Source organism: Chitinophaga agri (genome assembly GCF_010093065.1).
GTDB classification, from domain to species: domain Bacteria; phylum Bacteroidota; class Bacteroidia; order Chitinophagales; family Chitinophagaceae; genus Chitinophaga; species Chitinophaga agri.
Window position 1 is genome coordinate 5717672 of record NZ_CP048113.1, and the last position, 57671, is coordinate 5775342.

At 46.7% G+C, this 57671-nt stretch carries 49 protein-coding genes (1 of these 49 cut by a window edge); 29 read left to right on the forward strand and 20 right to left on the reverse strand.

The window, feature by feature from the left end; genetic code table 11:
• Positions 1-58: 58 nt before the first annotated feature.
• The 12 genes from ureA to GWR21_RS22900 all read left to right on the forward strand — a co-directional run bounded on the left by ureA (position 59) and on the right by GWR21_RS22900 (position 11426).
• Positions 59-361: an urease subunit gamma gene (gene ureA, locus GWR21_RS22845; RefSeq protein WP_089809655.1), complete on the forward strand. Its 303-nt coding sequence runs from the start codon at positions 59-61 to the stop codon at positions 359-361.
• Between the two features lie 42 nt (positions 362-403).
• Positions 404-778, forward strand: coding sequence for an urease subunit beta (gene ureB, locus GWR21_RS22850; protein WP_162333964.1), 375 nt, complete (start codon positions 404-406; stop codon positions 776-778).
• On the forward strand, positions 775-2496 hold the full coding sequence (gene ureC, locus GWR21_RS22855; RefSeq protein ID WP_162333965.1) for an urease subunit alpha: 1722 nt from the start codon (positions 775-777) through the stop codon (positions 2494-2496). Before ureB ends, ureC begins: the two co-directional genes overlap by 4 nt.
• Before the next feature lie 8 nt (positions 2497-2504).
• Positions 2505-3008, forward strand: a complete 504-nt coding sequence (gene ureE / locus GWR21_RS22860) for an urease accessory protein UreE (protein ID WP_162333966.1) — start codon at positions 2505-2507, stop codon at positions 3006-3008.
• 6 nt (positions 3009-3014) lie between these two features.
• Positions 3015-3701, forward strand: a complete 687-nt coding sequence (locus tag GWR21_RS22865) for an urease accessory protein UreF (RefSeq protein ID WP_202928983.1) — start codon at positions 3015-3017, stop codon at positions 3699-3701.
• Between the two features lie 65 nt (positions 3702-3766).
• On the forward strand, positions 3767-4405 hold the full coding sequence (gene ureG / locus GWR21_RS22870) for an urease accessory protein UreG (RefSeq protein WP_162333967.1): 639 nt from the start codon (positions 3767-3769) through the stop codon (positions 4403-4405).
• On the forward strand, positions 4402-5184 hold the full coding sequence (locus tag GWR21_RS22875) for an urease accessory protein UreD (RefSeq protein ID WP_162333968.1): 783 nt from the start codon (positions 4402-4404) through the stop codon (positions 5182-5184). The genes ureG and GWR21_RS22875 overlap by 4 nt, the downstream gene beginning before the upstream one ends.
• Positions 5185-5194: 10 nt before the next feature.
• Positions 5195-5896, forward strand: coding sequence for an urease accessory protein UreH domain-containing protein (locus tag GWR21_RS22880; protein WP_162333969.1), 702 nt, complete (start codon positions 5195-5197; stop codon positions 5894-5896).
• A gap of 179 nt (positions 5897-6075) precedes the next feature.
• The gene (gndA, locus tag GWR21_RS22885) at positions 6076-7488 is read left to right on the forward strand and encodes an NADP-dependent phosphogluconate dehydrogenase (protein WP_162333970.1); all 1413 of its coding nucleotides are present in this window, start codon (positions 6076-6078) and stop codon (positions 7486-7488) included.
• Between the two features lie 58 nt (positions 7489-7546).
• The gene (zwf, locus tag GWR21_RS22890; RefSeq protein WP_162333971.1) at positions 7547-9052 is read left to right on the forward strand and encodes a glucose-6-phosphate dehydrogenase; all 1506 of its coding nucleotides are present in this window, start codon (positions 7547-7549) and stop codon (positions 9050-9052) included.
• Between the two features lie 5 nt (positions 9053-9057).
• The gene (gene pgl, locus GWR21_RS22895; RefSeq protein ID WP_162333972.1) at positions 9058-9783 is read left to right on the forward strand and encodes a 6-phosphogluconolactonase; all 726 of its coding nucleotides are present in this window, start codon (positions 9058-9060) and stop codon (positions 9781-9783) included.
• A 194-nt stretch (positions 9784-9977) separates the two neighbouring features.
• Positions 9978-11426 (forward strand): alpha-L-fucosidase, encoded by a 1449-nt coding sequence (locus tag GWR21_RS22900; protein WP_162333973.1) that lies wholly within the window; start codon positions 9978-9980, stop codon positions 11424-11426.
• Here GWR21_RS22900 and GWR21_RS22905 read toward each other — a convergent pair whose 3' ends face one another.
• The 3 genes from GWR21_RS22905 to GWR21_RS22915 all read right to left on the reverse strand — a co-directional run bounded on the left by GWR21_RS22905 (position 11427) and on the right by GWR21_RS22915 (position 17038).
• A complete protein-coding gene (locus GWR21_RS22905; protein WP_162333974.1) occupies positions 11427-14240 on the reverse strand; it encodes a S8 family peptidase in 2814 nt (937 codons plus the stop codon).
• A 380-nt stretch (positions 14241-14620) separates the two neighbouring features.
• Positions 14621-16180: an FMN-binding glutamate synthase family protein gene (locus tag GWR21_RS22910; protein WP_162333975.1), complete on the reverse strand. Its 1560-nt coding sequence runs from the start codon at positions 16178-16180 to the stop codon at positions 14621-14623.
• Between the two features lie 39 nt (positions 16181-16219).
• Positions 16220-17038 (reverse strand): mechanosensitive ion channel family protein, encoded by an 819-nt coding sequence (locus GWR21_RS22915; protein ID WP_162333976.1) that lies wholly within the window; start codon positions 17036-17038, stop codon positions 16220-16222.
• A 151-nt stretch (positions 17039-17189) separates the two neighbouring features.
• On the opposite strand from GWR21_RS22915, the gene GWR21_RS22920 reads away from it, so the two are divergent.
• The 9 genes from GWR21_RS22920 to GWR21_RS22960 all read left to right on the forward strand — a co-directional run bounded on the left by GWR21_RS22920 (position 17190) and on the right by GWR21_RS22960 (position 31734).
• Positions 17190-19787: a family 20 glycosylhydrolase gene (locus GWR21_RS22920; protein ID WP_162333977.1), complete on the forward strand. Its 2598-nt coding sequence runs from the start codon at positions 17190-17192 to the stop codon at positions 19785-19787.
• Positions 19788-20032: 245 nt separating this feature from the next.
• A complete protein-coding gene (locus GWR21_RS22925; protein WP_162333978.1) occupies positions 20033-20470 on the forward strand; it encodes a universal stress protein in 438 nt (145 codons plus the stop codon).
• A gap of 106 nt (positions 20471-20576) precedes the next feature.
• Positions 20577-23162, forward strand: coding sequence for a phosphatidylglycerol lysyltransferase domain-containing protein (locus GWR21_RS22930; protein ID WP_162333979.1), 2586 nt, complete (start codon positions 20577-20579; stop codon positions 23160-23162).
• A gap of 11 nt (positions 23163-23173) precedes the next feature.
• Positions 23174-23878, forward strand: coding sequence for an AcvB/VirJ family lysyl-phosphatidylglycerol hydrolase (locus tag GWR21_RS22935; RefSeq protein WP_162333980.1), 705 nt, complete (start codon positions 23174-23176; stop codon positions 23876-23878).
• Positions 23879-24673: 795 nt separating this feature from the next.
• Positions 24674-24964 carry a hypothetical protein gene (locus tag GWR21_RS22940; RefSeq protein WP_162333981.1) on the forward strand — a complete coding sequence of 97 codons (291 nt, stop codon included), beginning with the start codon at positions 24674-24676 and terminating at the stop codon, positions 24962-24964.
• Positions 24965-25270: 306 nt separating this feature from the next.
• Positions 25271-25606: a LytTR family transcriptional regulator DNA-binding domain-containing protein gene (locus GWR21_RS22945; protein WP_162333982.1), complete on the forward strand. Its 336-nt coding sequence runs from the start codon at positions 25271-25273 to the stop codon at positions 25604-25606.
• A gap of 633 nt (positions 25607-26239) precedes the next feature.
• Positions 26240-26836 carry a response regulator transcription factor gene (locus tag GWR21_RS22950; RefSeq protein WP_162333983.1) on the forward strand — a complete coding sequence of 199 codons (597 nt, stop codon included), beginning with the start codon at positions 26240-26242 and terminating at the stop codon, positions 26834-26836.
• 269 nt (positions 26837-27105) lie between these two features.
• Positions 27106-30201, forward strand: a complete 3096-nt coding sequence (locus GWR21_RS22955; RefSeq protein WP_162333984.1) for a SusC/RagA family TonB-linked outer membrane protein — start codon at positions 27106-27108, stop codon at positions 30199-30201.
• A 12-nt stretch (positions 30202-30213) separates the two neighbouring features.
• Positions 30214-31734 carry a RagB/SusD family nutrient uptake outer membrane protein gene (locus tag GWR21_RS22960; RefSeq protein WP_162333985.1) on the forward strand — a complete coding sequence of 507 codons (1521 nt, stop codon included), beginning with the start codon at positions 30214-30216 and terminating at the stop codon, positions 31732-31734.
• An 86-nt stretch (positions 31735-31820) separates the two neighbouring features.
• On the opposite strand, the gene GWR21_RS22965 is transcribed toward GWR21_RS22960, so the two are convergent.
• Complete coding sequence (locus GWR21_RS22965) at positions 31821-32480, reverse strand: siderophore-interacting protein (RefSeq protein ID WP_162333986.1); 660 nt, start codon at positions 32478-32480, stop codon at positions 31821-31823.
• A 39-nt stretch (positions 32481-32519) separates the two neighbouring features.
• Positions 32520-33374 carry a helix-turn-helix transcriptional regulator gene (locus tag GWR21_RS22970; RefSeq protein WP_162333987.1) on the reverse strand — a complete coding sequence of 285 codons (855 nt, stop codon included), beginning with the start codon at positions 33372-33374 and terminating at the stop codon, positions 32520-32522.
• 141 nt (positions 33375-33515) lie between these two features.
• Between GWR21_RS22970 and GWR21_RS22975 the strand changes: the two genes are divergently transcribed.
• The gene (locus GWR21_RS22975) at positions 33516-33752 is read left to right on the forward strand and encodes a hypothetical protein (protein WP_012789171.1); all 237 of its coding nucleotides are present in this window, start codon (positions 33516-33518) and stop codon (positions 33750-33752) included.
• Here GWR21_RS22975 and GWR21_RS22980 read toward each other — a convergent pair.
• From GWR21_RS22980 to GWR21_RS23000, 5 genes are all read right to left on the reverse strand, one after another.
• Entirely contained in the window at positions 33749-34675 is a 927-nt protein-coding gene (locus GWR21_RS22980) for a tetratricopeptide repeat protein (protein WP_162333988.1), read from the reverse strand. The genes GWR21_RS22975 and GWR21_RS22980 overlap by 4 nt on opposite strands.
• Before the next feature lie 360 nt (positions 34676-35035).
• On the reverse strand, positions 35036-35509 hold the full coding sequence (locus GWR21_RS22985) for a MarR family winged helix-turn-helix transcriptional regulator (protein WP_162333989.1): 474 nt from the start codon (positions 35507-35509) through the stop codon (positions 35036-35038).
• A 120-nt stretch (positions 35510-35629) separates the two neighbouring features.
• A complete protein-coding gene (gene uxuA / locus GWR21_RS22990) occupies positions 35630-36811 on the reverse strand; it encodes a mannonate dehydratase (protein ID WP_202928984.1) in 1182 nt (393 codons plus the stop codon).
• A gap of 205 nt (positions 36812-37016) precedes the next feature.
• On the reverse strand, positions 37017-38321 hold the full coding sequence (locus GWR21_RS22995) for a glycerate kinase type-2 family protein (RefSeq protein ID WP_162333991.1): 1305 nt from the start codon (positions 38319-38321) through the stop codon (positions 37017-37019).
• Positions 38322-38388: 67 nt separating this feature from the next.
• Positions 38389-38817 (reverse strand): hypothetical protein, encoded by a 429-nt coding sequence (locus tag GWR21_RS23000; RefSeq protein WP_162333992.1) that lies wholly within the window; start codon positions 38815-38817, stop codon positions 38389-38391.
• A 200-nt stretch (positions 38818-39017) separates the two neighbouring features.
• Here GWR21_RS23000 and GWR21_RS23005 point away from each other — a divergent pair, with 200 nt between their 5' ends.
• The 3 genes from GWR21_RS23005 to GWR21_RS23015 all read left to right on the forward strand — a co-directional run bounded on the left by GWR21_RS23005 (position 39018) and on the right by GWR21_RS23015 (position 43966).
• On the forward strand, positions 39018-42035 hold the full coding sequence (locus GWR21_RS23005; protein WP_162333993.1) for an amidohydrolase family protein: 3018 nt from the start codon (positions 39018-39020) through the stop codon (positions 42033-42035).
• A 25-nt stretch (positions 42036-42060) separates the two neighbouring features.
• Positions 42061-43353, forward strand: coding sequence for an amidohydrolase family protein (locus GWR21_RS23010; RefSeq protein ID WP_162333994.1), 1293 nt, complete (start codon positions 42061-42063; stop codon positions 43351-43353).
• 109 nt (positions 43354-43462) lie between these two features.
• Complete coding sequence (locus tag GWR21_RS23015; protein WP_162333995.1) at positions 43463-43966, forward strand: pyridoxamine 5'-phosphate oxidase family protein; 504 nt, start codon at positions 43463-43465, stop codon at positions 43964-43966.
• 66 nt (positions 43967-44032) lie between these two features.
• Here the strand turns inward: GWR21_RS23015 and tyrS are convergent, their stop codons facing one another.
• A complete protein-coding gene (gene tyrS, locus GWR21_RS23020; protein ID WP_162333996.1) occupies positions 44033-45316 on the reverse strand; it encodes a tyrosine--tRNA ligase in 1284 nt (427 codons plus the stop codon).
• A gap of 130 nt (positions 45317-45446) precedes the next feature.
• On the opposite strand from tyrS, the gene GWR21_RS23025 reads away from it, so the two are divergent.
• On the forward strand, positions 45447-46142 hold the full coding sequence (locus GWR21_RS23025; protein WP_162333997.1) for a TapB family protein: 696 nt from the start codon (positions 45447-45449) through the stop codon (positions 46140-46142).
• A gap of 71 nt (positions 46143-46213) precedes the next feature.
• On the opposite strand, the gene rfbD is transcribed toward GWR21_RS23025, so the two are convergent.
• The 6 genes from rfbD to GWR21_RS23055 form a co-directional block, all read right to left on the reverse strand.
• Entirely contained in the window at positions 46214-47077 is an 864-nt protein-coding gene (gene rfbD / locus GWR21_RS23030) for a dTDP-4-dehydrorhamnose reductase (RefSeq protein ID WP_162333998.1), read from the reverse strand.
• Complete coding sequence (gene rfbC / locus GWR21_RS23035; RefSeq protein ID WP_162333999.1) at positions 47077-47643, reverse strand: dTDP-4-dehydrorhamnose 3,5-epimerase; 567 nt, start codon at positions 47641-47643, stop codon at positions 47077-47079. Before rfbC ends, rfbD begins: the two co-directional genes overlap by 1 nt.
• Before the next feature lie 8 nt (positions 47644-47651).
• The gene (gene rfbB / locus GWR21_RS23040; protein WP_162334000.1) at positions 47652-48707 is read right to left on the reverse strand and encodes a dTDP-glucose 4,6-dehydratase; all 1056 of its coding nucleotides are present in this window, start codon (positions 48705-48707) and stop codon (positions 47652-47654) included.
• An 84-nt stretch (positions 48708-48791) separates the two neighbouring features.
• Positions 48792-49730, reverse strand: coding sequence for a UDP-glucuronic acid decarboxylase family protein (locus GWR21_RS23045; protein ID WP_162334001.1), 939 nt, complete (start codon positions 49728-49730; stop codon positions 48792-48794).
• Positions 49731-49761: 31 nt separating this feature from the next.
• Positions 49762-51075: a UDP-glucose dehydrogenase family protein gene (locus tag GWR21_RS23050; RefSeq protein WP_162334002.1), complete on the reverse strand. Its 1314-nt coding sequence runs from the start codon at positions 51073-51075 to the stop codon at positions 49762-49764.
• Positions 51072-52172: a DegT/DnrJ/EryC1/StrS family aminotransferase gene (locus GWR21_RS23055; RefSeq protein ID WP_317165749.1), complete on the reverse strand. Its 1101-nt coding sequence runs from the start codon at positions 52170-52172 to the stop codon at positions 51072-51074. The genes GWR21_RS23050 and GWR21_RS23055 overlap by 4 nt, the downstream gene beginning before the upstream one ends.
• Positions 52173-52317: 145 nt before the next feature.
• Here GWR21_RS23055 and GWR21_RS23060 point away from each other — a divergent pair, with 145 nt between their 5' ends.
• Positions 52318-53583: a 3-deoxy-D-manno-octulosonic acid transferase gene (locus GWR21_RS23060; protein ID WP_162334004.1), complete on the forward strand. Its 1266-nt coding sequence runs from the start codon at positions 52318-52320 to the stop codon at positions 53581-53583.
• On the opposite strand, the gene GWR21_RS23065 is transcribed toward GWR21_RS23060, so the two are convergent.
• Entirely contained in the window at positions 53553-54425 is an 873-nt protein-coding gene (locus GWR21_RS23065; RefSeq protein ID WP_162334005.1) for a hypothetical protein, read from the reverse strand. The two genes, GWR21_RS23060 and GWR21_RS23065, sit on opposite strands and share 31 nt — an antisense overlap.
• 129 nt (positions 54426-54554) lie before the next feature.
• Here GWR21_RS23065 and GWR21_RS23070 point away from each other — a divergent pair, with 129 nt between their 5' ends.
• Complete coding sequence (locus GWR21_RS23070; RefSeq protein WP_162334006.1) at positions 54555-55127, forward strand: thymidine kinase; 573 nt, start codon at positions 54555-54557, stop codon at positions 55125-55127.
• 420 nt (positions 55128-55547) lie between these two features.
• Here GWR21_RS23070 and GWR21_RS23075 read toward each other — a convergent pair whose 3' ends face one another.
• On the reverse strand, positions 55548-56030 hold the full coding sequence (locus tag GWR21_RS23075) for a GtrA family protein (RefSeq protein ID WP_162334007.1): 483 nt from the start codon (positions 56028-56030) through the stop codon (positions 55548-55550).
• Positions 56031-56090: 60 nt separating this feature from the next.
• Positions 56091-57575, reverse strand: a complete 1485-nt coding sequence (gene accC / locus GWR21_RS23080; protein ID WP_162334008.1) for an acetyl-CoA carboxylase biotin carboxylase subunit — start codon at positions 57573-57575, stop codon at positions 56091-56093.
• Positions 57576-57614: 39 nt separating this feature from the next.
• Between accC and GWR21_RS23085 the strand changes: the two genes are divergently transcribed.
• On the forward strand, positions 57615-57671 hold the 5' portion of the coding sequence (locus GWR21_RS23085; RefSeq protein ID WP_162334009.1) for a heme exporter protein CcmB. Its footprint extends 609 nt past the window's final position; 57 of the gene's 666 nt are visible here — the first part of the coding sequence; it begins with the start codon at positions 57615-57617; its stop codon lies off the right edge, out of view.

The window sequence follows — 57671 nt, forward strand, 5'->3', positions numbered from 1 at the left end:
ACCCATCCCTGCAACGCGATGTCAGGAACAACAAGACACTATTTAAACCAAAATCACTATGCATTTAACGGCAAGGGAGACTGAAAAACTATTGTTATACCTGGCAGGAGAACTTGCAGAGAAGAGAAAGGCCAGGGGACTTAAACTGAATTATCCGGAAGCAATTGCACTGATCAGCAGCCGGTTGCAGGAAGCTGCCAGGGACGGGCAGACGGTCGCGCAACTGATGCAGTATGGTGCTACCATACTTACCAGAGAGGATGTCATGGAAGGAATTCCTGAAATGATAGACGAGATCCAGATAGAAGCGACTTTTCCCGATGGTTCCAAACTGGTAACAGTACACCATCCTATCAGATAACAGACACGCCCATCCACCCACTTCTAAACCTCCTTGCTGCGTATGATCCCAGGTGAATACTTTATAGCGCCAGGCGTTATTGACGCCAACAAGGGCCGTACCGTCGCACAGGTACATGTTGTCAATACCGGCGACAGACCCGTGCAGATCGGCTCTCACTGTCATTTTTTTGAAGTGAACCGTATGTTGTCATTCAACAGGGAACACGCCTTTGGTATGCGGCTGAACATTGCTGCCGGTACTGCTGTGCGCTTTGAGCCCGGTGAAGAAAAAACAGTAGAACTGGTATCACTGGGTGGTAACCGCCGCGCCTTCGGTATGAACGATCTTGTTAATGGGACTACCATAGGTGATAACGCCCGCAGTAAAGCCATGCAGCAGATCCATGACCAACAATTTAAACATCAGCCGGAATGAGCCTTAAAATTAACCGTGACCGCTATGCGGCTATGTATGGTCCTACCACTGGCGACAAAGTACGCCTCGGTGATACGGACATCATCATTGAAATAGAACACGATCATACGGTATATGGAGATGAAGCCAAGTTTGGCGGAGGTAAGACCATCCGCGATGGTATGTCTCAATCTGCTACGGCTACACGCGATCAGGGTGTACTGGATATGGTGATCACCAGTGTGATGATCATTGATCACTGGGGAATTGTAAAAGGGGACATCGGTATCAAAGATGGCCGTATCGTGAAAATAGGTAAAGCCGGTAATCCTGATACCATGGATGGTGTAGACCCGGATATGATCATTGGCGCCAGTACAGAAGTACATGGTGGCGCAGGACTGATCGCCACTGCCGGTGGTATTGATACACACATCCATTTTATCAGTCCGCAACAGATCACGCATGCATTGCACAGTGGTATCACGACCATGATAGGTGGAGGAACGGGGCCTGCGGATGGTACCAATGCGACGACTGTTACTCCCGGGAAATGGTTTATCAAAAAGATGTTGCAATCTGCCGATGCATTCCCTATGAATCTGGGCTTTCTTGGCAAAGGTAACTGCGCGACCGAGCCTCCCCTGTGGGAACAGATAGAAGCGGGTGCCCTGGGCCTTAAAATACACGAAGACTGGGGGGCTTCTCCTGCCGTGATCAACGCTTCGCTGAAAGCAGCCGATAAATACGATGTGCAGGTAGCTATTCATACTGATACGCTGAACGAATCCGGCTTCCTGGAAGATACGATCCAAGCGATCGGCGGAAGGGTTATTCATACCTATCATACAGAAGGCGCTGGTGGTGGGCACGCACCTGATATTATCAGGGCTGCGATGTATCCGAATATACTTCCTTCTTCTACTAATCCCACCCGCCCCTACACCGTCAATACCATCGATGAACATCTGGACATGCTCATGGTATGTCATCACCTGGACAAGACGGTGCCGGAAGATGTGGCTTTTGCAGATTCACGTATCCGCCCGGAAACAATTGCTGCAGAAGACATCCTGCATGACATGGGGGTATTCAGTATGATGAGCTCCGATTCGCAGGCTATGGGACGGGTAGGTGAAGTCATCATCCGTACTTGGCAAACGGCCGACAAAATGAAGAAACAGCGTGGTGCATTAAAAGAAGACGAAGGCAGGCATAATGACAACTATCGTGCAAAGCGGTATGTGGCTAAATACACTATCAACCCCGCCGTCACACATGGTATCGCTGCACATGTCGGATCGCTGGAACCAGGCAAGCTGGCGGATGTGGTGCTATGGAAGCCTGCATTGTTCGGCGCCAAGCCTGAAATGATCATCAAAGGTGGGATGATCATCTGTAGTCGCATGGGCGATCCGAATGCCTCTATTCCTACCCCGCAACCAGTGATATACAGAGAGATGTTCGGCGCCTTCGGCGGGGCACTGCACAAGACCTGTGTAACATTTGTCTCGCAGGCCGCAGCGGGCAAGAACATCGCGCAGGAATATGGTTTACAGAAGATCGTATTGCCGGTAAAGAACTGCCGCAACATTGGCAAGAAAGATATGATACACAACGACAGCACACCTGCAATAACCGTCAACCCCGAAACTTACCAGGTAACGGTGGATGGTCAGGTACTGACCTGTGAACCGGCTACCGTATTGCCGCTCGCACAGCGTTATTTCCTGTTTTAACTACAACTATGATCATTATAGAAAAAATAGAAGGCAACATCATTACCTGTCCGACAGAGCCACGGATCACTGATCCGCTGCAGCTGGAATGGTTTGAAACAGGTAAGCGGGTGTTGCGCCGCTATACACTCGGCGGACAGGAAGTCGCCCTGCGTTTCATGCGGGAAGCACCTATGCTGCAACAGGGAGATATTGTATGGATGGATGATAAGAAAGCGATCGTCATCAGCATCCTGCCTGCACAGGCGATTGTGCTACGGCCTGCTACAATGACGGATATGGCCGTGATCTGTTACGAAATTGGTAACAAACACCTGCCATTATTCCTGGATGGTGAGGACGTGCTGGTGCCTTACGAAGAACCGTTATTCCGCTGGCTTGAAGCAAGGGGATATGTGCCGGCAAAGGAACTCAGGACGCTAACCAATATGCTGAAAAGCAATGTTACGCCACACGGCCATGGCACTAGCGGATCACTCTTTAGTAAGATCATGCAGCTGACTGGCAAATAAACTATTATGCACAACTGGTTACCATATCTCTTACATTTAAGCGATCCGACATTGCCGATCGGGGCGTATACACATTCCGGCGGACTGGAAACCTATGTGCAGCAGGGGGTGATCAAGGATGGTGTAAGTGCCGCTGCTTTCATTCGTAATACATTGGAACATAATCTGCCTTACAACGACGCCCTGTTTGCTGCACTGGCCTATCAGGCAACAGTAGCGGATGATGTCTCATTACTGGTAGCGCTCGATCAGGAGTGCACAGCCCTGAAATCTCCTCAGGAGCTGCGTATGGCAAGTCAGAAGTTAGGGATCCGCCTGCTGAAGTTGTTTTCGCCGTTGGCGCAATATCCAACCGGAGAAAAATATATGCAGCAGATCAAGGCAGGTAGCGCCACCGGACATTATTGTCTGGCATTTGGTATATATGCCGCGCTATCGGGCATTCCACTTACAGAAGCATTAACTGCTTTTTATTATAACGCGGCTACCGGTATGGTTACAACCAGCGTGAAGTTAGTCCCGCTGGGACAACAGCTGGGACAGCAGATCTTATTTGAACTGTTATCTCAATTACCTGCATTGGTAACGCGTACGCTGACGATACCAAGGGATATGGCAGGACGGTGCAGCTTTGGCGCTGATATCAGCAGCATGCAGCATGAACGGCTGTATTCCAGATTATACATGTCTTAGGAATTGAATGCAGTGAAGATCATAGCGAATTCTTTAATTCCTCCTTCCTAACTAAAATTAACACTATGCAATCTCGTACATACATCAAGATCGGTGTGGCCGGACCTGTAGGCGCCGGTAAAACAGCACTGATAGAAAGACTCTCCAGACAGTTGCATCAGCAATATAGTCTGGCTGTGATCACAAATGATATCTACACAAAGGAAGATGCGGAATTTCTGATGAAGAACAGCCTTCTGCCTGCTGAAAGGATCATCGGTGTGGAGACAGGTGGATGCCCCCATACTGCCATCCGGGAAGACGCCAGTATGAACCTGGAAGCTGTGGAAGAAATAGCTACCCGGTTCCCGGACGTGGAACTCATTTTCATAGAAAGTGGTGGCGACAATCTATCTGCTACTTTTAGTCCTGATCTGGCTGATGTGACTATTTTCGTGATAGATGTAGCAGAGGGAGATAAGATCCCCCGCAAAGGAGGGCCGGGCATTACCCGTTCAGACCTCCTGGTGATCAATAAAACAGACCTGGCACCCTACGTAGGTGCAAGTCTCGAAGTGATGGAGCGTGATGCCAGCAGGATGCGTCAGGGCAGGCCCTTTGTTTTCACCAATCTGATGACACTGGACGGACTGGATGCAGTCATCGGCTGGATCAGGAAGTATGCCTTACTCGAAGCCGTAGAGGAGCCGGCATTGCTGCAATGACAAGTGAACTGGATATCAGGGCGGCGGTCAGGGGGACGCATACCTATCTGCAACACAGCTATTTTACCAAACCATTTAAAGTAGCCGATATCAGTGGTAGCCGGTCAGGCGACCTGCACCTGACAATAATGACAGCATCTCCGGGAATACTGGATGGTGATCAGTATGAGATCAGTGTACATCTGCAGCCGGAGACCTGTGTGCATTTGTATACGCAGGCATACCAGCGCATCTTTCAGATGGAAATGGGGGCAAAGCAACGATGGCAGGTGAGAATGGAAAAGGGCAGTAGCCTGTATTATCTGCCTCATCCCAGTGTACCGCATGAGCGGTCCATATTTGACAGTGCCAGCCGTATTGAACTGGAGCCGGATTGCCGCCTATTGTGGGGAGAGATCATTACGTGCGGAAGAAAGCTAAGCGGAGAGATATTTCGTTGTGACTATTTCAAAAATGTACTGGAAGTATGGTGCCATGGCCGGTTGTTGTTCAAGGATGTTACCGTGCTGGAACCAGCCATTATATCGCCTGGAGCAACAGGGCAGTGGGAAGGGTATACACATCAGGCATCACTGTTATGGTATGATGCACAGCAGGATATAGATGCAATGGCGACACTTATCCATAACTGCCTTTCATCCGAAGAAAAGATCAAAGCTGGTGTGTCGCGTACTGCCGCGGGAGCATTGTTGATCAGGGTGCTTGGCAATGGAGGAGAGCAGCTTTATGCACTATTTAAAAGGATATCCTTACTCACAGGACAGGAAAGAAAACTTTAAAAGATACTACATGAATGCAGCATTGCAATTACTGATCACAACCGCTGTGACCATCAGTTTTTTGCACACGGTAACAGGCCCGGATCACTATGTGCCCTTCATCGCCCTGAGCAGGGTCAGGGGGTGGTCCATATCGAAGACGGTGGGTTGGACGCTGCTGTGCGGAGCCGCCCATGTGGGTAGCTCGGTGTTATTGGGGTTACTGGGTATCGGCCTGGGATGGTCACTGTCAAAGATCAGTGGTGTGGAAGGTGTGCGGGGAGGACTGGCAGGATGGGCCTTGCTGACTTTCGGGTTGTTGTATACTATCTGGGGATTGAAACGGGCCTGGAGTAACAAGGTCCACAAGCATTTTGACGTGTATGATAATGGCGAAATCTATGTTTATGAACATAAACACGGAGAGATTGTTTATCCACAGGAGCGGATGAAGGTCACGCCCTGGATTATGCTGATCATTTTCGGATTAGGTCCCTGTGAGCCACTGATCCCATTGCTGACCTACCCGGCGGCACAGCATTCAGCATATGGTATGTGTATGCTGATAGGCAGTTTTACACTGTTCACCCTACTGACCATGGTAGGGATGGTCTTATTAGGGTATTACGGCTTCTCGTTATTGAGAATCAGTTATTTGGAACGGTATGTGCATGCGCTGGGGGGAGTAACAATACTGATCTGTGGCGTGGGTATGGTATGCCTTGGCTGGTAAGATTTAAGGAAAATTTAAGAGTCCGCTGAACGTTGCATGAATCGCGGAATCTTATGTATAAATGGCGGCATTTGGTACAGTAACTTCATAGTTTTGTCAGGTCAGATAATAGTATTTGCAATTGGTAATTGATAATTCGTACTTTTACTTCATTCTTTTAGGCACTTACACGATAATTTATGGCACAAAGCGTATTCGATTTTGGCATGATTGGTCTTGGCGTAATGGGACGTAACCTGTTACTGAACATGGCTGATCATGGTTTTTCCGTTATTGGTTTTGATAAAGATAGTACCAAGACCGGGGCTCTGGAATCGGCTGCTACAGCTGGCACTACTGTAAAGGGAGTGGCAGAACTGGCAACCATGGTACAATTACTGGAGCGTCCGCGTAAGCTGATGATGTTGGTACCAGCCGGTCAGCCGGTGGATGATGTGATCGAATCATTGATCCCGCTGCTGGAAAAAGGTGATGTTGTGATTGACGGTGGTAACTCACATTATACAGATACATTACGCAGAGTAAAATACCTGCGTGAGAAAGGAATTCATTTCATGGGCATCGGCGTTTCCGGTGGTGAGAAAGGCGCCCGTACGGGACCAAGCATCATGCCGGGTGGTGACAAAGAAGCGTATGAAAAAGTAAAACCAATGCTGGAAGCTATTTCCGCGAAGGTAAATGGTGAACCTTGCGTAGCCTACCTGGGTAGGGAAGGTGCAGGTCACTATGTAAAGATGGTGCACAATGGTATCGAGTATTCCATCATGCAGCTGATCAGCGAAGCATATGCATTGCTGAAACAGGCAGGACTGGATAACGATCAGCTGCATAAAGTATTCAAGACCTGGAACGAAGGCGATCTTCAGTCTTTCCTGATCGAGATCACTGCTGATATCTTCCTGCAGAAAGATGACAAGACCAGCGCAAGACTGCTGGATGTTATCTCTGACAAAGCGGGTTCAAAAGGTACTGGTAAATGGACTTCACAGGATGCAATGGAACTGCCGGTAGCTGTTCCTGTAATTGATACCGCTGTGGCATTACGTACTATTTCTGCTTACAAGGATGAACGTGTACAGGCAGCTGCGTTATATAAATCTCCTGCTGCACAGCTGAATACGCCGGTTGATACCTGGATTCAGCAGGTACATGATGCATTACACTTTGGTATCATCATCAGTTATGCACAGGGTCTGGCGATGCTGCATCAGGCATCAAAAGAACTGCAGATGGAAATTCCTTTACCTGAAGCTGTGAAAGTATGGAGAGGCGGTTGTATCATCCGTTCTACCCTCCTGGAAGTATATACCCAGGCTTACAAAGCAGCACCTGAATTACCTAACATCCTCCTGGATAAGAATATTGCTGCTCTTGTAGAGAGTGCCATCACCAATACCCGTACCGTAGTGGCACAGGCCGCGCAAACAGGTACTGCCGCTGCAGGTATCATGTCAGCCCTGGCTTATTTTGATGCTTACCGTACAGAGCGTATGCCAACCAACCTGGTACAGGCACAACGCGATTACTTCGGTGCACATACCTATCAGCGTATAGATGTCCCTGGTAGTTTCCATACCGTTTGGGGTGAATAAAGAGTTTGAGTGTCCGTCGCCTTTAGTGTGATGGACACTCTCATAAAATATAGTTGTTATGCAGAATCATAAACGTCCGCCTGCCTCCATCATCTTCATCTTCGGCGGTAGCGGCGACCTGAATTACAGAAAACTTTCGCCGGCTTTATACAACCTGTTCCTGGATAACTACATGCCGGAAAACTTTGCGATTGCCGGTATCGGTCGTAGTCCTTATGACAACGGCGCCTACAGAGAGCGTTTACTGGATGGTATCCAGAAGTTCTCCCGTCGTAAAGGAGAGCAGAACGGTCACTGGGCAGATTTCAGCCAGCATATAACCTATCTGCAGATGGATGCAGAAGACAGAGCAGCATACAGCGCCATCACTGATTTCGTGAAGGCAAAAGAAGAAGAGTGGGGTGTACATCCTAACGTGATCTTCTACCTGTCAGTAGCGCCTCAGCTGATGCCTGCTATCGCACAGAAACTCGGTAGCCTGAACCTGTGCAGTGATAAACACAGCACACGTATCGTTGTAGAGAAACCATTTGGTCATGACCTGCAAAGTGCGCATGAACTGAATGAACTGCTGTTAAGCATGTTCTCTGAAGAACAGATCTACCGTATTGACCACTACCTCGGTAAGGAAACCGTACAGAACCTCATCGCGCTGCGCTTTGCGAATGCGTTGTTTGAGCCTTTATGGAACCGTAACTATATAGATCATATACAGATCACCGCTTCTGAAACCGTAGGGCTGGAAGGCCGTGGCGGTTATTATGAGAACTCCGGTGCACTGCGTGATATGGTGCAGAACCACATCCTGCAGGTAATGTGTATGATCGCAATGGAAGCGCCTGTATCTTTTGATGCAAACGAGATCCGTAATAAGAAAGTAGATGTATTGAACGCTATCCGCAAATTCACCAAGGATAAGATCCATGAGAATGCGGTACGTGGCCAGTATTCTGCTGGCTGGAGACAGGGAAAACAGATGCCTGGTTACCGTGAGGAGAAAGGTGTTGATCCGGAATCTGCTACTGAAACATATGCAGCTGTTAAGTTCTATGTTGATAACTGGCGCTGGCAGGGCGTACCGTTCTACGTACGTACCGGTAAGAACATGCACCAGAAAGCGACCAACATCACCCTGCAGTTCCGCCAGGCACCACACTACGCGTTCCCTGCCGAATCAGCAGAGACATGGCGCCCAAACCGCCTGACCATCAGCATCCAGCCGGAAATGGATATCCGTATCCGCTTCCAGGCGAAACGCCCTGGCCAGAGCATGGAATTGGACCCGGTGGAAATGGTATTCAACTTCGATCGTCAGTATGGTGATGACCATGCTCCTGAAGCATATGAAACACTGCTGCTGGACGTAATGGAAGGCGATGCTACCCTGTTCATGCGTGCTGACCAGGTAGAAGCTGCCTGGAAAGTGGTAATGCCGATACTGGAAACATGGGAATCCCGCACACCGGTTGATTTCCCTAACTACGCTCCTGATTCCTGGGGTCCTGAAGATGCAGACGCCCTGATCGCAAGAGATGGACATGCCTGGATCAATCTACCTAAATAAGAGAAATGGAATTACACATAGCTAAAAATACCCAGGAACTGAGTGAGAACCTGGCAGCCTGGATCAGTAACTACATCCAGGAAGTGTTACAGGACCAGCCTATCTTTACATGGGCCCTCTCCGGTGGTAGTACGCCTAAGGCATTATACACACTGCTCACAAAAGAACCCTATAAACTCATGATCCCCTGGAACAGGATACATTTCTTCTGGGGTGATGAAAGAGCGGTTCCTTTTGAAGACGAACGTAATAATGCCCGTATGGCTTATGAAACTCTGCTGGATGTAGTAGGGGTTCCTTCTGAAAATATCAATGTTATGCGCACTGATATTGAACCAGAAGCAGCAGCTGCGGAATATGAAGCGATCCTGAAAAAATACTTTGAGGAAGGAGATACCACTTTTGATCTCGTATTATTGGGCATGGGTGATGATGGACACACGCTGTCCCTCTTCCCTGGTTTACCAATCGTACACGAGAAGAAAGCATGGGTAAAAGCATTCTTCCTGAAAGCGCAGGATATGTTCCGTATCACGCTGACAGCTCCTGTGGTGAACGAAGCTGCCTGCGTTGTATTCATGGCTACCGGTAGCGGTAAAGCCCTGACGCTGAAGAGTGTAATAGAAGGTGACTTCGACGCTGAGAAATACCCTTCCCAGTTGATCCGTCCCCAGGAGGGTGAATTACACTGGTTCGTAGATGAAGCAGCCGCGGGTGCACTGGAAATGTAATGAAGTACGATGTATAGCCACCGGCTATCTTCTGAAATAACAGTCAAAACGTCCCTTTCATGCAAATGAAAGGGGCGTTTTCTTTTTGAATATACTACCGGTTCAGGTGCAGATGGTATTAGGAATTGCTGGCCCGTCATTTTATATTTATCTATTGTTTAGATATTCACGGTCTCATACTATCAACTACAGTTATGAAAAAGATTTTCCTCTATGCAGCAGCATTACTATTAACTAGTGCGCCGCTGGCCGCTCAGCACTATACAGCTGACTGGGCTTCTCTTAATAAACGCGGTATACCGGCCTGGTTCAATCAGGCGAAATTTGGCATCTTCATCCACTGGGGAGTATATGCGGTACCTTCTTTTGCCGTGGTAGGGCCTGGTGGCTATTCCGAATGGTATTGGTATCAACTGGACGGCGCGAATGATGACACGCATAAGAAAGTGCGTGCATTCCATGATAAGAACTATGGGAAGGACTTCAGCTACCAGCAGTTTGAATCGCAGTTTAAAGCTGAATTATTCGATCCTGCACAATGGGCGGATGTATTCAAGCGCTCTGGTGCAAAGTACGTCGTGCTGACCTCTAAACACCATGAAGGTTATTGCCTGTGGGATAACAAACAGGCGGACTCCATATGGGGCCGACCCTGGAATGCGGTTACCGGTACACCTAAGCGAGACCTGCTGGGCGATCTGACCAGTGAAGTGAGAAAAGCAGGATTGAAAATGGGATACTATTATTCGCTGTACGAATGGTTTAACCCACTCTGGAAAAAAGATAAGGCGAGTTATGTAAAGAACGTCATGACTCCTCAGTTCAAAGACCTGGTTACAAAATATAAACCTTCTGTGATCTTCTCCGATGGAGAATGGGAACAGTCAGATACTGCATGGCGCAGCCCGGAGTTACTGGCCTGGCTGTTTAACGAGTCGCCTGTGAATGATGAGGTAGTGGTAGATGATCGCTGGGGCAGCAATACCCGGGGGAATAATAATGGTGCTACCTATCTTACTTCTGAATATGGAAGTGGGATGCAACCCGGTGTAGTATGGGAAGAAAGCCAGGGTATCGGCAATTCCTACGGCTACAACAGAATGGAAACAGTAAATGACTATAAGAAAAGTAATGACCTCGTAGTCCTCCTGGTGGATATCGTTTCCCGCGGTGGTAACCTGCTACTCGATATCGGCCCCACTGCTGATGGCAGGATACCTGTTATTATGCAGCAACGCCTGGTAGATATAGGCGCCTGGCTGGAAGTGAACGGAGAAGCCATCTATAATACAACGCCCTGGAAAGAGACCCGTCAGTGGAGTGCAGGTAACCGTCCGCCGGTAAAGGAAGCCAGTTATATGTCAGACTACAATGTTGCGAAGATGATCAAACCGTCCAAAGAATATGCGCACATTGAGATGTTCTTTACCAAAAAAGATAATGCCCTGTATTGTATTGCTACAGGTTATCAGCCGCAGCTGCGCATAAAGGACTTTGCACCTGCTAAGCAGGCAAAGGCTAGCATCCTTGGCAGCAATAAGACGATCTCCTGGAAGCAACAGGGTAAAGATTGTATCGTAGACCTGTCCGGACTGCGTCCGGGAGATCTGACAGGCAATCTGTTTGTCGTAAAGGTCCGGTAACTACTCAGCCGCTTTTATAAAGCGTTTCACAGCTATTTTCTTAGCGCCCTCGTATATCACAAACAGGTATACGCCGGGCGCTATTCCTTTTAGGGAATATGTTTGCCGCACACTGGTCAGCGGGGCTTTCAGTAATGTGCGGCCAGCCATGTCTGTAATACGAACCCGGTAATCGCCGAACTTACTGCTGAGCAGCATGATCTGCTGTCCCGCCGGAACCGGAAATAGATGGAAGTCTCTGTCGAACAACAGCTGTACTGTTTGTATATCAGAATAAACAATGCGTCCGTCTGTCAGCTCCAGTTTTATCCTGTAACTGATCAGTCCTGATTGCTCCGGATGATCTTTGAAGATATAGCGCTCATCTGTCGTTACATCCTGTGACGAGATCGTAACGAAATCATTGCCCAGCATCCTTTCCCAGTAAATTTTCCTGACCCGCAGGAGTGTGCTTAGTGTCACAGATATATCGACACTGTTATCTTCCATAACATCAGCGAGCACCTGCCGGAAGAAACAATAGATGCCCTGTTGATCGTAGTTGTAGCTATTACTCAGCGCGACAGCCCATCCGTCTTTATGCACAGGACGTACAGTGATGAAGTCACTGGTCAGTTGTGTTTTTGGAAGGAACAGCAACGTATCTGTCGTAGTGGTAATATGGGAGAATGTTTGTCCTGACAGGCCCAATACATCATAAGCGGCTGCATTATTCACTGCTGGCCAGTATACCAGCAGGGTATCCGGACAATTGAACCCTACATTCACAGTGACAGGTGGTGAGATAGTGAAATAGGGGCTTGTCCAGATAGTATCAGCAGTGGTGATGCGTAACAGTCCTTTGCTGAAAACATCTGGTACCTGCCAGCGGATATTGCCGGCGGCAACAGGGATGTCAGCGGCTACCTGTGTCCAGGTAGCACCACTGTCAATACTGAACGACAGCGCTCCGTCACCAGCATACAGCGTGCGCCACCTTACAGAGATGTTTTTGCCCGAAGTAAGTTGTTCTCCGGCCGCCGGATACTGCCATTCAAAAGATGAGGCGGGAATCAGCTGATAAGCTAGTGAGAATCGTTGTGTATTGCCTGAACGCAATGTAGCTGCCTGCACCATGATACGGGTGGCACCTGCTGTAGGCCAGTCTATAGTCACCTGTTCGGTGTTATTCAGGGTATCCCTGCCTTTGTAAGCCGCTGCCTGTAAGGAGTCCGCATGTGGAAAAGTAGATAGTACCCAGGGAAGATAGATCTGGCCTGCTTCTTCAATAACCGAGAGATCAAGGTCATTGACCAGCGCTTTCGCAGCCGTTTCTGTGGAAGCAGGATCGGTCCAGGTTAATGTCACTTTCAGCTGGCGGGTATTTGCAGGAACCGTGACCGGAAAACTTACTGTATTTCCCCCATTTACTTCTCCGCCAAGCAGACGTCTGTTTTTCACCGTTCGTATCGCTCCGAGTGCATTCACGATACCATAACCACTGCTATGGTCCGGACCGGGTGTGTAGAGATCATCTGCACTATTGATCAGGATCGCTTTGGTCATTGCGGCAGACGGTGTGCGTCCATATTCCTGTTGATAGGCTTCCTGTACTAATGTAGCAATACCGGTAGTCGTTGCAGCAGCATCCGAGGTGCCGGCCTGTCCATAGGCAACGAGCTGTGGAGCGATACGGCCGTCAAATGCGGGGCCCTTTGAGCTTAACAGGGGTACCTGGTAACCAGTATCGATGCCGCCTGCCACCAGTACGTTTTTGGATTGCTTGAAAGTGCCGGTCAGGTTGGCATATCGGGTAATGCCTTTGTAGGTACCGCTGGTGGGCGCGGTGTTACCCACATTGCCGGAGGAGAATACATGCAGCAACGTATCCAGTGTATAGACCTGCTGGTCATAGGCCACTGCTTCAGCACCGTAATAGTTTTCAATGGCAGTGCCGTAGGAATGATTTTGCAGACTGATACCCCCATTTTTGAAATAGTCATTGTCATCTGGCAACAGGCGCATATAGTCAGACGAACTGAGTTTTGCTTTTACCGCAACGCCTTTGCCACGTGGACCACTATTGCCCAGTCCTGCAATAAGTGTGGCCATCATGGTCGCGTGCGGGTTCAGTTTGCCGGCGGCCAGTGGCGAAGACACTGCTTTGCCCAGCAGGTCAAGATCTGTGCTATCAAATAATTCTTCTTTTAGTCCTACTACGTGATCAGCGCCCTGTAGTCCCGGATATTGCTCGTGTAATGCATTGATAAAATTCACTGAAGGCAGCGCGTTACTGATGGTCACCTCTGTACGTGGCGTACGTAGCCGGTCAGCAAAACGCACATTTTCCTGGGCCATGAACAGTGCCCAGTCTTTTTTCTTCACCACTGCCAGCGCAACGGAATAGTCCGCAGATATACTGAATGGTCTGCAATAGCGTAACTGACGAATATCTTCAGCATAGGAAACCTGCACACGGACGCTGTCGGCTTCAGGCACCCGGCTCATTTCACTTACCAGCTGCTCACTGCATTTCCAGTTATAATTCGCTTTAAGGGCATACTCAACAAGCTTCGTCTCCAGGGAGTCGAACTGTGCGCTTTTCAGTACGTGATGCTGACCGCTCAGTGAGCGTATCAGTCCATGCCTGGACAACAGTGAATGGCCGGGAAAAGACCTGAATTTAACCAGGTAATAAGGTGATGCAGTCTGGGTTGTATCGGTGTACAATACGGTAATACTATCAATGGAAATACGCTGCTGCGCGGAGAGCTGAAAACAAATGCATAGGTGAACAAGCATCAGGGAAGCGAATGTTAGCAAACGGGCGTTCATGGATGGGCAGAGGTTTAGATTTCGAGTTGACCAACTGAAAATAGTAAAAAAGGTCAGACTCTCAAAAAGAATCGTTGTTGCCGCATATTTCTAAGCTATTGGCGACCTGTTGATGAGCAACAAATCCCCATACTAACAGGACACTAATAGGTCACCTCAAGGTCACCTCAAGGGCACCTCAAGGGCACCTCAAGGGCCAGGGGATATTGAAGTGCCCTTGAGGTGACCTTAAAGTGACCTATTAGTATCGCCTAAGTGAGCTGATCTGTACCTGATCGGGAGCTTATCTGGAGCTTAATGAATAGGAAAAAATACCTGTAAATAAAAAAGCCGTCCACCTAAGGTGAACGGCCCACTATTTTAAGCGATAAAGTGAACAGTTAGTTCCATCTGTCGATACTGATCGTCTCCATTTCTTTCCCGTTCAGCAGTGATCCTGCTTCTACCCCCGGGTAGATATCTTCAAAAGTCTTCACCTGGTTCATAAACACACGGCGGGAAATGTGGCCACGGGTAATATGGTGCGGTGTTTCCAGACCAGCCGCCGCCGCAAGTTCGATGGCACTTTCGATCGTGTCCTGGTGGTAGTTAGCCACACGGTGTTTTTTATCATCTACCACGAGACCAGCCATGAGCCATTTGTCCTGTGTAGCGACACCAGTAGGGCATTTATTGGTATTACAAACCAGCGCCTGAATACAACCCAGGGCCATCATCATAGCGCGGGCACTGTTACAGGCGTCCGCACCCAGAGCGAGTGCGCGGAGCAGGTGGAAACCGGTCAGGATCTTACCGGAAGCGATCACTTTCACTTTGCTGCGGATATTATAACCAGTCAGTGTATCATGTACGAACGCCAGTGCATCCATCAGGGGCATACCTACGGAGTTGGAAAATTCCGGAGGCGCAGCACCTGTACCGCCTTCACCACCATCAACCGTGATAAAGTCAGGATAACAGCCTGTTTCCAGCATTGCTTTACAGATAGCATGGAACTCGCTCTTCTGGCCGATACAGAGTTTGAAGCCAACAGGTTTTCCGCCGCTCAGCTGGCGCATACGGGAGATGAACTGCATCATCTGTCTCGGAGAGCCGAATGCGGTATGGTAAGGCGGGGAAGCAACCGTAGTATGTGGTTGTACGTGACGGATGGCTGCAATCTCAGGTGTGTTTTTAGACGCAGGCAGGATACCACCATGTCCAGGTTTTGCGCCCTGGGAAATCTTCAGTTCGATCATCCTGACCTGAGGAATAGCACATTTTTCGGAGAACAGTTTCTCGTCAAAATTACCCTCAGCCGTACGGCAACCAAAATAGCCGGTACCGATCTGCCAGATGATGTCGCCACCCTGATTCAGGTGATGTTCACTGATACCACCTTCTCCGGTATTGTGTGCAAAATTGCCCAGTTTAGCGCCTCCGTTCAATGCTTCTACCGCATTGGAACTGAGTGAACCATAACTCATGGCGGACACGTTGAGTATACTGGCGGAATATGGTTGTGTACAGTCATGACCACCGATCAGTACACGCGGGTCTTTATTCATGGTGTCAAATGATCTCGGCTGGATAGAATGGGCCATCCATTCGTAACCTTCCGCGTACACATTGAACTGGGTACCAAATGGTTGTGAGTTTAACTCTCTTTTAGCACGCTGATAGATGGTAGAACGGTCAACACGGTTGATCGGGCTGCCATCGATATCACTTTCCACAAAATACTGATAGATCTTCGGACGGATATCTTCCATAAAATAACGCAGACGACCTACGATAGGGTAGTTGCGCATAATAGCATGTCTTGTTTGGATAATATCCACTAACCCGATGATAATCAATGGTGCTACTGGCACCAATAACCACCATGCCCAGGGAAAGAAATATCCCAAACCGGTAATTAAAGCCAGGCTGACCAGCGTAAAAGCAATAAATCCTTTCATATATAAGCTCCCTTTAATTAGGGGCTAAGATAGGAAAAATCAGATCAGCTTACTGTCCTTTAACACAGAGGTGATCTTCATAATGATTTCATTCTTCGTGTTTTCAAAATTGCGGACATCTTCATTGATGATCCAGCTGGAGACGGTCACTTTGAGGTTAGTCCCGTCAATATTGGTGAAATACACAGCTGGCTCACGGTTGGGAGACAGGTTATCCACATCCTTTAATGCCGCTGTAATGAGCCGTTTTATTTCCATTGAGCTCTCGTTGGCAACCGGTACATTAAAAGTGACCTCAGCCCTTCGTTCGGGAGTCAGGGAGTGATTGATGATGGGTTTCTGAAAGATCTCTTTATTTGGGATAATCACGTGGAGTCCGTCCAGTGTGCGGATCATGGTAGAACGTAGTTGTATTTCTTCTACATTTCCGGTGAATCCGTTTGTTTCGATCTGGTGTCCTACTTCGAATGGTCGCCTGAAAGTGATAAAGATACCGGAGATAAAATTGGCCGTCAGGTCCTGAAACGCAAAGCCCAGGGCCAGACCGATGATGCCAGCGCCAGCCAGCAGGGAAGATACTGCCTTCTCGAGTTTGAGTACATCCAGCGCCACAAACAGCCCGATCAGGGTAACGAGCACAGATATCATATTGGCAAACAGTCCGCTGAGTGCCGGTGTATGTGATATTTTCAACACAAATTTATATACCAGCATTTTAACCAGCCTAGCCAGCAGGAAGAAAGCCACCACTACGAGCGCCGCTACAGCCAGGTTAGGCAACATCTTTATTGCAGCTGTCGTCCATCGGTGTAGTTTATCAAATATCAGGTCGTCCCACTGCGTGTAATCGGTATTCATAATGAACCAGTTTTAAATGAGTAGATAAGTATCTCATTGTAATAACTGTGCCATCGGCATAAATTGCTTAAACTGCGGAAAACTTACACGGTATCAGTTTGTTTTAAAAAGGGTATCGCCTTATCTTACAGAGATTAACTTCGTTCAGCTTATGCATTTTCGCGAATTATTATTAGCATCCGGACTGCTCGCAGGAGCAGTAGCACCGGTGCAGGCACAGGCTCCATTTGACGCCTCCAGAATCAAAGTTTCATGGGAAGTAGTGGAGAATAATCACCAGGGTAAAGCACAGTTCTTATCTGCATTTACGTTGGTGAATAATAGTAAAGTTCCTTTTCCTGCCCAGGGATGGCAATTGTATTTCAACTTTGTCAGATCAATTAAACCAGGTCCTGTCAAAGGTGGGGTGACTGCTGCGCATATAAATGGCGATTTGTATAAACTGTCTCCGGTTGCAGCTAGTAAAGGGATCGCTCCGGGAGATTCCCTGCGTATAGAACTGGTAGCAGACGCCTGGGCGGTGAATTTCACAGATGCGCCGGACGGGCTCTATTTTGTATGGGATAAGGAGCCGGCGAAAGGCTACAAGCTCAATCCGCTGGAAGTAAGACCTTCTACGCAACCTAAGCAGTATCTGCGTTTTCCTGGAGATAAGACTGCTTTAACTACTGCTGCGGATGTATTTGAACAGAATAAGGGTATCAAAGACATTCCTGCTGATCAGTTGCCTCCTGTATTCCCCACTCCGCAGGAAGTAATACCCGGTACAGGCACCTATACACTGCAACCAGGTTTGCGTATTAATGCAGCGCCTGCCTTCGAAAAAGAAGCTGCTTACCTGGCAGGCGAACTGAATATTTTATTCGGTACCAAACCTGCTGTGGGAGAGGGTAGTGGCATTGAATTGCAGGAAGATGCCAGTCTGGCGCCAGAAGCATATCAGCTGAAAGTAACAGCTGATGGTATCACTATTAAAGCAGCTACCGGTGCTGGTATTTTCTACGGTATACAAACGCTGAAAAACATTCTGCCGGCTAACGTATGGGCGGTTAAACAGAAGTCTGTACAGGTGCCTGCTTTGCAGGTAAAAGATGCCCCCCGTTATGGTTATCGTGCATTCATGCTGGATGTATCGCGTAACTTCCACAGCAAACAGGATGTGCTGCGCCTGCTGGAAGTGATGTCATTATACAAACTGAACGTCCTGCATTTTCACCTGACAGATGATGAGGGCTGGAGACTGGAGATCCCTTCTTTGCCTGAGCTGACACAGGTAGGAGGTCGTCGTGGACATGGCGTGGATGAAAAAGAATCACTAATGCCCTCCTATGGATCAGGTCCTGATGTAACGGATCCTGCGGGTAGTGGTTATTATACCAAACAGGATTTCCTGGAGATACTGAAATATGCGACAGCGCGCCATATTACTGTGATCCCGGAAATAGAAACTCCGGGTCACGCACGTGCTGCTGTAAAAGCAATGGAAGCACGTTACGCAAAACTCCAGGCACAGGGTAAAGCCGCAGAAGCCACACAATACCTGTTGTCCGACCTGGAAGATAAATCAGAATATCACTCTGTACAGAACTGGAATGATAACGTGATCAACGTGGCATTGCCATCAGTATATACTTTCCTCGATAAGGTGGTGGAAGAGCTGCAGGCTTACTATAAAGAAGCCGGAGCGCCACTGGAATATGTACATATGGGAGGTGACGAAGTGCCGGCAGGCGTATGGCAGAAATCTCCTGTTGTGCAGGCATTGATGGCGAAAGATAGATCTATTAGGAATACCGATGACCTTTGGTATTACTACTACGGTAAAGTATACGACCTGCTGAAGGCGCGTGGTCTGAAACAATATGGCTGGGAAGAAATGGGCATGCGTAAAACTACGATTGATGGTAAGCCGCATAACATTGCCAATCCGCAGTTCAGCAATAACGGTTTCATGGTGGACGTGTGGAATAACGTGATGGGAGGTGGTGCAGAGGATCTGGCTTACAGACTTGCCAACGCTAACTACAAAGTGGTGTTATCTGGTGTAAGCAATATGTATTTCGATATGGCTTACATGAAGAGTTTTGAAGAACCAGGATTCTACTGGGGTGGATTTGTGGATATAGACAAACCGTTCTATTTCATACCGGAAGATTACTACAAGAACGCTAAGGTAGATGCATTGGGCAATCCGCTGAATCCGTCGGTATTCCAGGGTAAGGATAAACTGACGGCTTATGGCGCGGAGAACATCGTGGGTATACAGGGTTTATTGTGGAGTGAAACTGTGAAAAACGCGGAACGGATGGAATACATGATCCTGCCTAAAATGTTAGGTCTGGCGGAGCGTGCGTGGGCTAAAAATCCTGAGTGGGCAACAGAAAAAGATAGTGCCCGCAGTGAACAGTTGTATGGTCAGGCATGGAACACATTTGTAAACGTGGTAGGTAAAAAGGAGCTGGTAAGGCTGGATCATTACAACGGTGGATATAACTACCGGATACCTACACCGGGACTGAAAGTAGTAAACGGTGCAGTAACGGCGAACATTCAGCTGCCAGGTTTTGTGATCCGTTATACAACTGATGGAAAAGAACCTAATGCGAAAAGCAAGGTGTATACCGGCCCTGTAACAGATAAAGGAACACTGCGTTTTAAAGCATTTGATACACGTGGCAGAGGAAGCAGAACCGCCACAGCGGTAAATCCACTGAGAGCGCAAACGTTATCAAATGGGAAAATTAATTAGGAATTAGGAGTTAATCACTTTCTAAAGAGATCTTATTCTGAAATAGTAATGTACAAGGGCGTCTTCAATGATGAAGCGCCCTTGTACGTTATAGCAAGTTTAGTAGAGAAGAAATTCCTAATTTCTATTTCCCGATTCCGGATTATTATGTTTTTTCTTCATATTTTAACTTAAATTTGCCTTAAAAGGGAGCTCTCCCGCCTGGACCTACTACCACAACATAGCCACTTTAAAATCAGAAGTATATGTCAAAGATCATGATAGCTGTTGATCTAAGCAGCTATTCTGCCAGCGTAGTAGCTGCAGGTGTAGAACTGGCCAGAAGTACAAAAGCTCCGGTAGTATTATTGTCTATCCTCGACAAAACAACAGCATTGCTGCCGCTGGCAGAAGCAGGTACAAGTCCTGGAGAACTAGCCTCGCACATTCAGGAAGTAGCCGCCAGTCTGGAGGTATACAAAACAACTTATCCCGATGTAGATATGACGATCAATGCCATACTGGGTACCCCAAATCAGGATATCCTGGAGCAGGTGGAAGAGCAGGAAATCACTACACTGGTGATGGGCACACATGGTCGTACCGGGCTGGATCATCTGCTGATTGGCAGCACGGCCGAGGCTGTAATCAGGCATTCTCCGGTACCTGTGCTGGTCGTTCCGTACAAGCGTTCAAAGCATTAAAATCTCATTAAAGTAGCGGTCCCGCTGGTTTCGCCTTTCAACTTACCCGTAGTTTTGCTTGTTAATGTTACTGAAGCATTTTCAAATAAACTATAACCGGTAATGTATGGCGTTGAAAGATAGACTGAACCTCGGACAAATACTTAGGAAGCTGCATTGGAAAGAATTACTGGCGGTATTATTCATACTGCTGGCTGTCTATTTTTTCCGGCAGCAAAGGCATGAATTATATTCTCTCGGACCTGCTATAGAACGGGCTGACCGCCTGTGGGTAATTATTGGCGTTCTGCTGACAGGAGGCTATATTCTGATGCAGGCATTGATGTACAGATATAGCTTCCGGTCGGTAGGCGGAAAGCTGGACCTGAATCGTGGTACGGAACTGTTCCTGAAAAGGAACCTGTTAAGCATCTTTCTGCCAGCGGGAGGAGTGAGTTCTCTGGCGTATCTGCCCCAGAGCCTGCGCCGTACAAATATCAATAAACAGCAGGTACATCAGGCATCAGGTATTTATGGTTTTACCGGCATCTTTTCAGTTTTCCTGGTAGGTATACCAGTGGTAGGATATGCGATACTGCATGATGAATCGATGGCGGAAGCCGTCAGTGGGCTGATTGTGATATGTGGCGTACTGGGAGGCGTGGTATGGATCGTACGTTCCATGCAGCAGAGAGGAACGGCTTATCATCTGCTGGCGAAGTATTTTCCAGGAGCAGTAAGGCATGTGGATGATATTTTTGCCTTTAACCTCGATAAAACATCTTTCATTAATACAATACTGGTGTCAGCCGGTATCGAGGTGGTAGGTATTGCTCACCTGTATATCAGTATGCTGGCGACTGGATCTACGCCATCCCTGGAGGCAGCCTGTGTCGGATACATTGTAGCGACCATCTTTCTCATCGTATCACCTTTCTTACGTGGTTTAGGGGCTATAGAATTGTCTCTTGCATATCTGTTGACCAATTATGGCTTTTCATCTCTGCAAGCCCTGGAAATAACCTTATTATACCGTTTGTTTGAATTCTGGCTACCATTAGTGGCGGGCGTGTTCTCTTTTATCCTGAAGGGACGTCAGTTGTTATTAAGATTATTACCACCAGTGCTCATCTTTCTGTTGGGTATGGTGAACATATTTTCTGTGCTGACACCACCGATGGGAGGACGTCTGAGGTTGCTGCGTGCGTATATTCCGGTAGAAAGTATTCATGCATCTAATCTGCTGGTCGTTTTCCTTGGACTGGTGTTACTGGTGACAGCTACATTTCTGTTCCGCGGACTGCGTAGTGCGTGGATAGTAGCGTTGTCAGTATCCCTGTTGTCGGTGGTCGGGCATATCAGTAAAGCGCTGGATTATGAAGAAGCGGCCCTGGCGATGGGTACGGTGATCACATTGATCATTACAGCCAGCCAGTACCGGGTAAAAAGTAACCGGCAGCTGGTGAATATAGGTGTTGTTACGGCGGTGGCAACATTGGTCGTAGTGCTGTTTTTTGGAACAATTGGTTTTTACTTCCTGAATGCCCGGCATTTCGGTATGGAGTTTACCTGGTTGGGGTCTCTGAAGGCATCTTTCCATGGGTTCCTCTTACTGGAAGATGATGGTTTGCATCCGGTGACACGTTTCGGAAGAGAGTTCCTGAGTGCGATCAGGGTATTAGGTGTGGGCGCCTGGGCATTCCTTTTTTATACGATCATCCGTCCGTATCTGCCGGTAGGTAAGCATAGTAATGCGGCAATGGAAAAGGCGCATTATTATCTGAGTCAGTATGGCAGTTCTGCAATGGACCATTTCAAGGTTGGTGATGATAAGTTGTTGTATGTATCAGAGCAGTATCAGGGATTTGTTGCGTATAGAGTAGCCAGCAGTTTTGCGATCGTACTCGAAGAGCCGGTATGTGCAGATGATGTAAAACTACCGCTATTGCAGGAGTTTGAAAAGCAATGCCGTACAATGGGATTGCGACCAGCATTCTACCGGGTGGATGAACAGAGTATGTATTACTTTGAACACCTGCGTAAAAAGCGTTTACTGATAGGGCAGGAAGGGATTGTAGATGTGACAGCGTTCACATTGAGTGGCAAGGATAAGAAGTCATTGCGTAATGGATTGAACAGTCTTGCCGCTAAAGGATATACGACAACTATACATACTGCACCACTGTCTCCTGCATTGGTACAGGAATTGAAGGAAATATCTGATGAGTGGCTGGAACAGTATGAGGTGAAGGAGATGACTTTTTCCCAGGGATTGTTTGATGCGGCAGATATCCGTGAGCATGATGTAATCACAGTTACAGATGCGGAGGGTAAGATCGCAGCATTCCTGAATATGATACCTGACTATGCGCCTGGAGAATGTACCTATGATCTGATTCGTAAGCGTACCGCGGCGCCAGGAGGTTGTATGGATGCACTGATCATAGCATTGATCCAGGATGCAAAAGAGAAAGGGCTACAGTACCTGAATCTTGGACTGGTACCGATGTCAGGAATAGAACAGCCACAGAATACAGCCGAGCAGGTAGTGAAGTTTGCGTATGAAAAAATAAAGGCTTTCCGCCATTATCATGGATTGCGTGAGTTCAAGGAGAAGTATGCAACAGAATGGTCAAACAAATATCTTGTATACGAACATGATTTTGATCTCATTCAGTTGCCGGGCGCATTGAGTAAGGTGATGAGGGCATAAATCTGAAATATATGACTGCAAGAAAATACATACTGTTGCTGCTGACAATGTTTATCACAGCAACAGTAGTAAACGCACAACAGCGGGATCTCAGCAAACTGCCGGTGACAGTCAAGGTACCGGCAGCAGGAGCTACGGCACTGCCTGTGGTATTTTATATCACGGGGGATGGCGGCATGAAGAAGTTTTCGGTGGATATGGTGAATACGCTGGCAGGTAAGGGGTATCCGGTTATCGGACTGAATGCATTGAAGTACTTCTGGAGTAAAAAGACGCCGTCACAGGCAGCAGGAGATGTGGCAGCATTGATGGAGTACTATGGGGCGCAATGGAAGAACCGTTCTTTTATATTAATTGGTTATTCTATGGGAGCGGACGTGCTACCCTTTATTTATAACAATCTGCCGTTGGGGTTACAGGCGCAGGTGCAGCATCTGGTGTTTATGTCACCATCATCAAGTACAGATATGGTGGTGCATTTATCGGATATGCTGGGTAAGACATCTACACCAGGTAGTATGAGTGTGCCTGCGGCAATGAATACGATTACTAATAAGCCATTATTGCTGATATCAGGAAAGGACGAAAAGGACTTTGATTACAAATGGCTGACTATTAATAATTACCGGCAGCTGGTATTGCCAGGGGGGCATCATTACAATGATGATGCTGTTGGGGTGGTACGACAGATCCTTTCACACTTGCTTCAACGTTAAGCCTGCATTTCGCTTAACAAGACGTTAACGACCTTCTTTTTTTTCTGCTAAAACGTTCTACCATACACTAAATGTAACCCTCTCATACACATGAGCTTATATAGAGTGTTGGGGATAATTTTCTTCCGTTAACATATTATTAACTAAATTCTGCGGCGTGTATTGTAGTATTACAATGTAGTGATGCAGCAGAGAAAGTTATAGGATATACCACTATTTGTCAGCCATGGATTTAGCCCTCAGGTCTCTACCTGGGAGTTTTGATCATCGGTTGAAGGTTACAGCTAAAACAGATAAATATATTGCACCAAAGATATTACCCGGCTGTAGAGTTGTGTAGTGAAAGCCGTGGTGAATAAGACTTTTAATGGTTGGTTTTTGATGAATACTCCCCAGGTTTCAACCGGGGGAGTTTATTCTTGCTGTAGAAATGACAGCAGCAAAAACCCGTCAGCCTGCAACAAAATAGCAGTAGTTTTTTTTAGCTTGCAGGAAGGCTATCCTTTTGTGAGTTGAGCATTGATCACATACCCTCAAAATAAAATGTTTATGAAAATTACACTTATGATTACCGGGAATGGTAAGCCCTGTTTGTCTGATCCGGATCGAATGACGCCTTATGAAGTTGCCTTTGCGAATATCACATTATCATCATAGCATTCCGTTAATTGATACAAAAGACACATACACTATGGCTACTCACAACATTTGTCCGGAGACAGCCGACGCGGAAAAGGTTCAGCGCACTACTTGTTATTATTTATTCTTTTCATTGTAAACCCCCACTATGCCAGCATGCCTAAACGTTATTTTGAAAGACTGCAGACCATTGACTACCTGATAAGGATCAAAGGTACCGGGAAACCCGCCCATCTTGCTAAAAGATTGCGTATTTCCGAAAGAACATTATTTGAGTTCCTGAAAATGATGAAAGAGTTAGGGGCGCCAATAGCTTATGATCGCTATAAGGAGAGCTACTATTACTCGGAAAAAGGAGGATTTAATATCCGGTTTGTGAAAAACCTGACACTTGCCATGGTGCTACTCCATGGAATGTTTACCGATATACCCCTGCTTTTACCATAACTTGTTTTCCACCTGCTCTCATTGCATTTGCAGGGGATTTCCCTTGCCTGTACGGATTTGCTGCGGAGTCTGATACTCCGCAGTTAACTCCGTATTAACCTTTCTGTTAACAAAGGATTAACTCCTCCTGTTCGAATCCTCATTACCTTTCCTTCCTATATCTAAAAGAAATTTTACAAACATACTTTTCTCATAAGACGGTTTAGATTTCATAAGCTTCTGTACGCAGGTTTCTATTCAGTTACCTGCTAGTTTTAAAACTGTGTGCTATAAAAAACTTTAAATCAGTACTAATCCCTTGTCGAAATGAAACATCATTCTGCTTTTTATGTCCTCTCAAAAGGTCAACGCGTTCGGATCCCCATACAGGAATTACAGTTTGTGGAAGTACGCACAGATGGTTGTGTATTACACCTGACACACCTGCATGTTTTTACGGAAGAGACACCCGAAAATATATGGTCCCGCTTACCCGAAGACCGGTTTCTTGCAGTAAGAAGAAAGTTCATGATCAACCTGCATTATATAGCTGGTATCTGTGATCATTATATACACATGAACTCTGGCCTGATCCCCCAGCGGGACAGGCAGACAGGGAGTATCAGCGCACACTGGCTCCAGCCCGCAGGAGTGGCACTTTGATCTGTCATGAACGCTGGATAGGGAAATGTGCATTGCTCAATTGCAATGCACTGCACATAAAAAAGCCCTTACCTTTTTCTCTGGTAAGGGCTATGAACATTCACATGTCAACCATTGCGGATTCAGAATGGCAAGAATACTATCCCCGCAACAAAATAAAATGTTTTGATAATCAGCACTAAATGGGGCTGTTGATATCAAAACTAGATATTAAAATCCGAATCCGTGGTTAACCGATTGTTAAGGCGGCATTCACTTTATTTTCAGATTTCGGCGGCTACAGCTGGTGAAAAGAGGAGAGTGTAGGACAACCTCACATTGTCAGAATTTACCCTTAAATTGTAGGTATAAAAATTCCTCGTTACACCTATGTCAAGCTCTTCCTCTATGGAGTATCCGCTTGTCCAGTTTGATATTCTTAATATTGTATAATTTGTTTATTAGTATTTATTGAAAAATCATATACTTATCCGATTGACAACTGGCGGTATTTGTATCAAATTTGTTTCTGTATGTGAAACCAGTAAATCCAGCCAGTTTAACATCAATTGCCATACTTAATAGACGAATCACCAGAACTTGCAGTCACAGGAAAAAAGGTTTCACTACATATTCAAACCCAAAAAAAACATTATGAAAAATGTGAGGCCTGATAACACAGGGCAGATAGGAGAAGAGGACGCTTTAGAGAAAGAAGGCCAGGGAGAAGCCAACCAACTTATTCAGCAGCTGGCGAAAGATATCAGCAATATAATATTCATGGATATGGATATTCCTGGATTGACGCCTAATGAAGCTGCCAACATACTGAAAGCCGCTTATCCGGAAATGAATATCATCTTGTGTTCTGTACAAGGCAAGAACTTTTCAATCGCTAATGTCCCTCCACAACAGGTGGCAACCAATACTCCTGCCTCCCTTACCAGTGTCTTTTCCCAGGTGTATGAAGCTGCTATGCAGTCCAATATGCTGGCCGTACAGAAGGTGCTTGCTTTCTTTAACCGTAAAACTGCCGGTATCCAGGAACATCGCTACGGGTTGTCTCCCCGTGAGCTACAGGTACTCGATTGTCTTGTGCATGGAGATACCTATAAAAAAATTGCTGAGCATTGCCATATCAGTGTGGGTACGGTACGTTCCCATATTATGAATATCTATCGTAAGCTGGACGTTAATTCCCGTTCCGGTGCTATTGTAAAAGCCATGCAGGAACGTCTGGTAGGTAGTTGAGCCCGTTCCAATCCTCTCTTAACTTTTAGTCCCCAGGTTTTGTTATATAAGCGGAACATGCTATTTTAGATAAGATCTATTGTCTTATACAGCTGCTTTATCACCACTCATTATTTAGATGTTGCATTAACCCGCAGTACCCTGAACATCTGTACAGCGGTTGTTTGTCCGTTTGCCCATACCATCTTTGTATTTATTCATCAGCGAACTAAACTATTGGAACAGTCAGCATTGAAAGATTCTTCACACCCAAGCAAAAAATCATCGTTATGAGAATTAATGTTACAAAAGCAGCAGGGGTATTGCTGTTGTTGTCACTGTCCGCGGTACTGACCGCCTCGGCGCAACAATCGTCTGCCCCCGCAGGAAGTGCTGCATCCGGCAGCATGTCCGAACAGGAGGGCCCTATTAAGGGGACCGTAAAGGATAAGAACGGCGTAGGCCTCATTGGCGTAACCATCCGTGTAAAAGGCACGTCTTCAGGCACTACTTCCGGTCCCGATGGCTCTTTCACCCTCAATCTTCCCGCAGGGAAAGACACGCTTGTATTTTCTTATCTCGGTTATATCTCACAGGAAGTGAAAGCAGGTCCTGCCCCCGTTAATGTGATACTGCAATCTTCCGAAAGTCAGCTGGAACAGGTTGTTGTGATCGGTTATGGCACCCAGCGTAAGAAGGACCTGACAGGGTCGATTTCTTCAGTGAAAGGGGAAGACCTGCTGACCCAACCCGTACAGACACCAACACAGGCTGCACAGGGCCGCATTGCCGGAGTACAGGTGATCTCTTCCGGACAGCCCAACTCTCAGCCCCAGATCAGGGTACGTGGTACGGGTTCCGTACTGGCAGGAGCCAATCCATTGTATGTCGTGGATGGGGTGCTCACTGATGACATCCGTAATATCGCAACAGCAGACATCCTTACCATGGATGTGCTGAAAGATGCTTCTGCTGCTATCTATGGTGTGCGCGCTGCCAATGGCGTGATCATTATCACTACTCGTAAAGGTAAATCCGGCGCACCACAGGTAAGATATGATGCGAACGCCGGCTTCAGAGAGGCTTCCAATCTGGTGAAAATGGCCAGCCGTGACCAGTATATTGCTTATCTGGCAGATGCTGCTCCCGGTAAAGACCCACTTAACAATCCATATGTTTACAACGGCACGACCAACTGGTACGACGATGTACTCAGAAAGGCATTCCAGATGAACCATAACGTGTCGGTATCCGGCGGTTCTGATAAAAGTACCTACTACCTGAGTGCCGGTTATATCGAAGAAGATGGTATTGTACAGACCAATAATTTTAAGCGTTTTACATTCAGGGCAAATAATGACGTCAGCATTACTGATCAGCTGCGCTTCTCCTCCATGATCTCTTATTCCCGCGCTACTTCCCGCGACGTGGAACTGGGGGATACCTATCGCAACGTGTACCGTGCCGCCCCTATTATCCGGTCTTCTGAAAACGGTAAATATGGTAACACTTCCGGATGGGCAAACGTGGGGAATCCATTGCTGGCTATCAACAAGCGCAATGACGGTCGCCAGGAAAGCCGTCTGCAGGGAAATGTAGCCCTGGAATATTCTCCGGTATCTTCCCTGAAGTTACGCTCCGGCTTTAATGCCGACCTGAAATTCGGGAACGACCGCATTTATGCCTATAAATTCCTGAATGATGGTGCGACCTTCCTGGTAGCCGGGGGTAATCAGCAGAACCAGAACAGCCGCCTGACCCGTGAGGAATATCGTTCACAGGGCTGGATCTGGGATAATACTATCACGTTTGATAAGACCTTTGATAAGCATTCCCTTACCTTACTGGCGGGTTCAGTAACAGAAGGTTTTTACAGTACTTCACTGAAAGGTGTACGTATCAATGTACCTGAAGCGGAAGACCTGTGGTATCTTGACCTGGGCGATCCCAATGTACAGTCAACCATTGCCAATGTAGGTGATAAATATGCCCGTCAGTCATTTGTAGGCCGCGTGAACTATGGATATGACGGTCGGTACTTACTGAGTGCTTCCATTCGTGCTGACGGTAGTTCAAAATTCAGTGAGCGCTGGGGGTATTTCCCTACAGTAGGCCTGGGATGGGTGCTCTCTGAAGAGAACTTCCTGAGAGGAAAAGGTGTCTTCGATTTCCTGAAATTGCGCGGTAGCTGGGGTAAACTAGGGAACGACAATATCCCTACCAATGCTTACATCGCTGTCACAAGTGTCGATGCACCTTATGTATTTGACGGCAATGTGAATCTCGGAGGGGCACTCAAAGAGATCAAGGACCCTTTCCTGAAGTGGGAGTCTACTACTCAGTATGACATCGGATTTGAATTTGCACTCCTGAACAACAGGTTGAGTGGTGAGGTGGATTATTACAGTAAGAAAACCTCCGATGCCCTGGTAATAGTGAATACGCCGGCCATCCTGGGTGATCAGGATAATTCCTATATCACAAATGCGGCATCTTTCAAAAACCAGGGCTGGGAAATATCCCTTAACTGGAAAGATAATATCACTGACGACCTGACTTACACCGTAGGAGGTAATATTACTTTTAACACCAATGAACTGACGGGGCTGAATGGCGGACAGGCATTACTTGGTGGTAATGTTGGTCAGCAGAGTTTCGTAACCCGCACAGACAATGGACATGCGGTGGGTAGCTTCTATGTACGAAATGCGCTGGGTGTGTTCCAGAACCAGGAGGAAATAGATAACTATCGGGATGGAACTGGTAAAGTGATACAGCCAGGAGCGGCTCCGGGCGATCTGAAGTACCAGGACGTAGATGGCGACGGAGATATTGATGATAATGACAAGATCTATGCAGGCTCCTTCCAGCCCAAATGTTTCTTTGGATTTAACCTTGGATTGAACTATAAAGGCTTTGATTTCAGCGCCAATTTCTATGGTAATGCGGGTAATAAGATCTACAATGGTAAGAAGGCTTTCCGTTTTGACCCCGCGGATAACATTGAGGCTGATTATGCAGCTAACCGCTGGACAAGTACGCGTCCTTCCACTACCGATCCCCGGTTGATCACTGCAGGTACACCTGCTTCTACCTATTTCATAGAGTCCGGAACTTATCTGCGTCTCAATAACCTGATGCTGGGATATACATTTTCCTCCAAAACCATGAAACTGATAGGCATCAACAGCTTCCGCATCTATGCTACATCACAGAACCTGTTTACACTGAAGAAGTTCAGTGGCTTCAGTCCTGAGCTGCCAGGCGGTACGATCGATGACGCCAATGCCACCAACAATAAGAGTGGTATCCTGGATGCGGGTATTGAGCTGAATGCATATCCTACTACCCGTACGTTTGCACTGGGTGTTAATGTCTCATTTTAAAACGGAACAGCCATGAATCTTATACTGAAACATAAAAAATTATTGTGCTGCCTGGTCGTAGCATTATTTACAGGCATCACATCGTGTAATAACTACCTGGATGTAAAGCCTCAGGGGCAGATAGACCAGGAGGCGGCTGCATTGGATCCGGCTACTGCACAGAAGCTGGTGATAGGTGTATATAATACCATGTGGGAAGGAAATATGCATGGGTTTTCATACGTGCAGATGACCAATATTGCATCTGATGATGCGGATAAAGGAAGTAACACCGGTGATGATATGCCGAATTCCGGTGCTATAGACAACCTGACAATGGGCCCATCAGTCAATACATTAAACAGCATCTGGAGTACTTTCTATCTGGGAGTGGCACGTGCTAATCAGGCATTGTCCTCCCTTGAAGGCAGCACGCTCGATGAAACACTGAAAAACCAGCTGATAGGAGAGGTACGTTTCCTGCGCGCTTACTTCTATTTCGACCTGGTACGCTTTTTTGGTGGTGTGCCAAAGATAGACCGGGTCATTACGCCGCAGGAAGCTAACAGCGCAACCTTTCAGACAAAGGCGAGTAAGGAAGAGATCTACACACTTATCATCGGAGATCTGGAATATGCACTGGCCAATGTCGCTGCAAAGGGGCAAACCAATTCCGCGGCAGGAAGAGCCAGCAAAGCTGCCGCCGCAGGTATGCTGGCGAAGGTAATGCTCTATCGTCAGAACTGGCAGCGGGCATTTAGTCTCAGTGATTCTATTGTCACACAGAAACTGGGCGCTTATGGGTTGCTGGATAACTATTTTGATATCTGGCGCGAAAAAGGGGCTAATAGTAGTGAGTCCCTTTTCGAGGTGCAAACAGGAGAGAATTCAGCATGTGAAGCGGCGATTGCCAACTATGCAGAATGCCAGGCACCCCGTGCAGGAGGTAAATTCGGATGGGCTGATCTGGGCTGGGGCTTTGGAACGCCTTCCCAGAGTTTGCAGAATGAATACGAAGATGGCGATCTGAGAAAAGCCGCTACCATCATCACGATCAATCCTACTGGTACTTTCCTGTGGGATGGATTCAGGATACCCGGCAGGGACAGTGTTGAAAATGATCGCTATAACTATAAATCCTACCATAGCCAGATCGCGGAAACCAATTGCGGTAACAGGGGACGGTTACCCAAGAACCTACGCATATTGCGTTACGCAGAGATCCTGCTGATACATGCAGAGGCTGCGTTGGCATTAGGTAATGGTGGTGTGGCCGCCGGAGATATTACAGCGCTGCATCCAAGAGCTGGTTTAGGGCCGGTGGGAACTGTTACCAGGGAGTATATCTGGCATGAGAGAAGAGTGGAACTGGCGATGGAACATGACCGCTTCTTTGATATTGTCCGCCAGGATGAATTATCACCAGGAAGAGCTGCTGCACTCTTCACTGCGCATGGTAAAACATTTGCTGACAGGAATAAGGTATTCCCTATTCCACAACGCCAGATAGATCTGAGCAACAACGCGCTTAAACAGAATGATGGCTATAACTGATCATTCAGATGATCGGATGAAGAGAGCGGGTGCGTCACATGATTTGACGCACCCGCTCTCTTTTAGAGGAACAATAGCATACCGGATCACTCCCAGAAGCCAGCAGGTTTGATGTGCGTCGCGCCCAGTTGTTTCAGGAGCTTACGTGTCTGTACGACCAGCCTTACCTGACCGGCAACGTAGAACGTCGTATCATTCATAGGAAGATCACGTTGTGTCAGCCATTCGATCATCCCACTGGTGTAGTTCAGGATAGTTGTAACAGGCATTTCCAGTAGCTGGGCTGGTAATGGCTGATGATGAGAAACGAGTGTATGAAATTGTTGTGCAGGTGCTTTCCTGAGATAGAGCGATATGAAATGTCCGATGGCGCTCGCATCTCCGATGCATACAAGATGAGTAGCTGCTGTGGGTTGATGGAACCCGCCACCAGGGCCGGCATATACGGCGGAGCTGCCAGATTGTAGTTGCCTGGCCCAATTGCTTCCCGGGCCATCATGACCAACATCGATCAGGAGTGTGGCTTCCTGCGTAGCAGCATTCCATGAAGCGAGCGTGTAATCTCGTAACTGGGATCTTTCTGTTTCGAACTTCAGGTGCTGACAACTGCGCCATTTAATTGCGTCAGGCAGTTGCAGCCGAACCATCAGCAAATGATCTGTAATATATGTTGTCGCAACAACACGTGCGGTTTTTCCCAGCCGGGCCATGAAGAAGGCCTTGGCTTTATCTTTCAGGTATGACATATAACAAAAGTAGTGGTATGTGTAGCGGTGATATTTATACTATTCCGGGTCGGATAGATACTTTTCCCGGGCTTTTTCTCTGAAGGCGGCAGGTGTACTACCTGTGTGCTGTTTGAAGAAGCGGTTGAAGTATGACAGCTCATTGAATTGCAGGTGCCATGCGATCTCTTTGATACTTTCTTTTGCGTGTAGCAGCAGGCGCTTGGCTTCCAGCACTCTTCTTTCGTTGATATGTGCGGAGACCGTTTGCCCTGTATGCTGTTTGATCACGTCATTGAGATGGTCAACTGTTATATGCATAGCTGCAGCATATTGGGCTGGCTTCGTCCATTCAAGAAAGTGTGTGGCCAGCAGTTCGCGGTAACGTATTAACAGGGGAGCACCTGAATGGATATGTGCAGCTGCATGCCGGTAAAACAATGTCAGCAGGAGAGACAGATAGTGCTGAAGCATGGCAACATATTTTGCGGGTCGCTCCTGATATTCCTGTGCCATCTGGTTCATGATGACATGGACCTGCATCAGATCCCTTTCAGATAGCTTTACAGGCCCCAAAGGGTGGGCGGGCAGTATTACCTGCTGGTCTAACATAAAGTCGGCCGAAAAAGCCACAATAAACGCGTTTCTGGTATTGTTACTAACCGGCTGGTGCACCTGCCCGGGAACGATCAGTAGCATTTCTCCTGCCTGGATGGTGACCTGTTGGAAATCCAGCATATGCGTACTGTCTCCTTCGAGACAAACCCCCAGCATAAAATAGCCATGCCGGTGTGCGGCCATAAGGTGTTTATGCCGGGAAGCATCGGTGGTCACTATTTCCAGGTGAAAGGGAATGCCTTCAGCAGACAGATCTTCCAGTCTATAGGATGCAATAAAAGGAGCGGTTCCGGGCATAGTCAGTGATTCGTTACATAAATGTAGACGGTGAAGGCCCGAATAAATTGTATTGGGATTAACAAAAAAATAAAACCCAACCGCTTGTTTATTAAGTATTTTATGAATAAATTTATAAGCCTATGTAAAAAAACATAACCTATGAAATGGATTGAAGAACTTAATGTTATTTACCAAAAGCTTGGTGCGATTGGTTTTGAAGAAGTGAAAAAAGAGATCCTGAGAGCCCAAATGAGCGGTCATGGCGGAGAAACCTATTACCTGGTCCTGCAACAGCTTATTATGATCAAGAAAGACAAAGTACAGATCTACGAACTTATTAAAGGAGAAGTAGAAAGCATTATCCACTTTAGCAAGCATATGATCCACCTGAACTAATAGTTCAGCTCTTCCTTCAATCGGGCTGCTTTCCAGTATATCGGCGCATCTTCCGGTATCTTAAGCACCCATTCCAGGCATTGTTGTTTATCATTTTCACGAATATAGCTCAATGCCATATAGAAGGCAGCGTCATAGCGGTAAATGGAATTACTGTTGTACACTTTTTTGAGGTCATTACGTGCCTCCGTCATTTTTCCCTCGTCTACAAGGCTGACTCCCCTGTAGTAACGGGCAGTTGTATGTGAAGAGTCCCTAACTATTATCTGATCAAGCAGACCGATCGCTTTATTGAAATGACCATGATTAAATGCTACTGCTGCCTGATGCATTATTAAAGCAGTATCCTGTTCTGAAGACACATGATTGGCATGCACCATCTCCGTCCCTGAAAACTGGCGGTAGATATCCTTATGCCATGGACTGATGAATAAGAGAGCCGCCAGACCGGCGCCAATGATAGCTGTAATGATCACATAGACGCTCACCCGGCTGTTGGGGCCATCCTTTGTATGAAACCATCGTTCGCGTTGGTCAGCGATCATTTCTTCCAGTTCACCTCTGGTATGGTCCGTGCTGTGACGGGGATGTGGAGATGCGAGTGCTGCTTCAATGTATCTTATATGCTGTTCATCCAGACCCGGAGCGGGGGCCTGGGGATGAAATGACATGCCCTTATTCGGAGCTTTCTGCATGAGGTCCTGCTTCCATTTGAGCTGGCATGCATACAGGAAAAAGGGCTCGAAACGATTTGTAAGCGTTAATTTATGAAGATGGGCGTAGTCATAGAGCGCCATTAACACATCTTCAAATACGGTGGCTGCTTCCTTGATGTTGCCTCCCCAACCTGTTACCATGTGTTTCACTTTACGGGCAAACCGTTTGTAAATAGCGTCAACAATTGCAGGGGAGCTGTCTAGCAAACCATCGATATATTCATCGTCATTATTTATAATCCGGCTGGAAACCATAAGTTGCTATGTCTGCTACTTGATATTAAAAGTATTAAATCACTGGTCAATAGACAAAAATATTAATACAATGGTTGTGCCGGAATCCGCAGTGGGACATATAAAACGGGAAATTTATATGCGAGGAAATATTGTATTGGGAGTTTTTAGATGTGTAATTAATTTTTGCACATGAGAAAATGCTGGGTGAGTGGGGCAAACGGGCAGGGCTTTATTTTTTACTGACGACCATGATGATCTGAATATAAGCAACAATGCCCATTCCTGAAATTTCCAAAATCAGGAATGGGCATGTCATTAAATGGAAAATTGTCAGCATTCGGGATGTAAACTGAAGACCAGTTTACGTAAGATCTGACTTAATGCGTCAGCATTATCCTCGCCGACAATATGTGTATACTCTTCCTGTATCTCCTGAAAGCTTTCGGCTGCACAGATGATTAGCTTTTTGCCCTCATCCGTCAGTGATATGATCGCTGCCCGTGCATCATTCGCATGTTTGCTGGTGTGAATAAAGCCGCCTGCTTCCAGGTTCTTCACTACTTTACTCATGGCCTGTTTGGTAATACGGGCCTTTCTTGCCAGTTCATTATTGATGATGCCCTGCGGATCTATATTCACTATCAGCACCAGGTCACCAAGTTTGAAGTTGTTATAACCTTTCTGCTGCAGCTTTTGCATAATTCTACAGTCCATATCTTTTTTCAACAAGCCTAACATTCTGATAAGGCTCTGTTGCCGTTGCGCCAGATGCTGCTGTAACTGCTCATCCAGTGACCCGTTCATATGAATACGTGTTTTTGGAGCTAATTAATAAATTGATCAGCGTTCCTGAATCCAGCTGCTTACTTTTTCGTTTCTAATCCCAACCTTATAAAGCTGCCAGTAGGCTGCAGGTGTGGACTTTCATTTGTTGAAAAGTGAGCGTGCTATACCCAGTTCAAGTCCCCGGAGCTCAGCCAGTCCGCGTAAACGGCCGATGGCACTGTAGCCCGGATTCGTTACTTTGCTGAGATCATCCAGCATCTGATGACCATGGTCAGGACGCATCGGTATAGATATGTTCCGCTTATGCATCACTGACAGTATTGATTTGACTACGGCATACATGTCTACATCTCCTTCCAGGTGATTGGCTTCATAAAAGTTACCAATACTGTCGCGCTGTGTACTTCTGAGGTGTATGAAGTGAATGTGTTCTCCTAAACGTTCTACCATACCAGGAAGATCGTTATCAGGACGTACACCATAGGAACCTGTACAGAAGCAAAGACCATTGGAAGCATAAGGAGCTGCAGCCAGTAATTCTCTGGCATCCTGTTCCGTACTTACTATCCTTGGCAGTCCCAGGATGGGGAATGGAGGATCATCAGGGTGTATCGCCAGTTTCACACCTGCTTCTTCAGCTACTGGTGCAATCTGTTGCAGAAAATAGAAGAGGTGCAGTTTCAGCTGTGTCTCATCAATGCCTTTATATTTATCGAGGGCAGCCTGGAATTTTTCCAGTGTAAAGCTTTCCTCTGATCCTGGCAACCCGGCAATAATATTCTTCTGCAGCAGTGCTTTCTCTGCATCAGTCATACTGTCGAAACGTTCTTTTGCCATGGATATATCTGCAGGATCGTAGTCGTTCTCTGCACCAGGACGCTGTAACATGAAAAGATCGAAAGCAAGGAATGCCGCTTTTTCAAAACGCAGTGCTTTGGAACCATCTTCAACAGTAAATGCCAGGTCTGTTCTTGTCCAGTCGAGTACAGGCATAAAGTTGTATGTCACTATACGGATACCGCACTGCCCCAGGTTACGAAGGCTCTGCTGATAATGCTGAATATACTCTATAAACCGTCCGCTTTGCGTTTTGATATCTTCGTGAACGGGTACACTCTCCACTACAGACCAGGTAAGGCCTGCGGCTTCAATCATATCCTTCCTCTTTTGTATCTCCTCAACTGTCCATATCTCTCCGTTGGGAACATGGTGTAAAGCCGTTACGATGCCGGTTGCTCCCGCTTGTTTGATATCAGCCAGGCTTACCGGATCATTCGGTCCGAACCAGCGCCATGTCTGTTCCATTCTTAGCATACGCATATAAAGGTTTAAGCCCCAAAAATAGGACTTCCGGAAAATAATTAATGATTTAGTAATAATGATTTCGCTCTTACTACAGGGGTCGTATTATGTTCTTACTCCTTTTTTCATACCAAAAATAGCGTGTACTCCAATGGTTTATGATCATCGCGACCCTGTAGAATTTGTGCAAACCTAAGAAAATCTAATGGGAACAACCAACGCTTCAGCAAATGATTGCCAGCATGATGTCCATTACATTTGTCTGTGTAGGACCTGTTTTGACCAAACCCCCGCCTTTTTCAAAGAAATGATATGCGTCATTACGTTGCAGGAAATCAGTTGCATCCAGTCCCATTGCCGCTTTAGCCGCCATTAGCTCTTTATCTGCGAAAGCGCCTGCTGCATCTGTTGGTCCATCTGTACCGTCAGTACCAGCACTCAATATGGTGATGCCGGGAACATCTTTCAGTAGCATGCCCGCTGCCAGTGCCAGGTGCTGATTTCTGCCACCCAGACCATCACCGTTAACAATGACCGTACTCTCTCCTCCCATTAGCAGGCATTGTGGCTGCCCGTCCTGTTTCTGACTGGCTGCATGCACCAGCTGGGCTGCAAGGCCCTCCGCAGTACCTGTTGCGGTAGAAGTGAGTATTTGCGTATTATATCCCAACGAAATTGCCTTCCGCTGAGCGGCTTCCAGCGCAATATGATTGCTACCTGTTAACAAGTTATGCACATGGGCTAACCCCGCATGCCCGGGTTTGGGTGTCTCTGCAATTTTACCGGCGCATCCCTGCTGTAAATAGTTATAAATGGCTGCTGGAAGCAGTGGCACGAGATTATATTTACGAAGAATGGCCATAGCATCTCCAAATGTGGACGGATCTGCCACCGTAGGTCCCGAACCTATGATAGAAAGGTCATCACCTACTACATCACTCAGTATCAGACTGCACCAGGCATTTGTATTCGCCAGCAATGCCAGCTGCCCGCCTTTTACGGCAGAGAGATGCTTGCGCACAATATTCATTTCGTAAATATCGGCGCCGCTTTTCAGTAACAATGAAAAGACCTGTTGTACCTGCATAAGATCTGCTCCTGGTGGATAATCAGCCAGCAGGGCAGAGGCTCCTCCCGACAGCAGGAATAATACAATGTCTCCTGGTTTTACAGCCCCTAACATCAGGATCATCTTTGCTGTGGCACTGACGCTATTTTCATCTGGTATCGGATGCCCGGCTTCTGCCAGCTGAATAGCTGTTAACGGCAATGCATGTGCATACTTGGTAATAACAATGCCTTTTTTGGGTATATCTGTAAGTATGTTTTCCAATGCCTGGGCCATAGCAGCAGCCGCTTTTCCAGCTCCAAATATCCACACCGTATTGTCAGGATGCAGGGGGAATGACTGGTTGCCCACTGTCAGTACATCCTGCTGTACCTGTACATATTGCTGCATCAGGCAGGCGGGTTGTACCGCAGCTACGGCAGCATTGAATATGGTAATGGCATCGTCGCTTCTTATCATCTCCCAAGATAAAAAAATAAGGATGCCGGTCAGCATCCTTATTTCATTCGTTTATAAATTTCCCTTATCAGCGGGCATTACGTTTCTGTTGTTTCTTATCCATTTTGGCTTCCATCTGCTCTTTCTTCTTCAGCTCCCAGTCGTTCCATTTTTTATACTGGTCAGGTGTGAGGACTGATTTAAAACGCTGGCTCCTTTCTTCATTCAATGCCTTTATCTGTTGCATTTTGTCTTTTTTGGAAAGGGCCGTATTGTGTTTGAGGGATTCCATCCGTTGCGTGATGTCAGTATTGATGGCATGAATGTCCTTATCCTGTTGCTTGGACAGGTTCAGCCGCCGGTCAAGTTTGTCACTCATTTTATCTGCCCGCTGTTCCGGTGTAAAACGTACTTTCTTCACAGTTGCAGTATCTTTTTGTTGCGCTATACTGCCACTACTGAAAGCGAGTAAGCTGCCTAACAAAAGCCCACTGATACGGATCATGTAACTTTTCATAAAAAACGGGTTGTTGTCCTGGTTAAATATAGGTAATTAACGCAATATTACTACCAGTCATCAAAAATCTGCATAAAGATGCAAATAGCACATTAATCATTTGTTACTTTTAGGGGTCGGCTGAAATTGTCTTACAGGTAAGACTATGCTGACTGTCAGATATCTATGAACCCAAAATCTAAATTGTCAAACACAAGCCAATGAGTATTTTTTTTCCGCCGCGTAAGCGGCTCGCCCGCCTTTGTCTCTTGCTGGGCGGCCTCTTTGCAGGTTCGTATGCATCAGCACAGGAGACTTTTCCTGTGAATGGCATTGCTGACCCCAGAGAAGGATGTTACGCTTTTGTCAAAGCGACTATCGTAAAGAGTGCCGGCAATGTGCTGACCAATGCCAGCCTCGTCATCCGTAATGGGCGCATCGTTAGTGTCGGTAATGGTCCTGTGCCGAAAGATGCAGTGGTGATTGATTGCGAGGGGAAATATATCTACCCTTCCTTCGTAGATATTTACAGTGATTATGGTTCCCAGTCAGTAAAAAAAGCTGCGGGTGGTTACAGGGGAGATCCACAGTTCCTCTCCAACACCAAGGGCCCTTATGGCTGGAATCAGGCGATCAAAAGTGAGGTGAACGCGGCAGATGCATTTCAGGTAGATGGCACTACTGCTGAGTCGCTGAGAAATGCAGGTTTTGGTACAGTCTTGTCTCATCAGCAGGACGGTATCGCACGTGGTACAGGGGCACTGGTGACCCTGGCAGATGATCGTGAAAATAAAGTGCTGATCAGAGAGAAAGCTGGTGCTTATTATTCATTTGATAAAGGCAGTTCCACCCAGAACTATCCCAGCTCGCTGATGGGAAGCATAGCCCTGTTACGCCAGACTTTCCTGGATGCCCAATGGTACCAGTCACGTCCTGCGAAAGAAGGTGCCAATCTCACCCTGCAGGCCTGGAATGATAACCGTACCCTGCCTCAGATATTCGAAGTACAGGATAAATGGGATGCGCTCCGCGCTGATAAGATAGGGGATGAATTTGGCGTACAGTATATTATAAAAGCCAGCGGTAACGAATATCAGCGTATCGCTGAAATGGCCGCTACAAAAGCTTCTTTTATCCTGCCGCTGAACTTCCCTCAGCCTATTGATGTGGAAGACCCGAATGACGCCCGTTTCGTTGCACTCAGTGATATGAAACACTGGGAACTTGCGCCTACGGAAGCAGCTGCCTTTGATAAAGCGAATATTCCTTTCTGTCTGACTGCTTCAGGTCTGAAGGACCTGAAACAGTTCCTGGCTGCTGTCAGAAAATCAATTGAGTACGGCCTCAGTGAACAAAAAGCATTGGATGCACTGACTCTCGCTCCAGCCCGCATCATAAAAGCAGACGACCTGGTTGGTTCCCTGGATGCTGGTAAGCTGGCCAACTTCCTGGTAACATCCGGTAATATCTTCAATGAAAACACTATCCTGTTCCAGAACTGGGTACAGGGTAAAAGATACAATATCAAGGATGATGGCTGGAAAGATATCCGGGGTACCTATACCCTGACTGTTACTCCAGGCAATACGAAATATACCCTCTTGCTGAAAGGCACCGCGGCTGCTCCTGCATTGTCTCTCGTTCAGCAGGATACCATAGCAGGTTCTGTTACAGTGAATGATAAACTCGTGAAGATCGCTTTCCCACTGAAGAAAGGCGGTGCACAGTTACGGCTGAGCGGTGTGGCTGGTATAGGAGAATGGTCTGGTACCGGAGTGGATACTGCTGGCAGATGGGTAAAATGGAATGCGGTATTTAACGCGGCTTATGCCAAGCAGGATACTGCAAAACCTAAAGCCGCTCCACAACTGGGAAATCTCTATTATCCATTCAACGGTTATGGATGGGAAACGGTTCCTAAGCAACACGACATCCTGATTAAAAATGCGACTGTCTGGACGGGTGAAAAAGAAGGTAAACTGGAAAATACTGATGTATTGATCCGCAATGGAAAGATCGCACAGATCGGAAAGAACCTTGCTGCTGGTAATGCCCGCGTGATTGATGGTACAGGTAAACATCTGACAGCTGGGATCATAGATGAGCACTCACATATTGCGATCTCTAAAGGCGTAAATGAGGGTACGCAGTCTGTCACATCTGAAGTACGCATCGCTGATGTGGTAAACCCTGATGACGTGAATATATATAGACAGCTGAGCGGTGGGGTGACGGCTTCTCACCTGTTACATGGTTCCGCAAATACTATCGGCGGACAAAGCCAGCTGATCAAGCTTCGCTGGGGGGCTGATGCGGAAGAACTCAAATTTGCGGGTGTAGATCCATTTATCAAATTCGCATTAGGTGAGAACGTTAAACAGTCCAACTGGGGTGAACGTCAGCGTGAGCGCTTCCCGCAAACCCGTATGGGCGTTGAACAGGTACTGACGGATGCATTCACCCGTGCGCGTGATTATGAAAAAGCAGGCCCTAGCAAACGTCGTGATCTGGAGCTGGATGCACTGGTGGAGATCCTGAACAGCAAGCGTTTCATCACCTGTCACTCTTATGTACAAAGCGAAATTAACATGCTGATGCATGTAGCAGATACTTTCCATTTCAGGATCAATACTTTTACCCATATCCTTGAGGGATATAAGGTGGCTGATAAGATGAAGCAACATGGTGCCGGTGCTGGTACATTCGCTGACTGGTGGGCATACAAGATGGAAGTACAGGATGCTATTCCTTACAATGCTACTATCATGCAACGTGTCGGGGTGAATGTCGCTATCAATTCAGATGATGCAGAGATGGCCCGCAGACTCAACCAGGAAGCAGCTAAGAGTATCAAGTATGGAGATATGACAGAAGAGGAGGCCATTAAACTGGTAACCATCAATCCGGCGAAACTGCTGCATGTAGCCGACCGCACAGGTAGCATTAAAGCAGGAAAAGATGCTGATCTGGTGCTCTGGAATGATAATCCGCTCAGTATATACGCAAAGGCAGAAAAAACCCTGGTAGATGGCATCGTATACTTCGACAGGGAAAAGGACCTGGAGCTGCGTCAGCGTATCAGCGCAGAACGCAATCGTCTGGTAATCAAAATGCTGAATGAAAAGAAAAAAGGTACACCTACCCAGAAAGCAGCCGCTTCGAGGGAAGAAATGTACCATTGTGAAGATCTGCAGGCTGGTCATCAGCAACGTCTGACAGATGGAAATAATGAATTGTAACCGCTGCTTGCATCAATCAAACAACATGAAACGTAGTTTATTAACTTATATCACCGCACTTTCCTGCTCTGCTGTTATGGCACAGGAAACCATCTATCCGGCGCCATCGCAGGCAAAGCCGGTCTACCTGACCAACGCCACGATACATGTGGGTAACGGACAGGTGATAGAGAAAGGTTCATTGTCTTTTGTCAATGGTAAGATCACTGCTGTGGGGAGTGATCTGCCGACACCAGCGACCGATGTAAAAGTGATCGATCTTCAGGGAAAACATGTTTATCCTGGTATTATCGCTCCGCTGACAACGGTAGGTCTTACCGAAGTAGAAGCTGTACGTTCTACCAATGATTTCAGTGAAGTAGGAGAGATCAATCCTTCTGTACGTTCACTGGTGGCTTATAATACGGATTCCAAAGTGATCAACACCCTGCGTTCCAATGGCATACTGCTGGTACAGGTAACGCCAGAGGGTGGGATGATTCCGGGTTCCTCTTCTGTTGTGCAGCTGGATGCCTGGAACTGGGAAGATGCGGTTGTCAAGGCTGATGGTGCTATCCATTTTTATATGCCAAGCTTACTGCCTCCTCCTGCGGCGGCAGGCCGTTTCTCCATTACTAAAGACAGGGCAGAAGAATTTGCAGAGAAGACGGGTAAGGTACGTGCCTTCCTGAACGAGGCAAAGGCCTATCTGGCAGAAGACAAACACGCTGCTGTCAACCTGAAGTTTGAAGCAGTACGCAAACTGTTCAGCAGGCAGCAAAAGTTGTTCATACATTGTAACCTGGTAAAAGAGATGCTGGTAGCTGTCGATTTTGCCAAGGAATATAATATTGACGTGGTAATTGCTGGTGGAGCTGATTCCTGGATGATCACAGATGTGCTGAAACAGCATAATATCGCAGTCGTACTGGCGCAGCCTCATAGTCTGCCGGTTATGCAGGATGACGATGTTGACCAACCTTACAAGACGGCTGCACAACTGCAACAGGCCGGGGTACTTTTCTGTCTGAGTAATGAAGGTTTCTGGCAACAGCGTAATCTGCCTTTTGAAGCAGGTACCGCAAGCACTTATGGTCTTTCAAAAGAAGAAGCACTGGCAGCGGTGACGTTGAATACTGCTAAGATATTAGGTATCGACAAGGTTACCGGTTCCCTGGAAGCTGGTAAGGATGCCAATATCACGATCAGTACAGGTGATCTGCTGGATATGCGCAGTAGTGTGGTTACCCAGGCGTTTATTCAGGGACGGGAAGTTAATCTCGATAATAAACACAAACAGTTATATGAGCGTTATAAATATAAGTACGGACTGAAATAGCCTAAACTTATATCTGGCAAGGGGCCCGGTGTTGTACTTACAATACCGGGCCCCTGTCGTTTTTATCATGGCATGAATTTTTATTGTTTCATACAAACACATTAAATAGATGGCAACAATCCTCAAACGAGAAGAGGCTATTAAAAAGGTATCTGACCTTATCAACGATGTGCGGGTATGTATGCTGACAACCATAGATGAGCACGGACATGTGATATCCAGGCCCATGGCGACAGTAGATGTGGATAAAGACGGAAATGTATGGTTTTTTTCAAATGAATATTCCGGAAAAGTGACACAGATATCGGAGAATAATGAGCTAAATCTTATCTATTCTCACCCCGGACAAAATACCTATCTGAACATCTTTGGGATCGGTTCCATCATCATTGACCGTGAAAAAATGAAACAGTTGTGGACTCCCACTGTGAATGCCTGGTTTCCCGATGGTATTGATGACCCCAAACTTTGCTTACTGAAAGTAGATACAAAACAGGCGTGGTTCTGGGATAATTCATCCAGTAAAATGGTTATCTTTTTTAATATGCTGACCTCTATTATCAGGGGAACGCGTTTTAAAGAAGGGGAGCAAGGTACGTTGGATATTGAGTGATCATCGCATAAAATAAAAGAGGGCTGATACATGTATGTATATCAGCCCTCTTTCTATTAAGGAAAGTTACTTCACTGTTACCAGGTAATAGTTGTTTTTTCCCCTCTGCACAAGGATATATTTATCATTCAGCAGCAGGCTTTTATCGATCAGTTTGTCGATGGCACTTACTTTTACCTTGTTGATGCTGATACCGTTATTCTGGATCATTTTACGTGCTTCTCCTTTACTAGGCAGGATGCTGGTCTCTGCCAGGAAGGACAGGATATCTTTTCCTGCTTCCAGGTCGGCAGCAGTTACTTCTACCTGAGGTACTCCATCCATGATCTCCAGCAGCTGTGATTCGGTCAGAGACTGTAATACATCAGCGGTATCATTACGGAAAAGTAGGTCAGATGCCTTCAGGGCAAAATCCAGTTCCTTATCACCATGTACGAAACGGGTCAGTTCCTCTGCCAGCCTTTTCTGCAGCTGACGTTTGCCAGGATCCTGGTCATGGGCAGCGATCAGTTCATTGATCTCCTCCTGTCCCAGGAATGTGAATATCTTAATATAGTTCTTCGCGTCTTCGTCGGTAGTTTTTACCCAGAACTGATAAAACAGGTATGGAGACGTTTTTTGTGGATCCAGCCATACGTTGCCTCTTTCAGATTTACCGAATTTACTGCCATCTGCTTTTTTCAGCAGCGGACAGGTAAAGGCAAATGCCTCACCATTAGCTTTACGGCGAATGAGTTCTGTACCGGTAACAATGTTACCCCACTGGTCAGAACCACCCATCTGCAGTTTACAGTTTTTAGCAGTGTACAGATGGTAGAAGTCATAACCCTGGATCAGCTGGTAAGTGAATTCAGTGAAAGACATACCGCTGTCTCCTTCCAGTCTTCTTTTCACAGAATCCTTGGACATCATATAGTTAACGGTAATATGTTTACCGGTATCACGGATGAAATCCAGGAAGGATATATGCTGGAACCAGTCAAAGTTATTCACCATTTCGGCTGCATTAGGCTTCGCCGGATCGAAGTCGAGGAATTTCTCCAGCTGTGTCTTGATTCCCTGCTGGTTATGTGCCAGAGTGTCCAGATCCAGCATTTTGCGTTCTTCCGCCTTGAATGAAGGATCGCCAACCATACCAGTAGCACCACCCACCAGCGCTAATGGCTTGTGGCCAGCCCGCTGTAAATGTACCAGCAGCAGGATAGGCACCAGGCTGCCTATATGAAGGGAGTCCGCCGTAGGATCAAACCCTACGTATGCAGATGTCATTTCTTTCAGTAGTTGCTCTTCTGTGCCCGGCATTATATCCTGCACCATACCTCTCCAACGTAATTCCTCTATCAGGTTCATGATTAATTGGGATAATTTTTGCAAACGTAAGAAAAGAATTTTAAACGATATGGGGATAGATGGGCATTGTACCGGAAATTCGTACATTCAACTGTGGACAAAACCACCTATTTCCCGTAAAGAATACCATATGAAAAAGAGCTTGTTTTTGATTGCTTCACTGCTGAGTGCCGTGAATGCATTATTTGCCCAGGATTGTAGCAGCTACTACTATTTTAAGAAGAATGTTGAAGTAGAAATGAGCGTGCTGGACCAAAAAGGACAGCCAATCGCTAAGAATATACACAAAGTCCTGTCTATCAGTAAAGAAGGAGGGGTTACCGTGTCAGAATTTACTATGATCACCAAAGATGGTCAGGGAAACCAGGTATCTTCAAGTAAAGGTGTCTACAAATGTACAGGAACGGAGATCCTGATGGATATGAAAAAATTCCTGCCTGACTTCTCTCCGCTGAAGGATATGAAAATGGAGTCAAACGGTAGTGCACTGATCAGTTATCCGCTCAATATGAAGGAAGGACAAACGCTACCCGACGGTTCATTACAGATGTCCGGCAATGCCAATGGGATGGATATGAACCTCGAGTGTACTGTCACTGATCGTAAAGTAGCGGCCCGTGAAAAGGTGACAACTGGCGGAGGTAGCTGGGATTGTTTTAAAATTACCTGCAAAATGAATGTCATCGTAAAAATGATGGCAATGAACATTCCGGTAGAAATGACTATTACACAATGGTTTGCGCCCGGATTTGGGGTGGTAAAGGTGCGGACGGATAAAGAGGGTAGTGCTATTAGTATAATAGAAGTGACCCATGTAAAGAAATAAATACCTGCCATCATAAAAGGAAAGGGTGTCTGCCAGTGGCGGACACCCCTTCCTTTTATGATATAGTACGATTATAACTGCTGAATACACACTTTCAGGCTTTCACGCCAGTGAGGTATCTGCAGACCGAAAGTATCTTTGATCTTCTGTTTGTTTAAAACACTGTATGCCGGCCGCTGTGCAGGCGTCGGATATTTATCGGAAGTAATCGGCGCTACTGTGCAGGAGGCATTTGTCAATTCCCGGATGGCGACTGCAAAATCATACCAGCTGGTAACTCCTTCATTGCTATAATGATAAACACCGCCATAACTACCCGGTTCATTCCATACCTTGGTGAGCACGGTCAGCATTACATTCGCCAGGTCTACAGCATAAGTAGGTGTACCCGTCTGATCAAATACGACGTTCAGGCTGTCTTTTTCCTGCATCAGCTCACGCATACGCTTCACGAAATTGACACCGAATTCAGAGTAAAGCCAGGATGTACGCAATACGATCGTCGCCGGGTTGCTACCAATAGCAGCGGCCTCACCACGTAGTTTCGAACTGCCATAAATGCTGTTAGGATTGGCATCATCTGTCTCGGAATAAGGCACATTCTGCCTGCCGTTGAATACATAATCAGTAGAAACATGCAGCAGTTGTGCATTATATTCAGCGCATACATTGGCCAGATTCAGTACCGCTTCAAAATTCAGTTTGAAAGCAGTGTCTTCATCTCCTTCTGCCTTATCCACAGCCGTATAAGCTGCGCAGTTAATACAGGCGTGTATTTCCTGCTGAGCAAAAAAACTGCGGACAGCTTCTTCGCTGGTGATGTCCAGCTCATTGAAGTCAGTATGTACAAAGGAAAACTCCGGATAATCCGCAGCCACTTTTTTTATTGCTTGTCCCAGCTGCCCATTAGCACCGGTTACCAGAATATTTTTCATTACTTATTAGGATTGTAGACAAAGTTATGCGTACAGTTTTCAAGCGTAGGCAGTACCACATCTTTTTCAGATACGATGGCATCTGCCAGGTTGATACCCCAGTCAATGTTCAGCGCAGGATCATTGTAAATAATGCCGCCTTCACTGGCTTTATGATAGAAGTTATCGACCTTGTACATGACTTCCGCTGTCTCGCTTAACACCGAGTAGCCATGCGCAAAACCTTTAGGTACCAATAGCTGTAGCTTGTTTTCTGCAGTGAGTTCTATCGTGAATACTTTGCCGTAGGTAGGAGAGCCCTTGCGGATATCGACTGCAACATCGATGATCTTCCCTTCCAGTACCCTGATCAGTTTTGTCTGCGCATATGGTTCCTGCTGGTAGTGTAAACCTCTCAGTACGCCATAGGTAGATCTTGCCTGATTGTCCTGTACGAACGGCAAATTCAGTCCCTGTTGTTTAAAAACCTGTTCGCTGTAGCTCTCGAAGAAATAACCACGGCTATCATTGAATACCCGTGGTTCGTATATTAATAAATCAGGTATCCCTGTTTCAGTGAAAGGCATATAGTTGGTTATCTCTTTTGATACTGTTCGCTGTAATAATCCTGGTAGGAACCACTGGTAACGTGGTCAAGCCATTCCTCGTTGGTGAGGTACCATTCCACTGTTTTTTCAAGCCCTTCCTCAAACTGAAGGGATGGTGCCCACCCCAGTTCCTTATTGAGCTTTGTTGCGTCAATTGCATAACGCAGATCATGTCCCGCACGGTCTTTCACAAAAGTGATCAGCTTGGCAGACGTACCAGGTGCACGGCCCAGTTTCTTATCCATGATCATACACAGCAGGTTGATAAGATCGATGTTTTTCCACTCATTGAAACCGCCGATATTGTAGGTTTCACCTACGCGGCCTTTATGGAAAATGGTATCAATCGCCCGGGCGTGATCTTCTACAAACAACCAGTCACGCACATTCTCGCCTTTACCATAAACAGGTACCGGCTTGTTATTTTTGATATTGTGAATGGCCAGTGGAATGAGTTTTTCCGGGAAATGATGTGAGCCGTAGTTGTTAGAACAGTTGGAAATGATAGCAGGCAGGTGATAAGTGTGATAATACGCCATCACGAAATGATCAGAGCTTGCTTTTGAAGCAGAATAGGGCGAACGCGGATCGTAGGAGGTCTCTTCAGTAAAAAAGCCCTCTTCGCCCAGGCTGCCATATACTTCATCTGTGGATACATGGTAGAACAGTTTATTTTCATAATTGTCCTTCCAGTATTTCCTGGCCGTGTTCAGCAGTGTAGCAGTACCTAATACATTAGTTCTGATGAATGCCAGTGGGTCCATGATAGACCTGTCCACATGGCTTTCTGCTGCCAGGTGGATCACAGCGTCGAATGAGTAGGTAGCAAACAGTTCGTCAATGAATGCCTCGTCTGTGATATCACCCTTTACAAAGGTGTAGTTAGACTTATCTTTAATGTCTTTGAGATTCTCAAGGTTGCCAGCGTAGGTTAAAGCATCCAGATTGACGATCCGGTAATTAGCATACTTGTTCACAAATAATCTCACTACGTGAGAGCCAATAAAACCAGCGCCACCTGTGATGAGTATGGTGTTGTACATAATGATTATTTAATTCTGAAGTACAATTTACAAATGCAAATGAACCACTATTTCAGCGGAAACAGTGGTTCATTTTATACATGATTATTTGTTGAAAGCTTCTTTAAAGTACTCGTAAGTGATCTTCAGACCTTCTTTCCTGTCTACTTTCGGAGCCCAGCCAAGCAATTCCTGTGCTTTGGTGATATCTGGTTTCCTTTGTTTCGGATCGTCTTTTGGAAGTGGCTGATAGATAATCTTTTGCTTGCTGCCTGTCAGTTCCAGGATCTCTTCTGCGAATTCTTTCAGTGTGATCTCCGCCGGGTTACCGATGTTCACCGGCAGGTGATAATCGCTCAGCAGTAAGCGATAAATGCCATCTACCAGGTCAGATACATAACAGAACGAACGGGTTTGAGAACCGTCTCCAAATACAGTCAGGTCCTGACCGGTGAGTGCCTGACTCATAAATGCAGGTAATGCACGGCCATCATTGAGTCGCATACGAGGACCATAGGTATTGAATATCCTGATGATCCTGGTTTCAACGTTATGAAAATTATGGTATGCCATGGTGATGGATTCCATGAAGCGTTTCGCTTCATCATACACGCCACGAGGTCCAACGGGGTTCACATTTCCCCAGTATTCTTCAGGTTGCGGATGCACGTTAGGATCGCCATATACCTCTGAAGTAGAAGCAACGAGTATACGTGCTTTTTTCTCTTTGGCAAGTCCCAGCAGGTTATGTGTACCGAGTGAGCCTACTTTCAATGTCTGGATAGGCATTTTCAGATAGTCGATCGGACTTGCAGGAGAGGCAAAATGTAAGATGTAATCCAGTTCTCCTGGTACATGTACAAATTTGCTGACGTCGTGATGATAATATTCGAACTCCGGTAGCGGAAACAGGTGTTCTATATTTTTAATGTTGCCGGTCAGGAGGTTATCCATTCCAACCACACGGTATCCTTCAGCAATGAAACGGTCACAAAGATGTGAACCCAGGAAGCCGGCAGCGCCGGTAATCAGAACTCTTTTCATTTCAAACTGGCATTAATGCGTAAAGTGATGACTAGTTTTTTGCAGCGGCGCGTCCTACGCTTTCGTAGTGATACCCAAGTTCTTCCATCCTGGATACGTCAAACAGATTTCTTCCGTCGAAGATCAGTTTGTTATTCAGAGAGTTGCCAATTTTTTCAAAATCAGGTGTTCTGAATACGCTCCATTCTGTTGCGATCACCAGCGCATCTGCATTGGTCAGGCACTCATACTGATTAGCAGCATAGGTTACCTTATCGCCGATCAGGCGTTTTACGTTAGCCATTGCTTCCGGATCAAATACAGCAACTGTAGCACCGGCTTCGACCAGTGCATCAATCATATATAAGGCTGGCGCCTCACGAATGTCATCCGTGTTAGGCTTGAATGCCAGTCCCCAGAGAGCAAAATGTTTGCCTTTCAGGTCATTATCAAACCATGCGCTGATCTTTGGCATAAGGAACAGTTTCTGTCTCTCATTTACATCCATCACAGCATTTAGTATCTTGAAGTTGTAATTAGCATCTTCGGATGATTTTACGAGTGCCTGTACATCTTTAGGGAAGCAGCTACCTCCATAACCAATGCCCGGGAACAGGAAACGTTTACCGATCCTGTCGTCGCTACCTACGCCTCTGCGCACCATGTCTACATCCGCACCCAGTTTCTCACACAGAATAGCTATTTCATTCATGAATGAGATCTTGGTAGCCAGGAATGAGTTAGCAGCGTATTTAGTCAGCTCCGCAGATTTCTCGTCCATGAACAGGATAGGGTTACCCTGGCGTACGAATGGAGCAAACAGTTCGCCCATTACTTTGCGTGCTCTTTCAGAACGGGTACCGATCACGACACGGTCAGGTTTCATGAAATCATCTACAGCCACCCCCTCGCGCAGGAATTCCGGGTTGGAAACCACATCAAACGGTTGTGTTGTATGTTTTGCAATAGCAGCTTGGACCAGTTCCGCAGTACCTACCGGCACTGTGCTCTTGTCAATAATCACTTTATAATCATCGATGATCTTACCCAGATCATCTGCTACACGCAGGATATAGGAAAGATCAGCAGAACCATCTTCTCCAGGAGGAGTAGGCAGTGCCAGGAATATCACTTCTCCATGCTTGGCTCCTTCAGCCAGGCTGGTGGTAAAATGTAAACGCCCTTCCTTTAGGTTACGTTCGAACAGCTTTTCAAGTCCCGGCTCATAAATAGTGATCTGTCCGTTTGACAACTTATTGACCTTATTGACGTCAATATCGACGCAAACAACGTCATTTCCTGTTTCTGCGAAACAGGTGCCGGTCACTAGTCCCACGTAACCTGTGCCTACTACTGTAATTTTCATTTGGAGTTTTGATTTAAGAATGATTTAACTGAATCGATGATGTGCTGGAGCTGATCTGCATCCATTTCAGTGTGTATTGGTAAGGATATAACCTTAGATGTGAGGCTATCAGTAACGGGGAGATCGAATGCAGCACCACCAAAGTCTGCGAACATTTTCTGGCGATGTGCAGGTACAGGGTAATAAATCATTGCTGGTACCTGTCTTTCCTGCAGGTATTGTTGTAACGCGTTACGGTCTGCTCCATTCAGCTGTAATGTATACTGATGATATACGTGGTAGCTGTTGGATGCTCTATATGGAGTGGTGATCTCGGGAATACCGGCAAATCCGGCATCATAAGCATCAGCCACCGCACGACGGGCTTTGATATATTCATCCAGTAGTGGTAATTTGATATTCAGTACCACTGCCTGTAATGTGTCGAGACGGGAATTAACGCCCACTACGTCATGATAATAACGGGCAGACTGTCCATGGTTGGCCACCATTCTGATCTTTGCGGCCAGCGTGTCATCATTGGTGAAAAGTGCACCACCATCGCCATAACAGCCCAGGTTTTTGGACGGGAAGAAGGAGGTACAGCCTATCTGACCAATAGCGCCCAGCATTTTGCGGGTACCGTCAGCAAACGTGTAATGTCCGCCTATAGCTTGTGCATTATCTTCAATAACAGGGATATTATATTTCCTGGAAATCGCCATGATAGGCTCCATGTCTGTAGCATGGCCATACAGGTGAACAGGAACAATCGCTTTGGTTTTGGAAGTGATCGCTTTCTCTACCTGCTCCGGGTCAAGACAGAACGTCTTCGGATCTACATCGACAAATACCGGTTTCAGACGTAACAGCGCAATCACCTCTGCAGTCGCAATAAAGGTAAAGGAGGGCGTAATGACCTCGTCTCCGGGAGCCAGATCTAACGCCATCATAGCAATCTGCAACGCGTCGGTACCATTTGCACAAGGAATCACATGTTTTACACCGAGATAATCTTGCAGAGCCGTGGTGAATTGTTGTACAGGTGCGCCATTAATAAAAGCTGCATTTTCCAGCACTTCGGTCATCGCAGCATCAACCTGCGGCTTTATTTTCAAGTATTGGCGTTTTAAATCCACCATTTGAATAGGAACCATGAGTGGGATAGATATTTTGTTTAAAGTGAGCAAATTTACAAATTTTGACATAGGATGGGCAGTATCTTTGCGCCTGATCCAAAAAACAGTAAAAGTACGTTCAGGCATGGCGGCAAGCACAATTATATATGATCTGGGAATAAGAACTTACCGGGCCGCTGTAGGCCTGGTCGCAGCGACTGGGAATGCTAAAGCCCGCCGGTGGCTGGATGGACGGAAAAACTGGCAGGAATCCCTGCAGCAACACCTGCCTGCAGGCGGTCCCATCGTTTGGGTCCATGCCGCCTCGCTGGGTGAATTTGAACAGGGGAGGCCGGTCCTGGAGGCTATCCGCCAGGAATATCCGGCCTGTAAAATACTGCTGACCTTTTTCTCTCCTTCAGGTTATGAAGTGCGGAAAGACTATGCTGGTGCCGATCACGTATGCTACCTGCCACTTGATACCCGGCAGAATGCCAGGGATTTTATCCACCTGGTCAGGCCCTCTCTGGCCATTTTTATCAAATATGAATTCTGGTATCATATGCTGACGAGCCTGTACCGGGAAAAAATACCTGTATTGCTCATCTCCGGGATATTCCGGCAGGGTCAGGTATTCTTTAAGCCCTATGGTGGTATGTTCCGTCGTTTATTGCGGCAGCTCACCTACATCTTTGTTCAGAATCAGGAATCAGTTGGGTTACTAACACAGGCTGGTATTTCCAACATTGCCCTGGCGGGAGATACCCGTTTTGACCGGGTATGGGCATTACAGGAAGAAAACAGGGAAGTGGGAGGGATCAGTGAATTTATTGGTGCCCAACAGGCGGTGATTGCCGGTAGCACCTGGGACGAAGATGAGGTATTACTGGCTGCCTGGTGGAAGAAAAAACCTCACGCAGATCGTTGCCTGATCATTGCTCCGCATGAGATCGAGCCGGCGCATATCAATAAAATAACTACACTGTTCCCGGAAGCTGTCCGTTATACGGAATGGATAAAACAGCCAGGCAGGGAGGGGAAAGTGCTTATAATAGATAACGTTGGTATGCTTTCAGCATTATACCGTTATGCGGCGATCACATATGTAGGTGGTGGTTTTGGAAAAGATGGTATTCACAACGTGTTGGAGCCTGCTACATATGGTAAAGCGGTACTTTTTGGTCCGGTGTTCCATAAATTCCCTGAAGCAGCTGCATTGATCGCTGCCGGCGGTGGCATCAGTATACATGATCAGGATACATTGGACATACAGCTGGAAAAACTATTGCAGGATACTGCCTTCCGTACGCATACAGGGGCACAGGCAAAAAAATATGTGGCTGATAATAAAGGCGCTACGGGTAAGATCCTACGCTATATTCAGGAGAAACGCTTCTTAACAAGACTGTAGAACTGTCTCACCGCACGGTTTTCGTCATCCCATCCCTGGCGTATTTTCAGCTCTCTTTCAATCCAGTACTCAGCTTCCTGCAAGGTGTGAAATTCGTTGATCGTTTTAAGTGAACGCTCATATGTATCTACATCACCACGGAATAACTCCTGGATAAACTGAAATTTGTCATTGATACCGATCGCCTGACGCAGGTCTTTCACCGGAATGTCGCTCAGTCTGTCGCCAATCTCGTCATACGACTGACGCCAGCGGTCATTCAGCGATGTAGTCTGTGCTACCAGTTGATTCAGCTCTTTTAGTTCTTTGCGTACGCCATTGGTTTCAGGCTTTTTGCCATTCTGATGAGTATGCTCTCCATTGTTCACAGGAGCATTTACCTGCTGTTGAGAATGGGCATTACCATACAGGGTGATAAAAGCTGGTTTTTTTTCTTCTGATGCTGGTGCCGCTGCAGATTGTGGTAAAGGTTCGGGAGCAGGTACAGGCTTTGGCATAGACGTGTGATGACGAGGTAACGTCAACGTTGAGCCGCCAGCAGGAGCCGCCGCAGGCACTGCCTCACGGGATACTTGCTGTGAAACCGTTTCTGATGATGTTGTTACAGGAGGAGCGACCGTAATAATAGTCGTATTGGCTGTTGTATTAATCGCTGCACCAGGTAGAATTACAGCGATATGGCTGTCCTGTTTCTGCTGTGTGCGTTCCTGCTCTCTTTCCAGCGTTCTTGCGTGAAGAAGCTCTGCCTGCAGTAGTTGCACATAATAAGAAATGGACTGTAAACCAGCATTTGAATTTTTGAGTTCCTGTAACTTATCAATTAATGCACTTATTTTTTCCATAGCAGTAAAAAAAATAAATTGAAAGCAAAATGCGTTCCATGCCTTAATTGTTAACGCGATACGGGGGAATTTATTTTATTTGCATAAAGTTAGGGCATTTTAATTAACTGTAAATCAAAATACTAGAATATGTTTATTGAACCTTCTCTTGTGGGAGGGCGAAGGGGTTGGATAGAAGTTATCTGTGGCTCAATGTTTTCCGGAAAGACGGAAGAATTGATCAGAAGACTGAAACGGGCCCGGATAGCCAATTTGAAAGTTGAAATCTTTAAACCGATGATAGATACGCGATATGATGTACAACATATTGTGTCTCATGATGAAAGCCGCATCATTAGTACTCCGCTGGAAAACTCACAGCAGATATTGCTACTGGCGCAGGATGTAGATGTTGTTGGGATTGATGAAGCACAGTTTTTTGATGGTGAACTTCCGGAAGTTTGTGATCAGCTGGCCCTCAGAGGTATCCGTGTAATCGTAGCCGGACTGGATATGGATTATCTGGGAAAGCCTTTCGGGCAAATGCCTTTCCTGCTAGCGAAGGCAGACTATATCACCAAACTGCACGCTATCTGTGTAAAATGCGGCAACATCGCCAATTACTCTTACCGTAAAACGAAAGATACGCATACCGTGTTGTTGGGAGAAACGGACCTGTACGAACCGCGGTGCAGACATTGTTATTATGAAGGTGTAGAATAATTGAAAGCGTTCCTGACCGGAGCGCTTTTTTAATGACTGATCCCTGATCTCATCTTCCTGTAATCCTCCGGCCCCCCCCTGTTATACTTCCTGAACTGCCTGCCTGGTAATCCTCATCACTGAAATCCGATTTTCCTGTAATCTGGCTGATCCTACTTCTTTTGGCTATTTAGTAGCTACCCGTCCTCTATTGAAACAGGTCATTCTTTTTATACTTAATCTATACTATAAGGTCACCATAAGGGCACCTCAAGGGCACTTCATTATCCCTGGGATATTGAAGTGCCCTTGAGGTGCCCTTATGGTGACCTGTAGATGACCTTTGAATAAGGATATTTAGCCGTTAATTTATGGCATAAAAAAGAAGCCGTCCGGCTGAATGTCAGCGGACGGCTTCTTTTTTATATCATATAATCATTATCAGGTGCTGGCCTTGACCTTGAAGGTAAACTTCTTCTGGGTAAGGTAGCTGAAACCTACAACGAATATGGTTGTCAATACTTTAGCGATTGTCGGGTAGATGTGAAAATATTCAACGAACAGCTTCATGAACCCATAGTTGAGGCAGATGCAGATACCTACCAACATAAAATAGCGTACCAGCTGTACCCTGCCCCTCAGGTTAGACTCAGAGAATACAATGTATTTGCTCAGCAGGAACCCGGTTGGAAAAGTAACGATCATCGCCATGAATAAGGCCGCAATGTGTGCACTGACGGTGAGGATGCCTCCGGGATGGATCGGGCTTTCATGAAGGATAAAATGGAAACTGATGTAATACAGGATGATATCCATAGCCGTATTACCACTGCCACAGGCAAGGTAACGGAATGTTTGCAGCGGCATCAGTCTGGCAAATGGCTGGTAAAAAAAATCTAATACCAATAAAATGAACCTTTTCATAAAATATTTGTACAGTGACAAAACTAGTCAGTTTTACCGTTACTGTACTGCGCTTTTGGATTATCTTAACAATTTCCTGTTCTTCCAAAGTTTTGGTTGCTGGTTCACAGGTTGCTGTCTGATACGGCGTTGTTCTTCCTGCCATACCTGCACCGCAAGAATAGCGGCTGCTTTGGCTGCGGCAGGGTCTTTCTGATCCAATGACTGTGGTGTAAAGTACTTTCCAATGAAATTAGTGTCAAAAGCGCCATTGATAAACGCAGGCTGTTGTAAAGCCCAGCGCCCGAAAGGCAATGTGGTGCGGATGCCTTTTATATGATATTCGCCGATAGCACGCAGTAACCGTTCCCGGGCTTCTTCCCGGTCAGCTCCCCAGGCTATCAGCTTGGCGATCATAGGGTCATAGTAGATGGGGATTTCCATTCCCTGCTCATAGCCATCATCCACGCGTATGCCATATCCCTGTGGACGAACATAGGTTGTGAGGGTTCCGGTATCCGGCAGGAAGTTATTGGCAGGGTCTTCCGCACAGATACGCAGTTCAATGGCATGGCCATTTATTTTCAGGTCAGCCTGGCTGAAGGTCAGTTTTTCCCCTCTGGCCACCCGGATCTGTTCTTTTACCAGGTCCAGTCCGGTGATCATTTCAGTAACAGGATGTTCTACCTGTAAGCGGGTGTTCATTTCAAGGAAGTAAAACTGGAGGTGCTCATCAACGAGGAATTCAACCGTACCGGCGCCATAATAGTTACATGCGCGGGCAACGTTCAGCGCACATTGTCCCATGGCTTCCCGGATGGCGGGTGTTAGGCAGGAAGAAGGTGCTTCCTCTATGAGTTTTTGATGTCTTCTTTGTATAGAACATTCACGTTCAAATAGATAGACGAGGTTTCCATGCTGGTCGCCCAGTATCTGGATCTCTATATGACGTGGAGAGCCCACATATTTTTCTATAAATACGGCATCGTCGCCAAAGGCGCTCATCGCTTCACTTTTCGCAAGTCTTACCTGCTCTTCCAGTTCTTCAGGTGCATTGACTACCCGCATACCTTTACCACCACCACCTGCGGAGGCTTTGATGAGAATGGGGAACCCGGTTTTCTTTACTACTTCCCTTGCTTCTTCGATACTTCGTAAAGGAGTTTCTGTACCAGGTACCATAGGTACACCAAATTGCTGTGCTGCCTGCTTGGCAGCAAGCTTGCTACCCATTACCTCAATGGCAGCAGGACTGGGGCCGATGAAAATAAGTCCTGCATCCTGCACAGCCTTGGCAAAACGGGCGTTTTCACTGAGAAAGCCATATCCGGGGTGGATAGCATCTGCACCGGTCTGGCGGGCAGCACCTATAATCTTGTCCATCACAAGGTAGGACTGATTGGAGGGGGCCGGACCTATGCACACAGCCTCGTCCGCGTATTGCACAAAAGGCATGGCGCGGTCGGCCTCGGAGTATACAGCTACTGTAGCGATTCCCATTTCGCGGGCAGATCGCATAATCCGTAGTGCAATTTCACCACGGTTGGCTACCAGTATTTTTTTCATGGAAGCGAATATAAGTGATTCTACTATCTTTGCCCCCACATGAAATCCAGTGCCTTCAGACAAACACTTACACTCGTAAGAAAGGATATTTTGCTT

Bases quoted from the DNA above. Each gene is read 5' to 3' on its own strand.
- ureA (WP_089809655.1), top strand. From the start codon at position 59: ATGCATTTAACGGCAAGGGAGACTGAAAAACTATTGTTATACCTGGCA.
- ureB (WP_162333964.1), top strand. From the start codon at position 404: ATGATCCCAGGTGAATACTTTATAGCGCCAGGCGTTATTGACGCCAAC.
- ureC (WP_162333965.1), top strand. From the start codon at position 775: ATGAGCCTTAAAATTAACCGTGACCGCTATGCGGCTATGTATGGTCCT.
- ureE (WP_162333966.1), top strand. From the start codon at position 2,505: ATGATCATTATAGAAAAAATAGAAGGCAACATCATTACCTGTCCGACA.
- GWR21_RS22865 (WP_202928983.1), top strand. From the start codon at position 3,015: ATGCACAACTGGTTACCATATCTCTTACATTTAAGCGATCCGACATTG.
- ureG (WP_162333967.1), top strand. From the start codon at position 3,767: ATGCAATCTCGTACATACATCAAGATCGGTGTGGCCGGACCTGTAGGC.
- GWR21_RS22875 (WP_162333968.1), top strand. From the start codon at position 4,402: ATGACAAGTGAACTGGATATCAGGGCGGCGGTCAGGGGGACGCATACC.
- GWR21_RS22880 (WP_162333969.1), top strand. From the start codon at position 5,195: ATGAATGCAGCATTGCAATTACTGATCACAACCGCTGTGACCATCAGT.
- gndA (WP_162333970.1), top strand. From the start codon at position 6,076: ATGGCACAAAGCGTATTCGATTTTGGCATGATTGGTCTTGGCGTAATG.
- zwf (WP_162333971.1), top strand. From the start codon at position 7,547: ATGCAGAATCATAAACGTCCGCCTGCCTCCATCATCTTCATCTTCGGC.
- pgl (WP_162333972.1), top strand. From the start codon at position 9,058: ATGGAATTACACATAGCTAAAAATACCCAGGAACTGAGTGAGAACCTG.
- GWR21_RS22900 (WP_162333973.1), top strand. From the start codon at position 9,978: ATGAAAAAGATTTTCCTCTATGCAGCAGCATTACTATTAACTAGTGCG.
- GWR21_RS22905 (WP_162333974.1), bottom strand. From the start codon at position 14,240: ATGAACGCCCGTTTGCTAACATTCGCTTCCCTGATGCTTGTTCACCTA.
- GWR21_RS22910 (WP_162333975.1), bottom strand. From the start codon at position 16,180: ATGAAAGGATTTATTGCTTTTACGCTGGTCAGCCTGGCTTTAATTACC.
- GWR21_RS22915 (WP_162333976.1), bottom strand. From the start codon at position 17,038: ATGAATACCGATTACACGCAGTGGGACGACCTGATATTTGATAAACTA.
- GWR21_RS22920 (WP_162333977.1), top strand. From the start codon at position 17,190: ATGCATTTTCGCGAATTATTATTAGCATCCGGACTGCTCGCAGGAGCA.
- GWR21_RS22925 (WP_162333978.1), top strand. From the start codon at position 20,033: ATGTCAAAGATCATGATAGCTGTTGATCTAAGCAGCTATTCTGCCAGC.
- GWR21_RS22930 (WP_162333979.1), top strand. From the start codon at position 20,577: ATGGCGTTGAAAGATAGACTGAACCTCGGACAAATACTTAGGAAGCTG.
- GWR21_RS22935 (WP_162333980.1), top strand. From the start codon at position 23,174: ATGACTGCAAGAAAATACATACTGTTGCTGCTGACAATGTTTATCACA.
- GWR21_RS22940 (WP_162333981.1), top strand. From the start codon at position 24,674: ATGCCTAAACGTTATTTTGAAAGACTGCAGACCATTGACTACCTGATA.
- GWR21_RS22945 (WP_162333982.1), top strand. From the start codon at position 25,271: ATGAAACATCATTCTGCTTTTTATGTCCTCTCAAAAGGTCAACGCGTT.
- GWR21_RS22950 (WP_162333983.1), top strand. From the start codon at position 26,240: ATGAAAAATGTGAGGCCTGATAACACAGGGCAGATAGGAGAAGAGGAC.
- GWR21_RS22955 (WP_162333984.1), top strand. From the start codon at position 27,106: ATGAGAATTAATGTTACAAAAGCAGCAGGGGTATTGCTGTTGTTGTCA.
- GWR21_RS22960 (WP_162333985.1), top strand. From the start codon at position 30,214: ATGAATCTTATACTGAAACATAAAAAATTATTGTGCTGCCTGGTCGTA.
- GWR21_RS22965 (WP_162333986.1), bottom strand. From the start codon at position 32,480: ATGTCATACCTGAAAGATAAAGCCAAGGCCTTCTTCATGGCCCGGCTG.
- GWR21_RS22970 (WP_162333987.1), bottom strand. From the start codon at position 33,374: ATGCCCGGAACCGCTCCTTTTATTGCATCCTATAGACTGGAAGATCTG.
- GWR21_RS22975 (WP_012789171.1), top strand. From the start codon at position 33,516: ATGAAATGGATTGAAGAACTTAATGTTATTTACCAAAAGCTTGGTGCG.
- GWR21_RS22985 (WP_162333989.1), bottom strand. From the start codon at position 35,509: ATGAACGGGTCACTGGATGAGCAGTTACAGCAGCATCTGGCGCAACGG.
- uxuA (WP_202928984.1), bottom strand. From the start codon at position 36,811: ATGCGTATGCTAAGAATGGAACAGACATGGCGCTGGTTCGGACCGAAT.
- GWR21_RS22995 (WP_162333991.1), bottom strand. From the start codon at position 38,321: ATGATAAGAAGCGACGATGCCATTACCATATTCAATGCTGCCGTAGCT.
- GWR21_RS23000 (WP_162333992.1), bottom strand. From the start codon at position 38,817: ATGAAAAGTTACATGATCCGTATCAGTGGGCTTTTGTTAGGCAGCTTA.
- GWR21_RS23005 (WP_162333993.1), top strand. From the start codon at position 39,018: ATGAGTATTTTTTTTCCGCCGCGTAAGCGGCTCGCCCGCCTTTGTCTC.
- GWR21_RS23010 (WP_162333994.1), top strand. From the start codon at position 42,061: ATGAAACGTAGTTTATTAACTTATATCACCGCACTTTCCTGCTCTGCT.
- GWR21_RS23015 (WP_162333995.1), top strand. From the start codon at position 43,463: ATGGCAACAATCCTCAAACGAGAAGAGGCTATTAAAAAGGTATCTGAC.
- tyrS (WP_162333996.1), bottom strand. From the start codon at position 45,316: ATGAACCTGATAGAGGAATTACGTTGGAGAGGTATGGTGCAGGATATA.
- GWR21_RS23025 (WP_162333997.1), top strand. From the start codon at position 45,447: ATGAAAAAGAGCTTGTTTTTGATTGCTTCACTGCTGAGTGCCGTGAAT.
- rfbD (WP_162333998.1), bottom strand. From the start codon at position 47,077: ATGAAAAATATTCTGGTAACCGGTGCTAATGGGCAGCTGGGACAAGCA.
- rfbC (WP_162333999.1), bottom strand. From the start codon at position 47,643: ATGCCTTTCACTGAAACAGGGATACCTGATTTATTAATATACGAACCA.
- rfbB (WP_162334000.1), bottom strand. From the start codon at position 48,707: ATGTACAACACCATACTCATCACAGGTGGCGCTGGTTTTATTGGCTCT.
- GWR21_RS23045 (WP_162334001.1), bottom strand. From the start codon at position 49,730: ATGAAAAGAGTTCTGATTACCGGCGCTGCCGGCTTCCTGGGTTCACAT.
- GWR21_RS23050 (WP_162334002.1), bottom strand. From the start codon at position 51,075: ATGAAAATTACAGTAGTAGGCACAGGTTACGTGGGACTAGTGACCGGC.
- GWR21_RS23060 (WP_162334004.1), top strand. From the start codon at position 52,318: ATGGCGGCAAGCACAATTATATATGATCTGGGAATAAGAACTTACCGG.
- GWR21_RS23065 (WP_162334005.1), bottom strand. From the start codon at position 54,425: ATGGAAAAAATAAGTGCATTAATTGATAAGTTACAGGAACTCAAAAAT.
- GWR21_RS23070 (WP_162334006.1), top strand. From the start codon at position 54,555: ATGTTTATTGAACCTTCTCTTGTGGGAGGGCGAAGGGGTTGGATAGAA.
- GWR21_RS23075 (WP_162334007.1), bottom strand. From the start codon at position 56,030: ATGAAAAGGTTCATTTTATTGGTATTAGATTTTTTTTACCAGCCATTT.
- accC (WP_162334008.1), bottom strand. From the start codon at position 57,575: ATGAAAAAAATACTGGTAGCCAACCGTGGTGAAATTGCACTACGGATT.